Below are 49,040 nucleotides of genomic sequence, written 5' to 3'. Positions count from 1 at the left end.
CTTTATCGGTTTTCCCTCTGGTGAGCCCCAGACTATGCTTGATGTGGACGGCCGACTGCAGCCACAGATCCGCCCCCAGAGCATAGAAGAAACTGACCATTGGTTGGCAGTACACTCCTGTATGTTCCATACAGAAGAGTGTTGTGTTTAGGGAAAAGTCGGGGAGGGTCTGTAGCTTGTCGAGCAGGGTTTTCATACCCTCACTGGTGTTTGGAATGCTCAGCTCCAATTGCCTTTTTTCCTGTCCGTCGATGACGCAGACAGCGACGGTTGACTTGCCAATGTCATTGCCTAGAAAGTACTTGTAAGTGTTCATCGTTTTGGGCTATTTTACGTTGCACAAACCAAGTATGCAGAAGGGCAAACAAAACTGTGATAGTAGGCCTGGTTGCCTCAATTCCTATATGTTTCCTGTTCTGCTCTCAAAGGGGTCAGCGGGGTCTGCATCGCACCAATAGGTCTTTCCTGGTTGGGTGGATAAATCGGCCCGCTGCCCTTTGAAAGTTCCTTTTTTTCAGCGACAAAGGCCAGTGGTCGATCTTGGTTTTGTCTGAGCGGTAAAGCTAACAGTTGGGTAGCTATCCCGCTCGTGGTTTGCGCTTTGGCTGAGTATTTGAGAGATTGTTTTAAGTTACTCAATCCGTTGGAAGAAGTAGTGTTGCTCATAAACAGACCGGCAATCTAGTTGCATCTGACGGTAGTTTTCCTGGGTTAACAGCCCCATACTTTCTTTGAAGCTGTGGCTGGTAACAGGGATGTAATGTTTCATCGGCTTGATGTGCAGGCCTTCCACTGAGGCCGCTGTGGCCACAATGGGAATACCATAAGCCAGCGCTTCAACCAATTTGTACTTCGTCCCCCCCCCAAACCGCACCAGCGTCAGGTTCAGGTGAATAGTTTGGTACAGTGCTTCCAGTGCGAAATCTGATAAGCTGCCATGGACTATAACGCCACTAAAGCTTTTTAGTTGCTCAATCAGCGCGTTGGGCAAACCCCGGCCGACCACATGAAATTCGTAGGCACCCGGAGCAGATAGATCAGGAAGCAGGTTATCAAGCAAATCCTGAATCATGTCCAGATTGGGTTCATACGTGTACGTGCCGATCAGCAGTAACCGCAGCGGCGTGGACAATGACCGTTGGTGGATGATTGGTTTAAGAGCCAACTTATTGGGCAATACCCGAATTTGGGCCACTGATCGATAATGCGCCTTTATGTTGTCAGACTCGTTTTTCCCCGATACAAAGTAGGTGATATGGGGCATCGACAGTAGCAGCTGCTCCCGCTCAAGTATGAGTTGTTTGACCAATGGCCAGTGCGGTATTTTATCGCCGAAGGTACCCAGCGACAAATAGTCGCTCTCATCAAAATCAACCACCAGCTGGTTCGACTGACCAAGTAAGGCCTTTATTTTTTTAGTGGATAAATAATAGATGTTGTAAGCCCGGAACACAAATACAATGTCCTCGGGGTGCAAGGAATGAGCCAGGAAACGGCTCATTAGCCGATTGTGCCGTACGAGCTGCTTCAGGGGTGATCCCGAAAAAAACAGAAACAGTTGAACTGGCTGTGGGAGTGATTCAAAAGGAAGCCAGTTCTGCAGCCACCGGTTTAATCGGCCTCCCGGACACCATTGCTCGGGAAGTTGTACCCACTCAACGGATCCTTTCTCTAGCCGCCAGTAATGCCACCACATATGACATCTTTTCTCGAGGCCAGAGCGGGTTAACGACGGATCTATAGTGGATAAAAAATAAACCATATGAGAACGATGGATAATCTACTACGACATACCTAAGCAGCCAAGGCCACACTACCTGGACTGAGATCAGGTAGATAGAAAAGCCCCGAGGTGCTCTTTGATTTTTTGACGATTCAAGTTCAGGTGAACATACTCGCTTAGCCGGTGGCCTTTTTGAACGCTTTCGCCGTAAGCATGATAAACATGGCGCATATACTCTTCAGCACGTTTTATGTCAGGCTGAGCGTAGTAGTGCTTAGACCGGTCGGAGCTATCCCAAGGGTTTTTCTTATAAGGAATCAGCTTGTAGGGTACTAAGAAAGAGTTATCTTCTTTCAAAAAATCAAGGTAGCCGCCAAATCCGGTAGCAATCACGGGTTTGCCAAACCAGGCGGCCTCGTAAGCCCCCATTCCCCAGCCCTCCCCGTGTGTCAGCGTCACGTAGGCGTGGCATTGATGATAGAGTTGCTGCATCGTTTGGTCGGGCAGAATAGTTGGTAGCAGGCGGATGGAGGGAGCATTTCGCTTGTAACGCATCAACCCTTGCAGGGATTTTGTCGTCTTTTGCCAGTACGCAACACGTTGCCAACTATATCGCCGCCTACTAAGGTCGTTCTCGCTGGTTTTAATGATCAACTGAACGGGATCCTTCTTTGAGAAAACCCGGCAAAACGTATCCACAAGCTGCTCCAGATTTTTCCTCAATTCCCACGTACCTACGGTCAGAAATGTAAATTGATCCTGAGGCAGTTGGAGCAGAGTGTCTGTTGATGCTGGCGGAATGCCCTTAAACTGACACAAGTGAGGCAACAAATAGACCGGCTTTTTGATTGCCTCTTCGAATACCTGTTTGTTCCAGGTGCAGGGGACAGCTACTCTATCGACCCTATTTAGATTAGGCAGCCATTCGGCTGGCAGTTGGGTTGTTTCGAAAACGGTGTTGGCCAGATTGGAACAGTGCTCATCGAACACCTTGGGAATATAGTTTGGCGTAAGGTGAATAAAATTAAGATCGGCAGGCGCTGTAAAAGCCGTTGTCAGATGCTCAGGAGTTTGATTATCAAATTGATACGTCTTCCAGTTGATGGCATTGACTGGATTTTCTCTTATTAACTCGATGTATCCTCTAGCGGCGACACCATATCCTAAATGCGGCAAGAACGAGTGGTAGTTGATATTCACTATAACGTAATGGTCTGGTCAAAGATGGACTGGATATCAGTGTCGTGGGTAGAGACTACAATGGTCACTTTCGCTTTAAGTTTCACCAAAATCGCGCAGATCTGCATCTTATTTTCATAGTCGAGCGAGGCTGTGAACTCGTCCATAATTAACAGATCACTTTTGTACAACAGGGCTCTGGCCAAGCCGATACGCTGCGCCTGACCAACCGACAAGTTGGTCCCTCCTTTCAAAATAACGGTATCGAGTTGGTCAGCCAACTGGTAGAAATAGTGCTTTAGATTAACCTGCTCCAGGGCATACCAGATATCCTCGTCGCTGAATTGACCGTTGAAAAGTGTTAGGTTGTTTCGCAGGGTATCATTGATGAGATAAATCCGCTGCGAGACAAACGATATCATGGGGGAGAGTTGCCGAAAAGACGTGATGGTCTCTCCATTAATTTTGATCCGGGCCTGATTGTATTCTTTGAGACCAGCCAACAACTCGATGAAAGTTGTCTTGCCGCGACCCGATTCGCCCACAATACCAACGATCGTGTTTCGTCGGATACTGAATGATAAGTCGGCGAAAACAGTCCGCTCTCCATAAGCGAATCGAGCCTGATCAACCTCGATTAGCTCGAAGGAGTAAATGGGTACCCCCCTGACCGTTGTTGATGGCACTTTTTGACTGAGTTCCTGCTGTTCATGGATCAGGTAGTTCGACGTGTTGACATTTGTGGCAAACAGATGAATAGCGTTTGCTGCCGGAGCAATCCGCTGTACCAGTAGCAGCACCAATACCAGAATCGGTACTACTTCCAGCACGTTGAGGCCAACATACTCCATAATGATGATACCAATCAGCATGCCACTTATTAAAAAAGAACGCAGGTGATTGCCTCCAACAATGTAGCGCCTATTCAACACAAGGTTAGATTGGGCGACGAGTCTGAGCTGCTCGTCGGCCCGATTGATCATGGTTGCCCCCCGATTGAAGACTTTTATCTCCTTATAGATATTAAATAAATCGTCCAGATAACTGGTGTATTTCTTGGCTATGTTTTCACTCTGAAACCCCAAAGTCGTTAAATCAGCCTGATGGCGACGGTTGAATTTCAACACGAACTGGACAACAAAGACGAGCGCTAAAAAAAGCAGCACCCAACTATTGGCCCGGCCTAATAGCAGTACACTCAGTATAATGGAAAAAAGAGCAACCACTGCCTCTTTGAATGCATGAAGCAGTAGAATGATATTTTGGGAACTATGGTAACAAATGCGGATATAGTGGGTGTAATTGGTGGCGAAGTAATCGTCGATATCCAGACTCAATATATTGCTTAGATAGGTCGTGGCCAATTCCGCGCGCGCCCGTTCCCTGAATGCCAAATAACGAAGTTGCGTAAAATAGTCAACCACTTCCTGAACGATGAGGCTGATAATGCTAACGACGCAAAGCAGAATGAGCGTTTGTCCCCTGTTGATGGTGAAGGGCAGATCCAGTAGCCTTGTCTTTCCTGTCAACAAAAGACTGGTCAACAAAAAGAGGCAGGATGTGCTGACGAAGGAGACCAGGGTAATGAACAGGAATAGGAGCAGGAACAGAAAAAATTTGTTTCTGTTTTGATTACCAATCAGTTGCAGTAGAGCTTTAATAACGTGCATAGGTAGTTACTCATGGCCACTTGCTGTAGGCCTGTTTTTAAACTCGGCTATTGGTAGATGAGTGGCTGAGCAATCGGATTGCCGTTGCTCTACTCCAATGACCTAAGCGGAAAAAGGCAAATCGCACGGCAAGATGTGGGTAAAGCAAAGCCGTGGCCATTTTTGTGGATAAAGGCGTTTGCTGACTTAACTGCCGGAAATGATCATCAGACAGGCTTTCTGTCTGAGTCAGCTTGATACCCCGTTTAGCTTGTTTCAGCTGATATTCGACGTACTCTTGGAAGAAGATCATATAGCAGTCTGGCAGCGGATAATGGCCCCAGCAAAAGTCAATGGACAGCGGATTGGCGCGCACTTTACGCACAAAATTATGGGGATCACCGCAGTTATTACCATGCCTTCGGTACAGAACGAAGATGTAGGGAAGAGTGCTCACCTGCTTCACAGAGGGGGCCATGTCAAAATAGAGCATACTATCCTCACCATAGGTGATTTCTTGCTGAAAACGGTGGCGCTTCAACAAATTGATATCGAAAAGGAGACTATGAATGGCCATGGCAGATTTTACATGGCGGACAAACATCCAGCGTTTGTCAGGAAACAAAATTTTGCTTAAGCTGAGTCGCCACGCATGGATCAACAGCGGGCGCAGTTCATCTTTGAATCGTATATACCGGTACGTTTTCTCCAGCATTTTTTCTGTGCAATACACCCGAATCGAATTGGCACACACAATATGAGCATTGGTTTGCTCGATGCGGTCAACCATTGCTTTGAGGGTGTAGCTGAAAATTGCGTCATCATCGTCGATAAAATAGATGTACTTGACATGGGTGCTAATCAGATCCTGCTCAAAGGGATAGTTTCGGCAATATGAAATGGTTTGCTCCTGATCTAAAAAAACTCTCTTCAGTGGAATAGGCAATGTCAAGTCCTCTACGAATTGACGCGTTTCGGGCTGTGAAGCATTATCGACCAGTATTATCTCAAAGTTTTTGAAAGTCTGTTTAAGCAGGCTGTTAACCAGCTCGTCTAAGTAAGCGCGTCGGTTTCTGGATACTACGATAACGGCTACTTTGGGCTGATAGGAAGTTGACATGTTAAATCAGACGAATTGAAAACGTTAATGTCGAACAGTTGAGAGTTGACAATTGGCTATCCAGACGCATATGTTAGCAAAAGGCGCTGGACTGTCAATCGGAAAGAATACGGTGGTTGGAACGCTTGCCGACGGTAGTCACACCCAGCTGAATAACACCGTAATATCAGCCTAATTTAGGTGACTCTTAAATATAAATGAACAAATAAGCAAATGTTGATAATTGCAGTACTTTGAGGCTGAATCGAGTAATTCTTGAGTGCGAAATCAGCTTTGACTAGTTTTTTAGTTAACCTGTAGGCGGACTTGTTACAGTTGACTATCTGCGGATGTAGCTGTTTAGGGTTTAGTTAGAATACTCCCGATGAGATGTTTTACCAAACTGAGAGTACTCGCTGAACTGTGTCAGGCTTTGGTGTGGACAGGAAGGAAGACGAAAACCTCCTTTATTTTCACACAGGGTAATTCTTTGGAAAGGTATTTAATTCGTCATTTGGCGTAGCACCTGCTCAACCCAATACTTTAACGCGAGGATATCTTAAGATAACCACTGGTTTACTGGCGTAGGCATTGCTATTGGGCTGGCCCTCGTAATTGGTGACGCTACTGGTGGGCGTCAGATCCCTGGTTCGGTTGGTATTTGGGATACCGATGACCAGTAGCCTGGGTATGGCGACGGCTCAGGTAATCGGCATATTGTGCTAACAGCTAAAAATGACTATTCGCGTCCATGGCGTAGAGTACGGCCACTGGTTTGCCAGCACCCGCTGAGTCTGGTCTGGGGCGGTGCACATAGATTCAGCGCGCTTTACCTAAAACCCTGGCGTGAATCGTCACTACCTCACTGGGTGAAGCGTTATACGTCTGGGCAGGCTGAGCCTGGGCCCCCGGAAGGCGGTCACTAAAAACAGAGCCGTGAGCCATTGATGGTCATAGGGGAGCGGATTCATATTGCAGTGGTTAACTAAGATTCAGCCTTTCGGGCGTTCGCTTACAGGTCTGGGCAAATCGCAATAATTGCTGGCCCAGACCTGTAAGCGGCCTGTGCCAGACTCCTACCAGCCTAAACCCCCGCCTTTACGGCTCCCGCCCAGGATACCGCCCAGCAGACTACCCAGTCCACCCGAGTTCATTCCGCCATAGCGGGGCCGTCCCCCCAAGCCTCCCAGCATGGCGATCAGCGAGCCCAGCCCGCCGCTCCGGCCACTCATGGCTCCGCCGCCCAACAGGCTCCCCAGTAGACCGCCGCCCAGCCCCCCTCGGCGGCTACCGGCCAGGCGCGAGATAACGAGCGGAGCCAGCATGCCCAAGACTCCCTTAATCATGCCTGGGGAGATGTTCAGGTTTTTGAATCGATCGGCAAAACCGCTTTGCTGGAGAAACGTTGGTGAGGCAGGGTCTTCCCCCCGCTGCTGGGCCGTCCCGGCGCTATCGACAAATTCGTCCAGGCTCCGGAACTGCTCGGGGTTGATCTCCAGGTAGGCAGCCATGTCCTGAATTCGCTCTCGCTCCTGAGGGGAGTACTGCCCGTCTGATTTAGCGAAGCTGATGATATCGGTGATAAAGGAAAAACGAAGCTGGCTGCCCTTGAGTTGATCCAGACAGGCCTGCAGACTAACCTGGGAGGGATTGCGGGCGATCTGCAGGACTTCCTCCTGGTTTTGCTGCGGTAACTCGGCGGCTTGACCCAGCAGGCTAAGAAACTCAAGCTCTTCATTCGATGCCGTGCCATCAGCGGCCGCTATGGTAGCCAGGGCACTTAAATAAGCACTTCGTTCCGGTAATGAATAGTCTGTCAGTAGGGTGGTTTGTTGGTCCATGATGGATTCGTTGAGGTTGATATGACCCTGCTCTGAAGGTCCTGTAACGATAACTAAAAAACAGCGGGCTTCTCTGAGTGGCGCACCATTTTCTTATTCTCGCCAGACTCGACGAATCTGTTACTGCCCAGGTAGCCCCTGTGTACTGAATACAGTGAGGCCAACTAGCCGCCACTCACCGAAACAATTGAGCGCTGCCTGAGACGTTTGGTTGCTGAAGAGGTTGCTGCTGTCCATCCCGGTCTAACTGATGGACATACTTGGTGCACACATAAAGGGACTCGGGGCGGATGGGGCATTTATCCCCCAATAGAGTCTTCTGTCCCCTGTTTACATGTCTTGGACGACCGTTTAATAAATCTAAAATAGTCAATCCTCTAATATTTAGTGATATCCAATTGCCGGGTTGATTGCTACAGGCAAGCTAGATAAATTTTAAGGATCAGCCTCGTTCCTGACCTAAGCAACTTAGCTGTCGTGATTTAAAAACTTGGTTTTAATTATAAGACATTGTAAGTGGTAACTCCCTTATAAAATTAGTTTACCACGCTGATGACAGGAGGTTGTTTGTGTTTCAGGGCAAACTGACGCAGGTAGGCAAACCAGGCTTCGGCTGATGTGATTTGGCCCGCTTTGTCCCAGGCGCCACCCGTATAGTAAATCAGATCGCCGACTGAGGACGCATCGAGCCTAGCCAGCAGATGATCGTATTTTGTCAACATCCGCACGGGCGTAACCGGAAATACACAGCCGATACCTAATGTACCGTCGTTTCCATGCTTTGGCTCCCAATACCCCAGCACGCCAGACTTTTCATCCAGTACTACCGGACTTGGTTCTTTGCGCTGACTAATGCCAACCACCATCGGCAGTACTTTACCTGAATTTTGCTCGATGTGGACCTGTACTTTATTAAGCTGTGCCCCCGCATCCAGCGACACTGTCCGCGTTTCTTGTACCGTAACCCCGTTAAACGTGTAGGGGTCGAATTTCACGCGGAAGGTGGTTCGGAGGGGGCCGTTGTCCAGAATTTCCCAACTCCGGTAGTTATGAATAAACTGCAGCGAGTCATTCAGGAAAACAGCGATATCTCCAGCGCCCAGGGTCAGACCGACGTGGTAATAATCAAGTCCTTCACCATGATCATTGTGGTAATCATTCTGCTTGTACCACTTATTCAGAATTAGCTGATCGGTGCGTTTGGCCCAGATGTCGGTGCCGTATGCGTTGTCTGACCGGCCGTTCAGGGCTGCACCGTACATCCGAAACGCGACCCGGTCGTTCTCCCAGGCAAAATCATCGAAGCGTTCGGGTACGTACCGACCATAGGTTTTAGGAGCTACCGGGGCTGGTTTTCCCTTGCGCAATATCAGACTGATCGACTGCCTGGGGCCAATAGAGACCTGCACCAGCAAGTTCTGCACGTCTTTTGTGCCCCGGCGTTCGAGCTGATAAGCAACAGGCTGCTGGTTTCCCGTCTGTATTACCTGAAAGTTTGTAGTATCGATGCCAGGATAAGCCTTCAGAACTGTAGCCCAGGGAATGTCAATAACTTCCTGATTCAGGGGTACAGCTGCCGGGTTATTGAGTCGGATCGGCGACTGGGCCCCTACGTAATGACTAAGGAGACAAAGCGAAACGAGGGTCGTAAATAGGTTCATGGTGCTGTAAGATCGTTGGTTTATAATAAAGCCGCGCCAAATACGCCGGCACTATCACCTAGTTTTGGTTTTAGAAAGAGCGTGTTTAGCCGACCATCGTTGAACACATATTTACGAGCCCGCTCTACGCCTTCATTATACAGTAGCTCGACATTGCCAACGCCCCCGCCCAAAACGATCGCATCCGGATCGAGCATGTTGATGATAGTCGAAACGGCCCGTCCAAAATACTCCAGGAGCCGTTCAACGGTAGCGTCGGCCATGGGGTCGATCCGCTGGTGATAGCGATCCAGAATGTCTTTGAGGGTCCGGTTTTCCCCGCTCTGTTCGAGGTAAAACCGTTGCAGGGCCGAACCGGAAATGACCTGCTCATTACAGCCCCGCTTGCCGCAGTAACAGGCATAGCCGTTTTCTTCCAGACTGTTATGACCCCACTCGCCCCCAATCCCCTGGCGGCCAGCTTGTACGACAGCCTGTCCATCCAGCCCCCGAAAGACTACACCGCCCCCGACACCTGTTCCCATAATTACCCCGAAAACGGTCCGATAGTCGGGAATAACATCCTGCACAATGCCCATCGTTGCTTCCGAGAGCGCAAAACAGTTGGCATCATTCGTAGTAGAAACGGGTACACTAAGCGCCTTCGACAGATCTGCCCGGAACGGTTGTCCGTTGATGCAGGTCATGTTCGAGTTTTTCATGGTATTCGTAACCGGATCAAGCGTACCTGGTGTGCAAAAACCAATCCGTTCAGGCTTGAGACCCGTTTCGGTTTTCAACAGATTGACGAGCGTGACGATCTGGCGGATGATATGGTCGTACCCATACCGTGATTCGGTATCCACTCGCCGACGAATCAGCACTGCGTCGGGCGACGGAGCCGTTAACACAACGCCTTCGATCTTGGTGCCACCCAGATCGATTCCCCAGTAGGTGCGTGTGACTGACGTTTGTCGGTTGTCAGGTGAGTCGTTCAAGTGAGAAGGTGTCAGTTGTGCGTTGAGGGGAGAAAACATGTAATGTACGGACTTTGTAAAGATCAATGATCGGGAGGGTCTACCTATCCCGTATGGGTTCAGCGGTTCTATTTTCCAGCGTAGCTCACCGATCGTGAATCCGTTGTGTCAAGATGGTGTCGTCTTTCCCTAAATAGCCTTTCCGAAGCTGGTAATACCCTTTTTCGACGTTCATTGTCCTACTGGTTCGATTCGAAACCAGTCGACATCAGCGTAACTCCCTGTTCGAACACCTCGCTGACTGGTGCAGAATAGCCCCACTTTTGCCCCAGTCCATTTTTCCTGTTGTGCCTTGAAGGGTTTACCGATGAGTGCGTAAACTGTTCCATCCAAACTATAGCTAAACTGACACGTTGCGTCTGGACCGGTTACCTGAACGCGTAGGTACGCTGTACCCGTTGGAATGGGCTGTTCGGCCACCACCTGTTCGGGGCTTTGGTTCATCGCGTCTTTACAAAAGACCTGACGCAACTTGTAACCGGTACTATCCCGGCTAATCGACAGGTAACCGTAGTCATTACCCATAATCAGTAAGCCCGCTTTCTTGCCAGGGGTGTCCCATTCGACAGTTAGTTTGACCGGAGAAGTGGCCGTAAAATCGGGTGCCGGGAATTTCTGCAACAGTAAATTGGGCGTTGGCCAGAGATTAACGGCATTTTCTGGCTGAGGAATGGCAAAAAGCCGTAGCGACCCCTTTCCGCGCATAAGCGCACTCCAGGTAACCCGCGGGTTAGCCTGCCATTGCCATTGTAACGCCAATGTGTCCGAATTGAATTCGTCGCTATTGGCGGGGGCTATTACGGGTACGCGCTGATTTACGGCCGGTTTGCGATACGAAACAACCGGTTCGCCAACGCCATTTTTATCCTGATCCTGACCTATGATGGGCCAGTCGTTCACCCAGCGAAGGGGCTGAAGGTGCAAAACCCGACCGTAGGCACCGGCATCCTGAAAATGCATGAACCAGTCTTCACCTGGTTTGCCATTAGCCGGGGGCACATCGATCCAGGCCCCCTGATGAGGTCCGTTAATGGCCGTTTTGCCCTGCTCCAGTACTATTTTGGCTTCGTAGGGACCGTATATGTTTTTTGACCGAAGAGCCAGTTGCCAACCCGTAGCTACGCCCCCTGCCGGAGCCAGCAGGTAGTAGAAACCATTCCTCTTGTATAGTTTTGGGCCTTCGAGGGTATGATGCTGGTCGTGCCCGTCGACTATATGCTTTCCCTCATCCAGCACCGTCATTCCATCGGGCGTCATGCGCCTAAGCGTGAGCACGCTGTTGATACCAGCCCGACTGGCTGCCCAGGCATGTGCCAGATAAGCTTGCCCGTTATCGTCCCAGAACGGACAGGGGTCGATGATCCCTTTCCCGGCTAGTATGAGCGTCGGCGCAGACCATGGGCCGGTTGGCTTTTTCGCTTTTACAACATACACGCCGTGGTCGGGATCGCCCCAATAAATGAGAAACTCGGCATTATGAAACCGCAGACTGGGAGCCCACACCCCATAGCCATGCTGGGGTATGTCGAAAAAATCGGTAGGTAGCTGTTTGGTTAGTGCGTGACCAACAAGTTGCCAGTTTACCAGGTCTCGGGAATGCAGGATAGGCAAGCCGGGCATGCAGTGAAAACTGGACGCCGTCATATAATAATCGCGCCCTACCCGAATGACGTCTTGGTCCGAATAGTCGGCATGCAGGACCGGGTTTTTGTAGGTGCCATCGCCCCGGTCGGGCAACCATACCGGTGGGCCAGGTGCAGAAGTTGTCGCTGCATTTGCGATTGGTTCTAGCTGTGCCATAGCCAATTGGCTAATCAACAGGCCTATCCCAAAAAAGAAAGTAGTTGCTTTGTACATGCTTTTTTAACGGCTCAAATTACCTGCGTAAGAACCGAAGGTAATTGCCCTTACAGGGCTGCCAGAATTGGTTTACCCGTCTGCAGTTTTTTCAGTCGCAGCAACGCTTCAATGTAGTAATAGTCAGCGTAGTTGATTGAGGCATCTACCTCGCTGTTGTTTGGTTTGTGGCCGGTGCTGTGCAGCAGGAACGCATCGTTGACCTGACGGCTCTGGTAATTCGCCGACGATAACGATGCCAGCATCTGTTCGGCTTTGGTACGATACAGACTGGCTTTCGCTTTGTCTTTTACCAGGGTCGAAAGTTCCAGCAGGGCCGACGCCGTAACGGCAGCCGCCGAGGCATCTTTGGGGGCATTCGGAATATCAGGCGCGCTGAAATCCCAGTACGGAATCAGATCTTTGGGTAAGCGTTGCAGGTACACATCCGACACTTTTTGGGCGAAATCCAGAAACTTGGGGTCTTTGGTTTCCCGGTAGGTCATCGTGTAGCCGTAGATCGCCCAGCTCTGCCCGCGCGCCCACATCGAATTATCGGCGTAGCCCTGGTGCGTGACTCCTTTGATTTTCTTTCCCGTTTCGCGGTCGTATACGACTACGTGGTACGAGGTATAGTCGGGCCGGAAATGGTTTTTCATGGTTGTCGTCGCGTGCGAGACGGCCATGTCGTACAGGCGTTTACCACCCCCGTTTTTCGAGGCCCAGAACAGCAGCTCCAGGTTGATCATGTTGTCCATGATGGTGTTGTGCTGCGGCCATTCCATGTTAGGGACCGATCGCGGCCACGACAGGATAGTGCCAACCTTCGGATTGAAGAGCGTAGCCAGCGTATCGGCCGTGGCCAGCAGGATTTTTTTGTAGTCGGGATTGCCCGTCAGCCGCAGACCGTTCCCGAAGCTGCAGTACATCTGAAAGCCCAAATCGTGGTCGATCGCCTTTTGATACGCCAGCGGAGTCAGTTCCCGCGAAAAGGAATCGGCTTTGGCTTTCCATTTGGGATCTTTCGAGTATTCATAGACGTACCACAACGTACCTGGCCAGAACCCGCTGGTCCAGTCTTTATAGCTGATGTACTTCCAGGACGTCTGGCCATTCAGAATGTTACGGGGTAAATTCGGCTGTGTAGCGGGAAGCGACGCGGCCGTTTTAGCAGCCTGCTGCACGCAATACGCCAGGGCTGGGTCGACACGTATCCGGTCCTGATTGAGGGTAAAGCCGAAAAGGACAACAAGCAGAACGAGTACGAAACTGAATCTGGATAAGGGCATGACACGCGGAGAAAGTAGGTTAATGGTAAATAGAATCTGGCGGTTGAACCGTACCCTTTTTGCCATACATAATTTTTGCTAGCCACTTTTAGTGCCTTGATTATCAATACAATGTAAGCAATTTGGCCATCTGATCAACCTGCCATCTAAACCAAAACACGGCTTATTTCTTTACAAGATGCTTATCGAGGAATTGCAGGAAGTACTGCCAATCCAGAGCGGTAACGTCGTGTTCACCGGCTCGCATGTGGTAGCCGATGGTGCCCTGTACGGACGAGTTGAGGGGTGGTAGCGTCGTGGCAGGTAGACCGTCACGCCCAAACAGTCGGTACACAGCACTAGCCGCTTTGGCCGATTCAAATTCGCCAACCGGGTCGGCTCCCTTATCCTGCTCGGCGCTGGCGATATACACGGGGCGGGGTGCCAGCAAGGCAATCACTTCGTGCTGATCGAACGGCAACTGGGCTTCCTTGTCCATATACTGCCGGAAACTGGTGCTGTACCAATGGGGGAAAACGGTGCAAAGCCGCCGAATGGATTCGCCCTGTCCCCGCCGGAACAACGTAGCTCCACCCGCGCCCGACTCGTTGCTGAGCACGGCCGCAAAGCGTTCGTCGGTAGCGCCCGCCCACAAAGCGGCTTTGCCCAGCCTCGACCAGCCAAACACGGCCACCCGTTTCACGTCGATAGCCCGATCGGTTTGCAGGTAATCCATAATCCGGCTTAATCCCCATGCCCAGGCGGCAATTGTCCCAAAGTTATCGGGCCGGTTTTGCCAGTCGGGATACGCCGTATGCACGCCCGTAGAAAAACGGGTTGCCGGTACGTCGGAGGCAATATCTTCCCGATAGGCTGTGACTAACGCATAACCGTGTCCTAAAATGCTGTCCAGCGGCCACTGGCGGGCATTAATGCCCCGGCAGGCTTCCGTTGCCCGGTTGTCAACGACGCAATCCAGGTTGACGTAGGGGTTGTTTCGGCTCTTTTCCAGGTAGCTAGTGGCAATGCGGATACCGGGGTCGGCATTTATGCTGTGGTTCCCCCAGAAGTTCAGCCCCACGATGGCCGGAACAGGTCCACGCACATGATTCGGGATGTAGAGTAACACGTCGATTCGCGGGCCGTCGGTCTTCCCGTTGATGTAAATGGCAACCTGCCTGCGCGTCGCTTTTCCCCCCAGCGCCTTCTTGTCTGTGTCGAAAACACGGAACGTCATAGCGGCTGGTTTATTCGGCGAGTGACCGTATACCTGACTGGTAAACAACTCAATCAGCTCTGGCCGACGTACCTGTTGCCACTCCGCAACGGTCTTAACCTGCGCGCCGTTTGCGCGCCGTAACGGATCAGGCAAGCCAAGCACTGGCTGCGCCAGCACGTGACCCACCAGTCCGAAGAAGCTGAGCCCACTCATTAATAAAAAGCGACCGATTGCCATATCATTCCAGGGTCTAGTTACTTCACCGGCGTCAACCAAAGTGCCTGACCACCCCGCGGTACCAACTTCATCTCCATCGACTGCCCACCTTTCACGGTTTTAGTCGATACACGTACCTGCGTCTTGGTCGGCACTGTCGGGTCGTCGGTGTACAGGTGAGCCACGTAACGTTTCCCCTTCGGCAGAAAATCGAGCGGGAGCGACAGCGTGCGGCCGTCATTGTTGGTGATCGTGCCCACAAACCAGTCGTCTCCGCTCCGGCGGGCGATGGTGACGTACTCGCCGATAGCGTCATGAATCACTCTGGTGTCGTCCCAGACGGTGGGCACCTTATCGAAAAACTCGATTTCGGGCTCGCCCCCGTACTGCGCCGGTTTGTCGTACCAGAACACGGATTGCAGCGGACTGTAGGAAATGACGTTCATCGCCAGTTGGTGAGCATGGGTGTTTTTGAGCCGTTTGTCGTAGTAGCAGATGGTGTAGTCGCCCGCCCCAGCCAGGTAACGCGTGAAGGGTAGCACGGTGTTGTGGGTTGCATCGGGGAATTCCTCGTTGCCCCTGATACCTTCCTGCGTCATCACGTTGGGGTACGTTCGGCTGGTCCCCGTTGGGCGGTATTCGTCGTGAATATTCACCATCAGCCCATTTTCCAGCGCTTTCCGTTTGGCTTCGGTGAGCCAGGTCATCCAGCGGTGCGACCCCACTTCCACAAAGCCGAATTTGACGCCCTTGACGCCCCACTTTTTGTAGAGCGGAAAAATATCATCCATCTGCTTGTACAGGGCCTGCAGGTTTACGTACAAGACCACGCCCACGTTTTTCGACTTACCGTAGGCAATCACCTGGGGCATATCGATGGGGGCCACGACCTGCCGGGCATCCGAATTGAAGGTAAACGCCGGGCCGTACCATTTCCAGTCGAAGAGGATGTATTGCAGGTTGTGGGTTGCCGCAAAGTCGATGCACGACAGGGCTCCCTGCGTGGTCAGCGTCACTTCCCGCATCATCTTACCCGGCTTGATCCAGTCAGTGTTGGTGACCGTAGCGGGTGGGTTCAGATTGAGCATGATATCGTTGTTTTCAAGCAGCTTACCCGGCCGGTTCGCCACCATCACCACCCGCCAGGGCGTACCCACATCCGACATCAGATCGACGCTCTCGTAGAGCGAAGTAACGACCGTATTGGGCTTGTCGGGGGAGAGTTTGAATTTGGTCATGGCGTAATCGGTTAGCTGCGCTTCGGCCAGCGATGCGTACAGGCTATTGGGTAATGACAGGGTCAGCGGTCGTTCCGCGTTCTCAGGCCAGCCAGACAGAGGCAGCGCCTGATAAGCCCCCTGCGCCCAGGCGGTATACCAGGCTTTGGTATCGGCGGGCAGGGTGAACTCACTGTTTTCGGCCATTACGCGGTAGTACAGGCCGTTGGGCTGTTCGGGGAAGAAGTACCGGAACGCGATGCCCGAATCGTAGGCCCGGAAAATAACGTGCAGAGCATAATCCGGCGCGTCCGGTTTCTGAAGCTGAATCTCCAGCTGGTTGTAGTGATCCCGGATCAGACTGCGTTCGCCGTACACGGGTTTCCAGGTGGTGTCCTTTGCCGTTTTGACCACATTTTTGATCACCAGGTCATCGCACCAGTTGGCCCCCAAGGTACCGGGAGGGGTGGTTACTTTATGCGCCATGGCGTGCTCGAACACGTGGTTGTCGATCTGCACACCCAGCCCGGATGGCAGAATAACCGGTTTCCCTTCGTAGTTGACACGGTAGATCATCTGTTTACGACCGGGGCCGATTTCCTGCTGCGTGAACACCACTTCCAGCTTACCATCGGGTGACAACAGGCGGGTTTCGGGTGTCTGAGCCAGCGTGAACTGTAGCGGCAACAGCCAGCTAATGAGCGCACAAATCAATAAAAATCGGCAGGGCATAGCGAGTCGAATAGTAGACATATTAGTTTGGTTCTTCCACGGTAATTACCAGCATCTTGCCCGCATCATAGGCGGGGGAAATGACTTTACCGTTTACGTTGAGCTTATTTATTTTTTCGAATCCCAGCGTGGCCTCGATCAGCGGTTGTCCCTGGAGTTGTACGTCCAACTGGTTTCTCTTTCTGTCCGCGTGCAGGAATACTTTCGACAGCGAGCTGAGCAGCGGCTTTCCATTTTTACGCAGGTAGCTGCCGTTGCCAACGAAGAAAGACGTCAGTTGCGAAGGGTCCTGCCGGTCGGCCCCCTCGGGGAACGTAAGGGCCGACAGGTACGCGTCGGTTTCCCAGCCCCGGCCCGCTCCGTCACCAATAGTCAGGTTAGCGTTGCGGTGCATCAGTCGACCGTCGGCCAGCAGGTTCATGTATACCTCGGTTACCTGTCCGTTCTGGGTAATGCGCAGGCCCAGGTAGTTGGTGCCTTCAAACTTCTCGATGACCGGCAGATTACTACGACCAGCGGCCCCGTTCGCTCCCGATGAACCCGTTGCCGTCTGAATCGACTGGTTGGTTTCATCGAGCAGCAGGATGGCGTTGACCAGCTTGGTCCGGTCGGTCTTTTCGGGGGGCGACAGTACGTAATACGGAATCTTGACGTTCGTGGTGCGGTCCTGCAGGCCGTATTCGGTCCGGTATTTAAGCTTTTCGGGAAAATCGTGCGGGTAGCCGAGCGGCAGCGTTTCGGGGTATAGCGGCCGGAACAGAATGGCTGCTTTGTCTTTGGTTATCTCCAGGTCAGGCCCGCGCTTGACGGCTTTATCGGCGTAGTGTAGCAGAAAATCGAACTGGCCGCTCTCGTATGTTTTCAGATCGTCGATGACCAGAATCACGTTGCCAATCCAGAGGAAGTTACGGTAATTCCGTAGAAAGTTGCGCGACGTGGGGCCGGTGGCATCGGCCAGCATGTACTTCAGCGAACCGCCATCGAGCAGGTTATAAAGGTGTCCGGGGTTCTTTACGGCGTTGTACTGATCGCGGGCATCCTGAGCCTCACCATTGACCATCACCACATTATGCGCCTGGCTCTTGACGAAATAGCTACTGTACTCCGGATTGCCATAGCCCACGTCGCCCCCGTCGATGAGCAGGTTCTCGCCTTTGTGGTACAGCACAAACGACCCCGCATCGGCGTGGGCGTGGTTCCAGGTGTAGCCACTTTTTACGCCCAGCATGGTGGCATCGGGCTTCCAGGACGAGCGGAGCATACCCCAGCCCATCGAGCCATACATGGCCGAAGGGGACAATGTCGGCGTCGTGGGAACCGGTTTGTTTTCGGGCTGGTACAACAGGCCCATCGGTGTACTGACGTTCAGATCTTCCCGAAATGGGGTCTTCCCGGTTTGCTGAATGTACCAGTAGTAATCGTCTTTGCCCATCCCCAGGGCCATCATCAGTTTGGCTGGTCGTTCGCCATTGGCAAAGTCGTTGCTGTCGCCGAAATTCAGTGAGAGCAGGGGTTCATTGCCACTACGCGGGTAGGCCGTATGCATAAACCAGTCGACGGTCTTTTTCAGCAGGTTATCGTAAGGCATTGTCAACGTACCCAGCGCGTTGGTATAAGCCAGTCGAAACTGAAGGTATTCACTCACACCATAATTGGCGTAGCTGACACTCTCGTAAAAGCCACCCGATGGGTCGAAATTGGCTGGTTTGTTTTCCAGCAAACTACCCGAAAAAGCGAACCACTGGCGGCTGTCGTGCATGATATCATTGGCCCACTGGCGGGCCTGCGGCTGCTCGTTCATGACGGCCAGCGACGCAATCCCGGCTTCGAACACAACAGCGGCCCACCAGTTGTGACCCATGTTGTCGAGCGATTGAATGCGCTTGTCTTTCGATACCCAGTCGCCAATCGACGGCTCAATCCCCAGTTTAACAATCTGATTGGCGATACTACGGCGTTCATCTTTGGTCAGGGCATTGTAGATGGCATCGAACGTCACCGAAGCCGTCCAGTTACTATGGCTGGTGCCCAGGCCCGCATTCCAGCGAGGTGTCCGGTCGTCCATTCCATCCCAGAAGGCGCGGCCCGTCAGGTCGGTAAGCAGCGTTTTAGCCCGATCGGCGTAGCGTTTATCGCCGGTCATGGTGTAGGCCATCGCCAGCTGTTCCATGTTCCCGCCTTTGGGGTCAGCCAACCAGCCATCGCACCGCTGCCTGATGGCGTTCCAGCGGTTGGCCAGTAGCGTATCGGTCTTGATGCGTTCTTTCAGCCGCTCGGTGCGCTGCGGGGTGTAGAACAGATAAGGGTGCGGTTTTGATTTGGTCGACTGGGCCTGTCCGGCATGACTGGTCACCAGCAGGCTGAACAGAACAAGGGTATAAACTAGTCTTCGCATCTTCAACATATGGGTCATTGACCGGGCTATCGGCGCGGCTGGATTAGAAATGTTTGCTCAACGGGCGTCGCTGACTGTACCTTATCGCCCACACTGGTACCGTACTGCCAGGCGACTACCGTAACGGCCACCGGCCTGCGGCTGCGCGGAGGAATAGGGGTGAACACAAGGTGGTTGCCCTCCACAGTGGCTGGCCCGGATTTGACGTAATACTGAACCGGCAAGCCAGCGCTGGACACCGCCCGGAGCGTCAGTGATTTGGTGTTTTCCCCCTGATCAGGTACGTTGGGAAACGTGATGGTCTGCGGCTTGCCTTCCTTGTTCGCTATCGGAAACCGTAAATCAGCCTGTTGTACGATACTCTTATAGGTGGCATCGCCGTCGTTGGACGCCAGCAGCCAGATGTCGTTCGAGCGTTTGGGGTTGTTGAATCCCATTCGGTAAAAGTTAAGCTGGAAGGTTGTATCGTTGAGTTTACGGACAGGCCCGCAGATACGATCGATACGGATGGGCGTTCGGGCATGAGCGGAGGTTGCCCGCACGCGGGAGGCATCGGTGAACGCACTGCTCAGGTAAAACGTGATCCCATCGGCGTCTGGAAAAAAGGGCAGCTGGTAATTGGCGTGGCCTTTTGTTGGTTTGAGGAACTGCCCATTTTGCCGGAAACCCAGATACTGCGTTTTTTTTGCCCTTGCCTGACGGTAGATAGCTTCGGTTGCCTGGGCCATCTCCTTGTCGAAGCACCAGCTTGCGACCTTTCTGTCGCCTTTGTAATTCAGGTAAGGGGCCGGTGCTGCGGTGGGCAGACTATCCTTCCGCCAACGGTCCATCAGCCAGCCCTTTTGTGGGTCAATGGGCGTCAACACCACCGTATCGGCCTGATTTGATGGGTTGGGTAGCCGATACTGAGCGGCTTTCCGGATGTATAGAGCCAGGTAGCGAACCATCGCGTCGGAGAAATCGAAGTGGCCACGCCCGGCATCGGCCAGCAGGCTGAACGGTGTCTTGGGGTGCTTGTCGACGTACGCAAAGGCCGGAGTCAGCCGGTCTTCCCACCATTCGTATTCCCCCATCACCATCAGGCCCGGTACACCGTCGATGGTGCGGCCCCCGTGCGACGGTCCGACCCAATCTGGATTGGGTCGACCGCTGCCGGTGAGCTTCGTTTGCGGGGCGTCGCCGTGGACCGAGATGATGGCCAGCGTACGGCCGGGGTTCCAGGCTGCAAAATTCCACGGGTAGCTCGCCAATGCTGAATGCCCCAGTGGCACAACGGGCGCAATGGACAGCTCCGAATAGCCCGACACATCGGCCAGCCGGTTCATCATGTCCGTAAACTCGATACCCGCGCCTTTGGTGGTAGCGGTCGAATTCCAGTCGAACGTCTGGTTAATCATGGGCGTGACCCAGACAATGGCAAAGCCCAGTTCACGCATGGTTTTGCGAAAATCGGGATGTTCGAAGATACCCTCTTCCAGCATGTTATGCTGACCAACGACTACCCCCCGAACGTAGCGGCAGTTGTCGGGAATCCATAAAAAGGCCTGCGGATGGTCCTTTGTTTCGGACGAAACAACGGTTGGCACGGGGGCTGACCACTGCCAAACCTGCGCGTAGGTCGGCCATGCCACGCAAAGCCCAATTAGTAACCAACCTATTCTAAGCGCACGGCTATACATACGAAGCTTCCCCAAGAATTTAGCATCTATCAATTAGCAGGAAATAGACCACGGCTACCTGGCTATACCCTGCATTTGCACAGAAATGTAACATGCGCTGCACTCAGTCCGGCTTAACCTGAATGGCCTGCGTAAATGCACCGACGTGGATGTCGCCCGATTGGTTGTTCCGAAGTAGCTTACCGTTGATACGTACGTTTTCGAACGTTACCCCGCGCACTATACCCTGTTCGCTAAGGCCCTCAATAACTGACGGATTAGCCATTGATCCCGAGTAGGTTATGTTTCGAAACGTGATATTCTCGATGTTCCGTCCGGGGCCGGTATTGTACTTTTTATTGTACAACACGCGGAGGCTCAGCAGCTTTCCTTCCTCAAAATCCTCAATCCGAATGTTCTCGTAGGTCACGTTACGAATCAGATTCAGATCCCCGCAGCTGATGGCCAGACACCCCTGGTAATCCGGGTCATCTTCGTCGTGCTCCAGAATATCCAGATTACTGAACGTGATATTTTCCAGTGTATCGCCAACGGATCGGGTGTCCCCGTGCAGGCCCAGGTTGGTCGGGTGCGCTACGTCGGCCCAGAGCGTTGAATTTTTGACCACGACGTTGCGAGACCCGCCATAATAATCCCAGCGATGGCCATAAATGGCGATGCAATCATCGGAGTTACGCATGAACACATCGTCGACCAGTACATCCGAGCAACTCATCAGATCGATGCCATCACTCCAGCCCTTGCAGCTAAACGACTTCAAATTCCGAATCGTGATACCCTTCGACTGGCCACCATACACCGTGTAATGCTGTGGATTTTTGACGATGATACCGTCGACCAGCACATTCTCGCAATGTGTTATCTCGATGCCCCGTTGCGGCTGGTCGATGATGCCCCGCCCGATAATTCGTACGTTTTTGACTTTGTCGCAGACGAGTTTCCCGCGAATAACAGCCCCGCCATCGATGTACACCGTTTTGTTGCTTGGAATCCTGAACACGTCACCCGGCTTGTCGTCCGGTGTATGAATACCGGGACCGAAGTAGATGACATTAGGATCGTTCGGATCGGGTTTGCTGGTTTCTAGCGGGTTGGCAAACAGGTGCAGGTTCTGAAGTTTGTCGCCGTTGAACTCGATGGATAGTTTGCGAGGCTGCGTGAGCGTGAAGTACAGCGTGTTCCCTTCCTGCTTTGACTGAATCTGATTCGACAGTGGACGAATACGGGCCGACTGAACAAGGCCGTTGTTTTTACGGACCGCTACTTCGACAGTACCCGAAAAGTCGAAGAACACCATGGAGGCATCCCGTACTTTATCCAGGTCGACCTGCACGGTATACTCGAAAAGGTCCTGCCACGGTTCACCCGGCTTACGTACCCGGACCGTGTAATCGTCGTTATGCTGACTGTAAAGCACCCCTGCTGGCACAGGGTAAATGACAAGCTGTTGGGCGTAGAGCTGGAGCGAAAGGAGCCAAAGCAGCAGACCAATCCCCAAGTGTTTACGGATCATTCGTCGTGGTTTTATGGCTTCTCGTTCAGAATTAAGGCCTGCCCGCCTTTGGCTTTCAGGCTGACCGGCAATGAATCGTCTGCCCCGACCTCGGCAACTCGCTTCTGAATACTGCCCGCCCCATCGTCCTCGTAACTGGTTGCCAGGTACCGCTTTCCGGGTGCGAGAAAGGAAAGCGAGAGTTTACCTGTCCAGTCCGTCGGGCCCGCTGCTGAACCAACGTACCAGGTGGTACCCTGCCGGCGCGCTACACTGATGAATTTGCCGGGTTCACCCGCCAGATAGTGGCTTTCATTCCAGACGGTCGGTACGCGTTCGAAGAATTCGATCTCCCCTTCGTCATTATAATCCGTGGGATTGCCATACCAGAAAATCGCCTGCAATGGGCTGAAATACACCACCGATAGCGCTAGTTGCTGGCCTTTGCTCACCTGTAACTTGCTCTTGTACAGATTGTCGGTGAAATACCGGTTCGTGTTGGGGTAGCAAAACGTGTAGTCGGCGGCACCAGCCAGAAAGCGGGTGAAGGGCAGCACCGTGTTATGAAACGCATCGGGGTTGTTTTCGTTGCCGCGAATACCCTCCTGCGTCAGTAGATTGGGGTACGTTCGGCTTAGCCCCGTGGGCTTGTAGTTGTCGTGGATATCCAGGATAAAGCCATGGTTGTATGCCTTTTTGATGGCACCGGGCAACCAGCTGATGCCCTCCTGCGTCAGTCCGTCTACGAAGCCAAACTTCAGCCCCGCCACGCCCCATTTCCTGTACAGCGGCAGAATATCATCCAGCCGGGTGCGCAAGGCTACCCGGTTGACATACAGGATCACGCCGATGTTTTTCTCTTTCCCGTATTGAATCACCTTCGGCAGGTCGATGGCCGGAATGACCTGCGTGGGGTCAGAGGTGGTTCGAAATTCAGCCCCGTACCAGCCTGCATCGAAGAGAACGTACTGCAGATTGTGAGTGGCCGCAAAGTCAATGCAGTTCAAGCCGCCCTGTGTCGTCAGCGACGAGCGGATGAGTTTACCCGGTTTGATCCAATCAGGAACTGGTTGCGACGATGGGGGGCAAAGCCGTAGGGGCAGGTCGCTGAAGGCGTGCAGCCCGATCGCCGATGTAGCCACGCTAACGGTTCGCCAGGGGGGTTGAAACGTGTCGTTCGTCTGCACTGAGTCTTTCCCAAACCCAACCGCCAGGGTATTCGGTGTTGCGCCTTTGGTCAATACGGCTTTGGTGTAGCTGGTGTTATCCGCTTCGCCGATCGACAGAAACAAACGGCCATTGGTCAGCGTAGCCGGGAAATCGCAGGTTTTTTGCAGGTCGGCCACGGCGATTGGCGTAAACACGGTTTCTTCATTGTACTGGTAGATCGTAAAGTCGCCGGGAAGCACAAACGTCGTATGCTCCTGCCGGATTTTACCGGGCGTACTCCCGGCTTTTTTTGGTACTACGTACCTGAACGCCACGCTTCCGTTGAAGACCCGCGCAATGAGCCGGTACGACACCGACCCGGATACGCAATCCAGCGTAAGCTCCGTGTAGTTATTGTAGATGACATCGTTTTCGCCCAACCGCCACGCGAATGACTCGGTATGCGTGTCTGTCCGCTGCTTTTTAACGACAGCATTCGAACCGACGGCTACGTCGTTCAGCCCAAACCCCAGCGCCGACCAGTTCAATACCGGTTCATTAGCGAACAACATACGATACACCAGCGCTTTCTGATCATCAACGGTGATCTCGATGCGGGTGGTTTTATCGGGCGAAAAAGCTTGATACGTTTTGGGTTTGGGAGCGGCAACGGTCGACGAAATGAACCACAAGCCAATCAACCAACCATACAATGCAGACCTGCCGGACATACGTTCTTGAGTAAGAAGAGTGAAAGCGATTATTTCAGGTCCCAGTAAACGACATAGCGCTGCCGATGAGTCCGGTAATACGGCACCAGTTCAACGGGTTTGACCCCCGGAATGGTTACCGTTTGGAACGTCAGCGGCCTTCCGGGAACGGGTTTCAACCAAGCTGAAACGGATTTGCCACCGGTGGTCAGCGTATGGTCAATTGAATCGGGAATGGTGTAATCATAGCCGTAATACTGGTAGGGGTCGGCAGGATCATGAAACGGGGCGGTTCCTTTCAGATTCGCCGTTCCCAGTTGCCCCGCCAGCACAATCGGTCCGTAGGCAATTGCTGCCACGGCAGGATCATCGTTGGTGGGCACCAGCCGGAGCGCCATGGGGTATGTAAGTTCGATCTGATCGCCCGCTTTCCAGGTACGTTCGACGGTGATATAACTACCCGGCGACTGCTTGACGGCGACTGCTTTTCCATTTACCTTCAGCGTGACACCTGCCGTTGCCCAGGCCGGATAACGCAGGTATAACGGCATTTGTACCGGTGTTTTTGTCTGCACCGTCAGGCGAGTCGTTGCCTCCTCGGGGTAATTGGTTTCCTGTACGAGGGTGACGCCTTTTTGCTTCCAGCTTACTTCCGACGGAATAAACAGGTTGACGTACACGCCTTTATCGTCATGGTAATAGATCGCTTCGCCGTATTTCGACTGGCTTTCAAAACCCGATCCTACGCAGCACCAGAACGATTGATCGGGGGTGCTGTAGAGCCGGAAGGCCCCCGCTTTCATGGGCGTGAAATAGCAGACCATGCCTGATTCGGGGTCCTGCTGACCCAGAATGTGGTTGTAGAGCGCTCGTTCGTAATAGTCCGCAACCGTCGCGTCGGCCGACCAGGTGAACAGGTGCCGGGTCAGTTTGAGCATGTTATACGTGTTGCAGGTTTCGCTCGTATTCCCCGTGAGGTGTTTGGAGAGCTGGTCTGGCTCGAAGAAATGTTCCTTGTCGCTGTTACCCCCATGCGCGTAGGTGTGGTGCTGCACGACCGTTTTCCAGAAGAATAGGGCGGCTGTTTTGGCTTTCTCGTTGCCCGTCAGCTCATAATCACGCGCTTCGCCGACCAGCTTGGGGATGAACGTATTAGCATGAGCCTTGTTCAGATTGTCCTGCCCATTTTCGAGCGGTTCCAGGGCTGCTTTATGGTAGAAAAACTGCGCCAGTTTCAGGTGCTCCGGATTGCCCGTTACGGCATACAGATTAAAGAAAGCATCATTCATGCCACCGAACTCATTCCGAAGCATTTTCTGGCGCTGCTCGGGTGTGAGTGGCGACAGTTTCGCGCTAGCCCACGACGCCATTTTTGTGACGATATCGAGCGCCTGCTGGTTACCCGCGTGGGTGTATTGATCCGTTAAGCCGGCAAAGAGTTTATGCAGTGTATACCAGGGTGCCCAGACCGCCGTGCCGGCAATGTTGCGGTCGATGTACTGTTGTGGATAGGCACTCAGGTAGCCGTTCTGGTTCAGAACCCGCTGTACGTCAGCCAATGCCGTTACCAGGCTATCGCCTTTTTTACGAAAGGCGTCACGACCCGTAGAGGCATATTGTAGCGCCAGACCCGACAGCATGTGGCCGATGCTATGGCCACGCAATTCCATATCCAGCCCTTCCCAACCCCCCAGAGGTTTAGGCATTTTGGTTGGGCTACCCGGCTTGGGCGTATTCATGCCCGCATTGACCCGAAAGCTATGCACTAACCGGTCGACAGGTAATGACAATAGCCATTTGCCTTCACGCTCGATGTTATCGTGGAACAAGCCCTGCGTAATCCGGACATCCTGCAAATCGAAGCTTTGGGCTTTGATGGGTACGTTCACCGGCACCTTCATTTTGTCAGCCGACTGACCGGGGTACTGCGCCAAGCTCAGGACAGACTGGCTAACTAAACCAAACGTGAGAAGGCCACGCAGAAGGCTATATTTTTGGAAAATGCGAAGGGTTTTCGTCATAGAACGATTGAGGCATACACTAAACTGCCTCTATCCTGAAATAGACCGTGCCTGGTTTCGCATACCCTTTTCAGGCGGCTTAAAAGCAAGGAAGATTTCTGTATGCATATCCCCTTTAATGGCAAGAGGAAACCGTATGGCTTCCTCTTGCTTGTCAATCAAAACATAGTCGCTGGCGCTAAGGCTTGATTAGTTTAATCGTTACCCGCTCAGTATTGGTAGATGCCTGAAGCAAATAGATACCCGCCTGACGGCTCATCGGAATGGCCTGCTGCTGACCAGGCGTAACAGACTCAATCTGATGCTCGAACAGCGCATGACCAGTTATATCCGTCAGCGTCAGTTTAAGAGGCTGGCCGGTAGCTCCCCGAATTTCTACGAGTGCCTGATCGTTCGTCACCGGGTTGCCCAGTGGGGTCAGGGTAAGCGGGTTGTCTGTGTGTTCAGCAGCCATACGCGCACCCGAAGCTGGCTCCTGGCCCCAAACCCGTTCACCAGCTATAAACACCACCACGCGTGTATTTTGGCTACGGTCTTGAGGCTGTTCCTGATAGGAGTGGTCATTCACCTGGTTGAAACGCCCCCCGTTCGGTTTACTGATGCGGTAGCGGATAGTGCCCGTGCTGGCTCCTGGCGCCAGTTGTCCGCTTTGGTTAAAGCTCAATTCCAGATAGGTATCTGCGTTCGCCAGAGCCGGACTGATTTTTACCAGCTGAGTGGTCACATTACCTGCATCAACCTCCGTTAACAGCCGCTCATTCCCATCAGACGTAAAGTAGTAACGCGCCTTCAGCTCACTGTAATTGATCGGTACGTTGCCTTCGTTACGGATTTCCAGGTACGTGTTGATCTGGGTGGCCGATGGGCCGTTTTTGCTTTCGGTGAGTGCCCGTAAGGCACGTACCTGGGCCGTCGAGCCGGGCTCCAGTCCAGCTACCAGTACGCCATCGTAGTAGGCGGTGATGCGCAGGTTACTCACCAGCTGATTCCGAACCGGGGCGTAGGAGTAGTCGTCGGGCTCATACAGGGAGCCATAATCGCTTTTGGCCAGGTACGTCTGAATGGGTCCTGAGTTTGCTCCGGCCGCAAGGTTGCCTGCTGCTTCCGTGAAGCTGTATTCCACGTAGCCCTGAGCCCCCTGCCGGGCAGGGTTCAACGGAACATAACGTAATCGAACCTTCTGATTGCCCAGCTGAGCGTAGTTGATAAACAGATTCCCCAACGTAACCGCGTTTTCTACCGTCACGTAGTAGCGCAGGGTCAGCCGCGAAAGGGACAGTGCGTTGCCTCCCTGGTTTTGGATCTGAATCAGCGGTTGAATGGCATTGTTGTCAGCGTAGTTGTCTACATCCCGGTGCAGTACTGTCAGGCTGATTCGTGTCGTAACGGTCAGCGTCTGACTTACCGGAGTGGCAGCTTCCACGTTGGCATCGCCTGCCTGGAAAGCAGTGATAACTGCCGTTCCTTCACCCACGATGTGCACCTTCCCGTTTACGATTGTGGCCACGGCTGTGTTCGAGCTGGTATAGCTTACAGATAAGCCCGAGGTAGCCGTTGCACCCGCATCAAAGTCGGCATCACCCACTTGCTTAGCCGGAAGGCTGTTGAAACTAATGGTCTGGGTACGTTTCGCGACAATAAGCGCAACGTCGTTGCCAGTTCCTCCCCGGTAGGTCAGTTGAAAACGGGTGGCACCAATGGTAATTATGCCGCCTTCTGCCAGATCAGTAAATGTTCCCGTAACGGGCTCGCTCGACGTATTATCGATGATCACGTAGCTGGTGCCGACCGGCAGGCTGTTTGCGTTTCCAAGGTCACTGATCATGAGGCTGGCTCCGCCGAGGGACACCCCATTGGCCACGATTTTATCCACCGTGTTCGTGCTGCTGTTCATCTCCATCTGGTAAGATGCACCAGCGGTCAGCAGTAACGCCGCCGACGTAGTGAACGTACCTACAGAATTGCCGGGCGCTATGACAGCCCCACTGCCAATGGTGACTGAACCACTGGTCAGGCCAGTGCCAGCTAGCGTACCGCCGGTTACAGATACAGGGCTGGCCAATGATCCGTTGACAACCAACGTGCCGCTGTTGACGGTAGTGGCTCCCTGGTATTCGTTCGCGCCAGTTAGCACCAATTTGCCACTGTTTACGGTCACTGACGAGTAGACGGGCGTACCACCAATGGTTGTCGTACCGTTTTTGATCGATCCTGTGATGGTCTGCGTACCGGTGCCCACTTTTTCCAGATTGACGCGTCCCTTATCGACCGCATCGGCCGTTGGTCCGGAGCCAATCGTGCCATCAAACGTACCGTCCTGGTTGTCAACGCCAACTGCCAGGATTGATGCTCCATTTGTGAGGTTACTGCGCGACATGATGTAGGCATCGGAGGTGCCATCGAGCGCGCCGATGGTTTGCTTGTTGGCATACAGGTTGGCTCCGTTGTAGACCAGTACGGCCGTCGCATCGGTTCCCATCGTCAGCCGGGTGGGTGGCAGCAGCACGTTGTTGGCATCGGTTAGGCTGTTGGTCGTGTTGTGCAGTTCAATGGTACCCTGCACCAGATTGATGCCGCCCTGCAAACCGCTCCAGTCCATGGCTGCCTGTATCCGCAGACCTGCATACGAACCGCTACCTCCGTAAACAGGAGTCGTAATTTTCAGTCCCTGCGTACCGGCAATTTTCAACGGTACCCGCGAGTTATTATTGGCATTTCCTAAAAAGAGCTTTCGGGCACCCGTGTTGATCATGTTGATGGCAGGCGTGCCCGATAACGTTTGAAAGGTTAACGTACCCCCGTTCAGGCCACTGGCCAGCGTCAGCTCTGATGTACCGTTGGCGGCATACGTCAACGTACCTACCGTGATGTTGCCGTCCAGTTGTACACCGCCGATATTTCCAAAGCTGGTAGCCCCGAAGGTCGCGTTGGCCTGTACTCCGCCGGGCACGATTGAATTGCTCCAGTTAGTCGCCGTTGGCCATTTCAGAAACCGGTTACCCGTTCCGTTCGCGATAGTCGTGGTCGCCGTAATGGCCGTACCACCTGGGCGTTGTGAGAGTTGTATCGACGATCCATTCGCGGCCACGACGGCGTAGTTTGTATTAGCCGTAAAACCACCCGGCACCGTTCCGCTTAGCCGCACAAAATCCCCGACGGTAAATGTCTGACCAGGCCAGTTGAGATCGGGGCTGCCAGCAACCGATGAGATCGTGGTTGCCAGAATCCCCGCCGTGTTGGTCCAGGTACCATCCGTAACCCCGGGAATCTGGTTCACGGTAAAAACCCGGTATACAACTGGTGCCGCATTGTGCTGACTGTCACCCATTTGCTGGGCCGTGATCGTTGCCGTTCCAGGCTTTGACACGTGGATTGTGCCATCAGCATTGATGGAGGCAACGGTCGGGTTCAAACTGGCATAAACAACGGTCAACCCTGAACTGGCAGTTGCCCCCGGTGAAAAATCAGCAGCCCCAAAATCCTTGTTTGGAATAGGAGGGAAGGTAATGGTCTGGTCAGTCGGTTTCGCCACCTCGTCGAGCGAGAACGTCAACGTACCGAACCCCAATTGGTCATAGCCACCACTGTTGGGCCCGTAATTGCCGCCGCCCCCTTCGGGCCGTACAAGCTGGGCAAAACGGGCGGAATAGGGAGCACTTAGTCCTTTCCGATTGACGTAGTGGTTGTACACCATCTCCCATACCGGGCGAAGATTACCGCGTTGATCTTCCGATACAATGGTCTGCACCACGCCGATACAGTTTCTGTAGGTCGTAAATGGGACCTCATAACCCAGGTTATACTTGGCGATGTACTCAAAGCCTTTCAGCATCCGATTGTCGTCGTACCCGTACAAGTCGTCGCCCTGACTCCAGGCCATCTCGCAGAATGAACCGGCCAGCGCCACGCCTAATACCGTATGCCCCTGATCGCGACCGCTTTCCTGCCATTGACCCAGGTCGCCGTACAGAAAGGGTATCAGGTTTCTGATCGATCCCGTTCCTGCTCCATTTTTGAAGTACTCAATGGCTTCGTTGTAAATGTCCCGCCGGTCGCAAAGAACACCGATACTGAGTATGGACGCCATATTGCACAGGTCCCAGTTAGCGTAGTAATTGCTGATGCAGGCCCCGTTGTGATTCACCAGGAAATCGTGGTTCATCGGGTACCAGACGGTCAGCATCCAGTTCTGAAACCGGGTAAAATCGGCCGGTGCCCAGCCGCTGTACGAACGCATGATCTCGGCGGCATTGGCCAGTTGGTACCCCTGAATACCGGCTAGCAAAAATCGGTCGGCTGTTCCGCTGATCGTTGTCATGCCAGCTGCCCAGGCATTCAGAATGGCGATGGATTTATTGGCGTACGCATCATCGCCCGTCACTTTCCACCGGAGCGCTGTTTGGTAGGCCGCCGCTGCATCCCTGAAAAGGGATGCATAGTTCTCCGGGTTTGTTCCGTTGAAGCCCCGGTAAATGGTTGCCGGAACCGGGTTCGTGAAGTTGCGTGTCAGTGAGGAATTTGAGTTAGCGACCAGCACGTCCCAGCCGGCTTTCCAGGGTTGAGCACCGGCATCTACTTTCGTTTTCATTCGGTCGAAGTCGACCTGCTTATGCAATAACCCCGGGTGAACAAATGGTTGTGCTTTTACGGAGAGCGCCACTGCTACCAGCAGCAAAATGAGGCAAGTGGCTCGTTGAAGGGCAATAAAACCCCTACCCAAGCTCGTGGAGAAGGAAATCTGATACATGATGATTCAGGAAAAGAATTGTTGAAGTAAGGGCAAAGAAATGGCCACCCAGCCTGTGTTAACCTTATATGAGTGGCCTTACTGTAGCTACTTAAGCGACAGTGTAGTTGCTTACCAGCCCGGATTCTGAGTGAGTTGTGGATTCAGCTGAATTTGCTGCGTGGGAATGGGTAGTAGGTAGTTTTTATCACTGAACGAACGGTTGCCATCAATGATAATATTTCCTTCGGCATCCTTAGGAGCAGAGGCCATCGCAGGCCACAATGTCTGGTATTCTGTCCCCGTCCATTTCAGACCAATCAATGGCTTCTTTAACTCACTGGCAGCGGCCCACCGTTTAAGATCGTCTACTCGGAAACCTTCGTAAAACAGCTCAACGCTGCGTTCCCGGCGGATTTCGGTGCGCATATCCAGCCCGTTAGCCTGCGCAAACGCATTACTCAGTTTCGGCATCGTCTTGTTGACGCGTAACCGAACCAGATTTAGTGATTTGTCCAGGTCAACATCACTGATAGTACCGTTCCGTTCAAACACAGCTTCCGCATAGTTGAGCAAGACTTCAGCATACCGGATCACGGGATAGTCATAGGCTTCTTCATTGTCGGCCACGGCGCGCTCTGTAATCCACTTCTGATGACCATAACCACCAAGCCCACCCGTGTACATTCTGAAGGGTGACCCATAAGCTGTGGCCCTGTCTGCCGCCCCACTCGTCCAATCTACCCGAGGATTGTTAATTCCAAACCAGTAGTAGCCACCTGGTACTTTCAGCGTGTATTTCATGCGATTTTCCCGGTTCTGAAATTCCGAAAGTACCGTTGCATACCCTTTGAAAAGTGGTGATTTCTCAATGGGTAACCCATCCTGACACAAAATCAAATTGACAAAGTTTTTGGTGGGTGACATCACCTGCGCCTGACGTGATACGTTCTGGCGAATTTGCCGGAGCGTCCAGTCATAGCGATTGGCTAGAATGTACTCGTTGTTCGCACTTTTGGTGATGTTGGCTGGATTCGATTTCTGGTTCTCCAGGATGAACAGGTATTTCTGAGCTGAGTCACCCAGCGCTGCCGGGGCAAACAACTGGTATTGCCCACCCGTAATAACCGCTCCGCTAGCGGCTGCCGACGCATCCAGTAACGTGTTGGCGCGGGAGGAGTTGTTGCGGAACTTCTGCCAGGTACCCTCGTACAAGGCTACCCGCCCCAGAAAGGCCTGTGCCGCCTCCTTGTTAATCCGACCCTGCTCTGTCGATGCGTTCTGGCCCGTTTTAGCGGGCAGGGCCGTAATGGCTTCGTTCAGATCCTTCAGGATAAAGTCAACCACTTCATCCCGCGTATTTCGCGGAGCCTGTAGTTCAGGCGCATCGGTTGCCAGCGGTGTGCTGATAATGGGTACGCCCCCAAAGATCTGTAGTAGATCGAAGTAGACGTAAGCCCGGAAGAACTTGGCTTCGGCAACGTATTTGGCAATTTCAGCCTGATTGCCATACCCGCTGGCCTTACCCAGCATGTAGTTGATTGTGCGAATTCTACTGTAGTTGTTGTTGTAGTTTGCATCAGTTACCGGTACCGTATTCAAGCCACGGCTGTAGGCATTCTGACCCGAAGCAAAGTCGCTTTTAAAATCGGAATGATAGTTTTGCGTAGAGCCGGTTGCGTCATAAAGCACATCGATAAATGACCGTTGGTAGGCATAAAACGCATTGGCAGCTAGCATAAAATCATTCGGTGTCTGCCAGTAGGCGGCATCCGAAAGCTGATCGAGCGGATCTAAATTCAGGACTTTGTTACAACTACTGTGAGTTAGCGTTAGCGAACCGGCCAGTAAAAGGATCGCTAGTTTTCGAAAGGATGTCATAGTCTAAATAGGTTTCAGGTGTAGCGTAGCGTCCAAAAAAACAGAGTTGATGAACGCTACGCGGTGAGTCGCCAATCAGTTAAAAGGTCAGATTTACACCCATTGTATGGAGCCGAAAAAAAGGATATCGGCTGAATGTGGACTCACTATTAGCGCGCCCAACGTTACGGGTTGCCTCAGGGTCCCAGCCATCCCGAATGTGGCTGGTTTCCCAGAGGTCATTTCCCGAATAGTACACCCGAAGCCGGTCAACCCTAAGCCGTTTGGTAACGACGGCAGGCAACGTATAGCCAACCACCAGATTCTTCAACCGTACGTAGGCACCGTTTTCTACCGACCAGTCCGATATCTGATAGTTGTATGTGTTATATGATGTCGCATTCTGACCCGTCGACAGAATAGGGTAGTAGGCCTCGGTATTGGTCGGTGTCCAGGTTTTACCAACCCAGAAGTCAGTCTGGCCCTGGAAAATTGAGCCAAACGGTACCCGCCAGTTCCCTTCCCGGAAAATCGTTCGCTGGCCTACGCCCTGAAAAACAGCCTGGAAGTCGAAGCCTTTCCAATCGGCACCTAAATTCAGCGCAAAGCCGTAGCGGGGGTCGTCACGGCCCAGGTACTTCAAGTCGCCCGGTACGGTTAATTTACCGTCGCCATTAAGGTCCCGGAAGCTGTTGTCGCCAATACGTACACCCGGGAGGGTAGCCGTGGTCAGGGGCATACTGATATTGTTGCCAGTGGCCAGCGCACGGGCAGCGGTTAGTTGCTCGGCTGTCTGAATGCGTCCTGCATATTCAAGTCCGAAATAAGAGCCAAGCGGATACCCTTCTACCGTTCCATTAAAGCCCTGGTTGATTACGTTGGCACCACCGTAACTGACCAATACATTCTGGTTATCGGTCAGGCTACCACCAATGCGATACCCAAATTGACCGATCCTGTCGTTCCAGTTCACGGCTGCCTCCCAACCCCAGGTTTTCAAGTGACCGATATTGGCTGCTGGCGCTGAGGCCCCCAGCACGGCCGGAAATGTCTGCCCCAGCAACATATTTCGGTTATGTTTCACGAAATAATCGAAGCTCCCCGATAGTCGGCGGTTCAACACCGAAAAGTCAAGGCCGAAGTTAGTCGTTTCAACCCGCTCCCAGGTACGATTCAGGCTTATCAAGCTGGTAGTCGGTGCAACGGTCACGACAGGGCTTGCGCCGATGATAGGAAAGCCCGCACTGGTTGCGCCACCCGTAGCTGCCACATTCAGGAGCTGAACGTAGTCGTACAGGCCAATGCCGCTTTGGTTACCCACAGCCCCGTATGATCCCCGTATCTTCAGGTCGTTGAGGAACGTCAGATCCTTCATGAAATTTTCCTGCGCGATACGCCAGCCACCTGATACCCCGTAGAACAACTGCCAACGGTTTGAGGCATCGAATTTTGAAGACCCATCATAGCGTGCGTTGACCTCAAGCAGGTATTTCTGCTGATAAGCATAGTTAAAGCGGCTAAAGTAGGACCCGATGGCATAGTGGTTCTGCCGTTCATCAACACTCTTGGTCGTGGCATCGCCAATGCCTAAATTCAGGGAGGGAACGTTGTCGTTGGCTACATAACTGGTGCGGGCCTGGTACCAGTTGTATTCGTCACGTTCGTAGTTGGCTCCAACCGTCAGGCTGACATCATGATTCTGAGCAAACGTCTTCGCGTAATTCAGGTACGTATTCAGCGTGGTGTAGGCATCCTTATCTAGCCGGCGGCGATAGAATGAGTTTTGCCGGGTAGGATTATCTGCCGCCTGGATGTTGCCCAGATAATTGTACCAGGAAATAACCTTTTGCTGTTCCTTGAGATCGGTAGCTGTCCAGTTATAGCCAGCCTGTCCTACCAGGGTCAGGTTATTGCTCAACTGGTAGCTGAGCCTGAAATTGGTAAACACCCGGTTGTTATATTCCTTGTTTTCGCCTCCCAGTTCAGCCTGCCAGTTTGGGCTATACTGTGTACCCCAGGCGTAGGGCTTACCATTAATCGTTGACACCGGAAAGCCAGGTTGCTGATACTGTCCCATCACAGCGCCAATGAGCGTAGGCTGAATGATATCGTTCTTTTCGAGCGAAATGTTCGATTCAAGTTTCAACTTACTGGTAAACTGGTAATCGTGCGTCAGGCGAATGTTATACCGGCTGTTGGAGTTTTGGCCCCATTTCAGCATACTGCCGTCATTCAGATACCCCACCGATACCCGGTAACCGGCCCGCTCACTGCGGCCCGATATACTCAGGCTATGTTGGGTTGAGCTAGCTTTTCCCCACAATACGTCTACCCAGTTGGTATTAAAATAAGTTTGATCTTTCACGTCGCCAAACCCAGGGTTCAACGGGTTATTAGCGGGTGATACAGTCCCATTATTAGTATAGTCTACATAGCCTGCTGCGGGCGGATTGAGCATCTGTTGCCCAAATTTGTACCAAAGGAAAGAAGCAGGTGGAACGCCATAGTAATCGTTGGTTGTTCCCTCAACCAGCCCCTGCCCAAACTGCTGAACGTTAATCAGGTGAGGCTGTAGACCAAGCACTTTCTGTGAAACGGAGCCATCGTACTGAATGGTCGTTTTACCCGCTTTTGCTCGTTTGGTCGTTACCAGCACAACGCCCCCCGCAGCCCGGGCTCCGTAAATAGCGGCTGACGCATCTTTGAGAAACGACATGCTTTCAATGTCGTTCGGGTTGATTGAATTAAGGGCTGCCTGGCTATTGAGAGCGACCCCATCAACAAGGATTAATGGGTCAGTGTTATTAGTCGAGGTAGCGCCCCGAATCTGGAAATTCCAGTTGGCCCGGCCCGGAGCGGCTGATGAGCGTGTAACAATTACACCTGGCACTTGGCCCTGTAAAGCCGAGAGTGGGTTATCGACAACGCCTCTATCCTGAAATACTTTATTGTCAACAGTGGCAATGGAGCCGCTTAAGGTGGCCCGCTTTTGCGTTCCGTAACCGACAACTACCACCTCGTCTAATCCACGAACTTCCCCTTTAAGCTGTACGGTCAGCGATGTTTGCTTACCCACCGTCACCTCCTGCCGTTCGTAGCCCACGAATGAAAACACCAACACGGCGTTCTCGTCCGGTACGGCAATCGTATATTTCCCGGTAGCATCGGTCGTTGTACCGCGCGATGTATTTCTGATGGCTACGGTAACGCCGGGCAATGGTTCATTCTTTTCATCGGTCACCGTTCCGGAAATCGTTTGGTCGACAGGCACAGACGCTACCGATACAGCCTTATCCGGCACAACGGTTGTTGCCTGGCTTGTGCTAGTACTGCGCAGAATGATTTGGGAACCAACAACTTCGTACGAAACCTGAAGCGGCGTCAACAAGGAATTCAGCACGTACGACAGCGGCTGACTTTGTACCGATAGGTTTACTTTTCGTTCCGATTTGATTACCTGTGGACTGTAGATAAATCGAACTGATGCCAGTTTACCAATCTGTTTGATGGCCTGCTCTACCCGCTGGTTCGCAATGGTAACGGATATGGAGCGATTCAGCACCTCCTGGCCTTTCCCATCCAGGGCCAGAACCAGACTGGAACACCAGATCATTACAAAGATCTGATAGCCTGCTTGTCTCATGATTCTAGAGAAAATCTCTCGTCGTTTTGTAGTGATTAACATAGACAAATTGAAAAATACTCGTTTAGGATTGGCACAAAAAATCCCCTTACCCAATTCATGACTGGATCATTTCACTAAAGCAGGTGGGGGGTAAATGTCAGCGGGCGGTCAGGCAAGTAGCCTGTCGCTGGCAGGTGGGCTATCTATTGAAGGATGAACGGATTTGGCCGTTAGTAAACATCTTGTTAGTTAATGCTGGAATGTACGATGATCCATTATCGACATCCTTTGCTGTATATAATTATCTGGGCATCAACGACTTCATAACGTGAGTTGGTTGCCCGACAAATCAGATCGAGCTTCTCAAACAAGGATTCTGAGCCAAATTCAGCTGTCAATTCACAACTGGCCAACAGGTCGGCATCATAGTTTATCATAATTCCATAGGCGGCCTCCATTTTCTTAAAAACAGTCACGACCGGGGTGTGATCGAACGCGACCGCCTGGGGTTGTCCCGTTGGGATTGCCAGCGGCTCCGGAAGTGCTACGAGTGATCGCTCCAGCTGTTGGCCGCTGGCTTGATAGGTTGCCTGCTGGTTAGGCGTAAGGATCAGCGCTGGTTCGCTGCCGGCCATTTCACCCAGTTTCCCATCGGGCTGCGTCTTAAAAACCGATACTTTCCCCGTCCGGACAATTACTTTGGCTTCTTTGTCATTCGGATAGGCACGGACGGTGAAGCTGGTACCAAGCACCTGCGTGGTCAGTTGGTTAGTATACACCATGAACGGTTGCTTTGGCCGGCGGACTACGTCAAAGAACGCTTCACCAACCAGGAACACTTCCCGCTGCTGAGCTGTAAATTTTCGGGGAAAGCTGATCTTACTTCCCTGAAAGAGGGTCACTTTACTACCATCGGGCAAACGAACTAACTGACTGGCACTGCCAGTGTTGTGTACTTCCTGTAATGTTCCGGCTTGTTGCTCAACCGTGTGTTGGTAAACGGCGAGGGGCGTAGTGGGAGTACGCCAGTAAAAGATAGCTGTCGTTCCCAGTCCGATTATCAGCGCGATGGCAGCGGCGATACGTACCCAGCCTGTAAAACGTCGTGGTAGCGGCTCCGACTGTAATTCGTCCAGATCCTGCGCTTTTTGCCTATTGATGCGAATCCGGGCCACCTCACTGGTTAACTCGTCATCGGACAGATCTTCCTGTGCCTGCTGCATCTGACTCACAAACTGCCGGGCGGCCAATACCAGATCAACCTTATCCGGATGCTTCTGTAGCCACTCGGTCCAGAATGCCTGATCGGCAGGTGTATTCTTCAGCACCCATCGCCGAAACAGATCGTCCAGCACAAGCTCTTCAAAGGTATACGTTGTGTAATCGGGCATATAAGCGTCTGATATTTTCCCTGGTCACAAAGAAGTAGACAAACACTTTTGGAGCATACCCTTTTTTTATAAACTTTTTTTAAGATTTTTTCAGCACAGCCTGATCCTTGGCTCTAGCCGTAAACTCAACATCCCGGCCACCTCTGATCTGGTATACGTAGGTCAGAGGTGGCCGGGATGTTGAGTTAGTTATCCAGTTGATCAGGAAAACAAGCGAACAGGTAGGATGGTCCGCAGTTGTGCCATGGCTCTGTAGAGGAAATTGGCAACCGTTTGTTTTTCAATATCCATTACCTGGGCAATGTCGTCATTGGTCAGGCCTTCGTAAAACTTCAAAAACACAACTTCCTGTTGCCGTTTTGGTAACTGATCAACGGCTCGCCGAAGGCTCTGTTCCGTAGACACCAGCATCTCATCGGCAATCCATTTATGATCGGCAGTTAACTCATCCGTCGCTATAGTCTCCCATTCCATTGGCTCATCGCTATTCAATGGGCGAGTCGACTCACGACGTAACCGACGAAACAAATTGTTACGGAACGCTTTGATCAGGTAAATCGTCACGTAGGGTGTTTCGACAATCACGGCCCGCCGATTCCATAGCTCAAGAAACAAGTCTTGGAGACAGTCTTTCACTAACTCACGATCTTTTGTGAAACGAGAAGCGTAGTTGAATAAAACCCGGTAGCGCGCCTGCACCAACTGATCGAAGGCTCGCTCATCACCTGATTTGAATCGAATCCAGAGTTGCGCCATTAGCTGTTCATCCGTAGGAATTGACTGTGAGCTCGCCATAATTGGTTGTTATAAATGTGATAAGCAGTGTGAGTGTTCTTAGAGCAAAATTCAGTTGAACAGTCTGATAAGGTACATGCCCTATTCGTCTGGCAGTTATCTCTCTTTCTTGGTAAAAGACAATTTCGTTCATTGCGTCTTTAAACGTCACTTACATATAGGTTATGCTTTAAAATGGGCTTTGCCTGAATATATTTTACTAAAATACCGTATAAGTACAAGATGTCAACTGCTTTTGAACACCAAAGTACTGTATACGCCATAATCCTATCATGCAAACGTTTGCGCAAACGTTTGCATGATAGGATTATGGCTAAGAAATATTAAACTTTTCTTTTTAAGGCTACTCAGTTTGATTGATAGATACTTACGTTTCCTTATATATCAATATTGCTGATTATTAGAATTGTTCTATTATAGCGACAACTTAAGCAACATGAAAAATACACCTGTAACAATCAAGGACATTGCTCGCAAGCTGAATATATCGATTTCAACTGTTTCGCGGGCACTCCGTGATTTGCCTGAGATCCATCCAGATACGCGCAAGGCGGTAGTACGACTGGCGAAGGAGTTAGACTATCAGCCAAATCAGTTGGCCAAGAATTTAGTCAAAAGCCGAACAAAGACAATCGGCATTATTTTCCCAAACTTATCCTATCATTTTTTCTCGGCTATGCTCAATAGCCTGGAAGAAGCTTTCATGCAGGCTGGGTACAGCGTTTTGGTGGCTCAGACAAATGAGTCGTATGTGCGTGAAACCGTCAGTATTCAAAATCTTCTACGTAGTCAAGTCGAAGGATTTGTGCTTTCGCTCTCCCGGGACACCGCCGATCTTGAACATATTGAACGATTAGTCAAAAAAGGACTGCCGGTCCTTTTACTTGACCGCGTAGCTGATATGTCATCTGTTTCCAAAGTAATGGTCGACAATCAGGCGGCTGCTTTTAAAGCTACTGAACATTTGATCGAGCAAGGGTGTCGTCGGATTGGATTTTTGGCTGGTCCGTCCCAGTTATCCTTAAGCAGCGAACGAATTAATGGGTATTTGGCTGCTGCATATCAGTATAACGTAACGGCTGGTGACCAATATATTCGCCACTGCGATTACACGAACGAAAATACCATCTTGCAAACCTTATCGCTGATGAGCTTGCCCCAGCCACCTGATGGCGTTGTGGCTATCAGTGATCGGATTGCCTACCCCGCACTTTACGCGATGCAACAGAAAGGGCTGGTTATACCGAGAGACGTGGCAGTTGTTAGTTTCAATAATGAACCAGTATCTGCCTATGTTTCGCCAACGTTGAGCAGTATCAATCAACCCATTGCTGAGATGGCGAATGAAACGGTCAGACTGTTGTTGCGCCAAATTGAAAGTCCTGAAGCGCTGTGTAGTGAAACAAAGGTATTCGAGACCCAACTTATTATTCGTGAATCATCACTTCGGAACAAGCTGAATTGCCAGTAATGTAATTCCAGTCTGTTCCGAATCGTGTGCTACTGATTGAGTTGGACAGACATTAAAATCATCGAAATGCGGCCTTATATTGTACATTTCCGTACCTCACTTTCTTGTACGGGTACCAGCGAAGCTTAGGCTTTCGCTTACGTTGATGCATCTGTTGGAGACGGTCCGCCGTTGCGGTAAAGTAGCTCAGTGATGCATGCGGACGAACCGTGTTATAAGCATTGATCGCTCGTTCAACCGCTTCTTCTGCTGATGAAAAGGAAGAGAAACCACGGGCCAGTTTGCAATCATCTTTTAGAGAACGAAGTACCCGTTCAGCCATCGCAATTTCATCGCTCCGGCGGCCCGGCCACAGTTCGGTAATCCGGGTTGGCTTTAGGTCTTTAGCCCAGGTAGGATACTTGTAATGTGGATGATTAGACGCTGTGGTAGCCACTTTACCGGCTTTGTTTTTGGCCAGCATGCCATACTCCTTTAACAGCAGATGCAACCGATGCCGACCCAGCCTTATTCGGGTCAAACAGTCTACAACTTAACTCCATCCCCAGATACTGGCTGGCATCAGGCACTAACTATATGGCCAGGTAACCCAAAAAGGCCATCGTCAGCCTCTGGCAAGATGGGCCACTTTTGAGGAGGTGCGGTGAAGAAAACCGAACAAGATCTATGTCACAGGTCCTTTTCACTGGTAATGGGTTGTTTCTTTCTTTTCGGAAAGGCTCTACGCTTTTTGGGTGCCGTTTTTTTGGTGGTCACTTTTTTTAGATAAAACCTACTAAATCTAGAGAATAAACTAGATTGGCACGATTTTACGTACTTTTTCAGCCAAAACTTAGTTGAATGCGTCTTCTCTGCCTGCTCTTCAGTCTATTGCCACTTACAAGTTTCGCCCAGTTTAAAGGCTGGCAAGAAATAACAATATCTGAAGGCTTATCGCAGGGCATGATCTATGATCTGAAACAGGATCATAAGGGATTCATATGGGCGGCTACCAAAGATGGCCTGAATCGGTATGATGGCTACAACTTCACGGTTTTTACGCATGATGCCTACAACAAGTTTAGCTTGTCGTCGAATGCCTGTTCAACCTTATTGGTAGATCACGCTGGTCGATTATGGGTGGGTACGTTGACCCGCGGGCTTAATTTGTATGATGACCGGACACAGCGGTTCTACCATATCGATATGAGTGATCCGGCATCGCCCGACCCCGGTAATTACGAGATCAGTTCACTAAACGAAGACCCTGAAGGCAATATCTGGGTAGGAACCAGCCAGAATAGACTCATTAAACTCACACTTTCTGACCAGTTAAAGACGGGTTTCCCCACGCAGGCTACTGCTACCGGTCTGGTCCGGTTCAGCCGATTTTCATTTCCCCTGTTCGGCGCTGATACTCGAAACGCCCCCTCACATATTCTTTTTCATGCTGATGGGCAAGCCATGGTTAGTGCGGCCAAAGGGCTTTTTGCGCTTAACTGGAAACAGCCCAACGGGATAACCCAGATTACCCAATTTGGCGGCACAGCTTCTCTGGTTCAACTCTCCCCAAAAACTACCCGGTCTGATCATTGGTTTGGCTTCAGTGCCGATACGCTCATTGGGTGGCAGGGGGCTAAACGTAAGGTTATCCGGTTGCCGCCGATCAAAAACTACAATGTTTGTCTGGCTGCTATAGATGACCAGACAATTGCCGTGGCCACGCCCGACTTTCTGTGGCTCATGACCCCCGCCCAGCTTTATGCACAGGATAGCCTATCGGCTCGTAATGCATTTGCCGTTATGCCGCCCAATGTGTTTGCCGTTTCTAAACTGCTGATCGATAAAACAGGTAACATCTGGGTAGGTACGGGAGGCTATGGGCTCCGCCGGTTCAGTCCACGTATCAAGCAATTCAGGACGTACCTGCCGAGTAGTTCACTCTCTTACTTGTTTGAGGATAGACGAGGCCAGACGTATGTTCGGGATCAGTTCGACTATGGGCAACTGGACCGCTCCCGTAACCGTAGGATCAAGACACCATTCTGGGGCAATAACCAGGCTGCTCGCCATGACCGGGCACTTTATTTCATGCAGGATCGGCAGGGGTTTTTCTGGGCATCTATGAACAACGCCCAGACCAATACTGCTGCTCATCAACTGGTTAAGTTTTCGGAGAACTGGCAACGACTAAAAATCTACCCGCTTCCGGTCGGTACTGCTTTCGGCCTGTATGGAAATCAAACCCGGGAAGATAAAGCCGGGCACCTCTGGATCGGAGCCATGAACGGGAAACTCCTTCGGTTTGATCCCGCTACCGAGACATTCGCTCTGTTTTCGTACCAGCATCTGTTACCCAGACAGGCCGCCGAGGTGGAAACCTATTCCCTGTATTTCGATGGGACCGGTACTGGCTGGATTGGTACGCAGAGCGGCCTTATCCGGGTCGATCATCCACAGACAAAGCCCGCTTTTTCGCTGTATAGAAATGATGTTGCCAAACGGGAAAGCCTGAACAACGATTTTGTCTCCAGTACCATCGACGATCCTGATCAGCCTACACGGTATCTATGGGTAAGCACCAAAGGAGGAGGGCTGGAGCGGCTCGATAAGCAAACGGGCCGGTTTCGGCATTTTACCGAAGCCCAGGGCCTGCCCAACAAAGTCGTGTACGGAATTTTGACGGATGAGTTTAAAAACCTCTGGATGAGTACCAATCGGGGCCTGGCGCAGTTTAACCCCCGAACCTTCAAATTTCGTAAGTATACGAAGGCCGACGGGCTACAGGACGATGAGTTCAATACAGGTTCGTTTCTTAAAACCGCTTCGGGCGAACTACTCTTCGGTGGCGTAAACGGGTTGACTTCCTTTCGACCTAAAGATGTAGCATCAGCCCCGTCTGACTCGGCGCCGACGGTGCATATCATCGGGCTAAAAATCAATAACGATGCCGTCGCTGTGGGTGCTTCTGATGGAGTGTTGCCCCAAAGTATCGAACAGGCGCGACGACTCGATTTGTCGCATACCCAAAACCTGGTGACGCTTGAATTTGCCCTCATGGATTATGCCAATTCAACCAAAAACCAGTTCCGCTACCGGCTGGATGGGATCGATCGAGATTGGGTAGAGGCGGGTACCAATCGCTTCGCCAACTACGCGCAGCTACCCAGTGGTACGTATACGTTTGAGGTTGAAGGGTCGGCTGATGGTGATGTCTGGAGCAGATCAATGCCATTGGTCATACGGATACACCCGCCTTTTTACCGCACTTGGTGGGCGTATGTACTCTATGGCTTAATCCTGGGGCTGATTGGCTGGCAAGCCTATCAATTCCAGAAACAACGGTGGCTACTCGAGCAGCAGGTACGTTTTGAGCAGAAAGAGGCCAGCCGACTGGCGGAGCTTGATACGCTGAAAACGCAGTTTTTCACCAACATCTCCCATGAATTCCGCACTCCGCTGACCTTGATTTTAGGGCCCTTGACGGATTTGAAACGACGATTTCTGACCGAAAAAGTGGTTATGCTGACCGAGCCGGTCGTTACCCTGATGGAGCAGAATAGTAATCGGCTCTTAAGCCTGATCAATCAACTCCTGGATCTGAGCAAACTGGAGGCCAACCAGCTCAAAGCCGAACCGCAACCGGGCGATATGGCCCTTTTCTTCCAAACGATGGCCAGTTCGTTTAGCTCGCTGGCTGAAAGTCGTCAGATAGGGTTCTCGTTTACGCAGTCGCATACCCGTTTTCAGGCTAGTTTTGATCGGGACAAACTAGAGAAAATCGGTACGAATCTGCTTTCGAACGCCTTCAAGTTTACGCCCGCCGGCCAGCAGGTGCATCTGCGTGTCGATTACCCGTCGCCGGCCGAAACCCAGGAGATCGTTATGACAGTAGACGATACCGGCATTGGCATTGCCCCGGCTAACCTGGCAAACGTATTCAAGCGTTTCTACCAGGTCGACAGTAAAACTAGCCGGATGTATGAAGGCACGGGTATTGGGCTGTCGTTGGTCAACGAACTGGTTAACGTGCTAGGGGGGAGGATCACGGTTACCAGCACAGAAGGTGTCGGTACTACGTTTACTGTTCATTTGCCGCTGGTTATCCTAAATGAGCAGGTACCTAACGAGACACATGTCGAGAGCAACGAGCCCGTTGTGTCTGTACAACGTACCCAGACAGCGCTGAGTGATACGTCCTCACCAGCTCCGGCAACCGACAATGTGCTGCTGATCATCGATGACAACGCCGATATCCGGGCGTACGTACGTAGTGTTTTCGAATCGGACTATCACATTATCGAAGCCAGCGACGGACAGGATGGGCTAGAGCAGGCAACGGCCAGCCTACCCACCGTTATCATCTGCGATTTGATGATGCCCCGGCTCGATGGACTGGGCTTCTGTCGGCTGCTGAAGAATCAGGAAACCACGAGTCACATTCCCGTCATCATGCTGACGGCCAAAGCAACCGTAGAGGACCGGATCGAAGGGCTCGAAGTAGGTGCTGACGATTACCTGACCAAGCCTTTCAACCAGGCCGAGCTGAAAGTTCGCGTGCGTAATCTGATGCAAAAACAGGCGCGGCTGCAGCAATACTACAGTGGCAGGCTGGACGTAGCGAGTAACGTAGCCAACGTACCTGTCCACTCGGCGAAAGAGGAAGCCTTTCTGAACAAAGCACGGGCGTTGGTGATGAGCCAACTAGCCGATAGCAGCTTCGGTGTGGAGCAGTTTAGTCAGCTGATGAATATGAGCCAGAGTCAGCTTGTGCGCAAACTGAAAGCGCTGACGGGACAGACGGCCGTGGAGTACATTCGCACCATCCGACTCGACGTGGCCGCCGAGCGGTTGCGTGAGGGGGAAAGCGTTTCGGAGGTAGCCTATAAGGTGGGTTTCGAAAGTCTGTCTTATTTCAGCCGGGTTTTCCAGGATAAATTCGGCGTTACAGCCTCAGCGTATGATTCCCACGTCCATCAGGACAGACGCTAATCAATAAGTCACTTATCTGTGTAATCGATAGCCTATATGGGTTCTTTTCGGGCCTGTATAGGCTATTGACGTACCTGGACGCAGGTAAATGGCGAAAACGAGCAACATATTGCCGAAAATGAGCTAACGCGTGCCGACTGAAATCGGGCAATTTTACCCCATCAACCAGAGCGGATGATCACTCTAGTTCATCCGCTTCCGGGTTACTGCTCAGTTATGAAACACCACGTTTATCTGCCCTCTCTGTTGACGCCAATCGGCCTCACGCCATACATAGGTGTGTTTGGGAACACGCCTGACAGGTTACCCGCCACGATAATACATCGACTCGTTTGGCAACTCTTCTGGCCGACGGGCTTGCGATTATCCTATTTGCCCCACCTCACAGCCTACGGATCTAACCAGGCCGCAACGCTTGATAGGTTGATCAACCGCTGACCGCTTTCCGCTTCACACACACCTCCTTTCTTTCTGTTTCCCCGGATTGGATCTGGCGACAGCCTGTCGCTCTGTATCCATACGAGTCCTCTTTATCTAGCTTATTCTCTACCATCTTTATGAACTCACGTGTACGTTTCTTTCAACAACTTACTGATTTGCGGCAATGGATACTGCTAGCGCTAGCCCTGGTCAGTATAAGCCTGGCGACCCAGGCACAAACGATACGCTACGTTAGGCCCATCGCCATCGGCAACGGTAGCGGCACTAGCTGGACTAATGCCAGTAGCAACTTGCAGGCCATGATCGATGCCAGCGCATCAAGCGATCAGGTGTGGGTAGCAGCCGGTATCTACAAACCGGGAGGTAACGCCAACACCAACCGAAGCATCAGCTTTGTGATGAAGAACGGGGTGGCTATCTATGGCGGCTTTGTGGGCAACGAGACGCTCCTGACTCAGCGTCCAGTTATCAACCCGACCACTGGGCAGCCCTCTAGCACGACCCTCTCCGGGGAGATTGGTAGCGCCGGTACTACGGACAACAGTTACCATGTAGTCAACAACGATCAGACGGGTATTGATAATACGGCGGTGCTGGATGGATTTGTTATTACGGGGGGGGATGCTGCTGGGGAGAATGGTAATGCCAGAGCGGGTGGAGGTATGCTTAACGTACTGACCAGTCCAACAGTACGCAACTGTAGCTTCCAGGCCAATACCGCTACCACCAGTGGCGGGGGGATGTACAATGGTGATGCCAATCCCCGCATGACCAACTGTAGCTTCCAGGCTAATATCGCTGTTGTTGGCGGGGGGATGTGTACTGTTGGCGGTAATCCCATTCTGACCAACTGTAGCTTTCAGGCTAATGCTGGTTCTGACAGTGGCGGGGGGATGTACAATAGTGGTGCAAACGTCCGCTTGGCCAACTGTAGCTTCCAGGCTAATACTGCCGGGATTGGCGGGGGAATAGACAATGAGGGCAGCAGTAGTTCTATCCTACTTAACTGTTCCTTCCAAAGCAACACGGCTAACAACGGGGGTGGCCTCTTTATCAATCCCAACAGTACTGCCAACCTGATCAACTGCTCTTTCCAGGGCAACTCGGCTAGCGATGGTGGTGCCGTTTATGCGGAGAATACATGCTCGCTCACCAACTGTGTGCTGTTTGGCAATGGCGGCGCCAACACCCTGACTACAGCGGGCCGTGGAACAGTGACGCTGCGCTACAGCCTGATCGAGGCGTCGGAAACCGGTTATACCAATGGGGGAAATAACCTGACCGCTACCGTCTCGCCCTTTGTGTCTACGACCTCCACCCAGCTTAACGGTTGTGCGCCCGCTATCGACGCCGGAAACCTCAGCGCGTACACGACGGCTGGTGGGCCCACTACCGATCTGGCGGGTAATCCGCGTCCCTATAACAGTGGACCGATAGACATGGGAGCTTATGAGTTTCAGGCGGCTTCTGCAAATATTGCGCTCACCAATCCCACTATCAGAAGTGGCGAAGTGAACGTGTTCTTTAGTCAGACCTTCAGCGCCTCTGGCGGGACATCGCCCCGCAGTTTCAGTGTGGCCAGCGGCAGCTTGCCTACCGGGCTGACCTTGTCAGCTGCAGGCGTTTTGTCGGGAACACCCACCCAGAGCGGCAGCTTCACCATCACCGTGCGGGCTACCGATGCCAACGGCTGTTCGGCGACAGGCAGTGCTTACGTGCTCACCATTGTGGACAACAGGCCCGTCATTGAGAACTTTGCCGCCGTCAACCCCACGGTTTGTGCGGGCAATCCCCTCACGTTTACCGCCACGGTTAGCAACATATCGGGCAGCTACAACTTCACCCTCACCAACGGGATCTCCACTTCTTTCACCGGTACCAGGGTAGGGGGTAGCTTTAGCCAAAACTTGACACCTTCAGGTGATGGTACGCAGAGCTTTACGTTGACTATCAGTGATAATAGCCAGTCGACACAGGTAGTTACCCAGGTAACGGTGAACCCACTGCCCATCGCCAGCCTGACAAGCAGTGGTCCCCTCAGTTGCACCAATACCAGTGTGACGCTGACTGCTGCTGGCGGAACCTCTTACACCTTTACCCGGGGTGGGGTAGTGGTTGGTACACCGGGCTCGTTGAGCACTGTGGAGGTAACCGAGTCAGGTACCTACTCGGTGCGGATAGCCAGCGCCAGCGGCTGCATTAGCACGACCAGTACTACCGTCACCAGTACTACGGCCACCGTTTCGCTCACCAACCCCACCACCAGAAGCGGAACGGTGAACGTGTTCTTCAGTCAGACTTTCAGCGCCTCTGGCGGAGCAACGCCCCGCAGTTTCAGTATAGCCAGCGGTAGTTTGCCCGACGGGCTGTCCTTGTCAACTGTGGGCGTCTTGTCGGGGACACCCACCCAGAGCGGCAGCTTCACCATCACCGTGCGGGCTACTGATGCCAACGGCTGTTCGGCGACGGGCAGTGCTTATGTGCTGACTATTGTGGACAACAGACCTACCATCGAGAATCTTGCCGCCGTCAATCCCACGGTTTGCGTGGGTAGTCTTATCACCTTTACCGCCACGGTGGGCAACGTATCGGGCAGCTACAACTTCACCCTCACTAATGGCATCAACACACCGACCACTGGTGTCAAGGTAGCGAGCAACTTTAGTCAGAATGTGCTGGCTTCAGGGGCTGGCACCCAAAGTTTTACCTTACTCGTTACGGGTAATGGCCTGTCGGCTCGGGCCACAACTGAAGTAACGGTGAGCCCGCTTCCCATTGCCGGCCTGAGCAACAGTGGTCCCCTCAGTTGCACCAATACCAGTGTAACCTTGACTGCTACGGGGGGAAGTTCTTACACCTTTACCAACAATGATGGTGAGGTACTGGCCGGAACGGGTAACAGCCGAACTGTCTCGGTAGCGGGCACTTACCAGGTGCGGATAGCCAACGCCAGCGGCTGCGTGAGCACGACAAGTACCACCGTTATTAGTAATACGGCCACCGTTACCGTTACCAATCCCACTACCAGAAGCGGATCGGTAAATGTGTTCTTCAATCAGACCTTCAGTGCCTCCGGTGGAACGTCGCCCCGCAGTTTCAGTGTGGCCAGCGGCAGCTTACCCAACGGGCTGAGCTTGTCGGCTGCGGGCGTTTTGTCGGGGACACCCACCCAGAGCGGCAGCTTTACCATCACCGTGCAGGTCACCGACGCCAACGGCTGTTCGGCGACGGGCAGTGCTTATATGCTCACCCTTGTGGACAACAGGCCCACTATCAATGGCTTCACGACACTGGATAACACCGTCTGTGTGGGTAGTCCTGTCACCTTCTTAGCCACGGTGGGCAACGTGACGGGGAATTATAATTTCACGGTAACCAACGGCACCAGCACCACCACAGGTACGTCCTCCAATACAAACTTCAGTCAGAACCTGACCGCTTCGGGCTCTGGAAATCAAACCTTCACCCTGACTATCAATGACAACAGCCAGTCGGCCAGCGCCACCACCAGCCTAACGGTCAATGCGCTGCCAATTGCCACGTTGATGTCTAACTTCGGGGGAACCTTGACCTGCGGGCAGACCAGCCTGACCTTGACGAGTTCGGGCGGTACCCATTATGAGTTTGCCCGCCAGGGAGGGGGTGGGATCCTCGGTAT

26 protein-coding genes (1 of these 26 only partly in view) are annotated in these 49,040 nt (G+C 52.3%); 3 read left to right on the top strand and 23 right to left on the bottom strand.

Annotated elements, in window-relative coordinates; translation table 11 throughout:
* The 22 genes from ACAW87_RS07885 to ACAW87_RS07780 form a co-directional block, all read right to left on the bottom strand.
* Nucleotides 1–316, bottom strand: a 316-nt coding sequence (locus ACAW87_RS07885; protein ID WP_370722811.1) for an IS110 family transposase, incomplete at its 3' end; no start/stop codon positions are given.
* Between the two features lie 315 nt (nucleotides 317–631).
* The gene (locus ACAW87_RS07880) at nucleotides 632–1,501 is read right to left on the bottom strand and encodes a glycosyltransferase (RefSeq protein WP_370722810.1); all 870 of its coding nucleotides are present in this window, start codon (nucleotides 1,499–1,501) and stop codon (nucleotides 632–634) included.
* 327 nt (nucleotides 1,502–1,828) lie between these two features.
* Nucleotides 1,829–2,923 carry a glycosyltransferase family 4 protein gene (locus ACAW87_RS07875; RefSeq protein WP_370722809.1) on the bottom strand — a complete coding sequence of 365 codons (1,095 nt, stop codon included), beginning with the start codon at nucleotides 2,921–2,923 and terminating at the stop codon, nucleotides 1,829–1,831.
* A complete protein-coding gene (locus ACAW87_RS07870) occupies nucleotides 2,923–4,572 on the bottom strand; it encodes an ATP-binding cassette domain-containing protein (RefSeq protein ID WP_370722808.1) in 1,650 nt (549 codons plus the stop codon). The genes ACAW87_RS07875 and ACAW87_RS07870 overlap by 1 nt, the downstream gene beginning before the upstream one ends.
* Before the next feature lie 37 nt (nucleotides 4,573–4,609).
* Nucleotides 4,610–5,671, bottom strand: coding sequence for a glycosyltransferase family 2 protein (locus ACAW87_RS07865; protein ID WP_370722807.1), 1,062 nt, complete (start codon nucleotides 5,669–5,671; stop codon nucleotides 4,610–4,612).
* Nucleotides 5,672–6,726: 1,055 nt separating this feature from the next.
* A complete protein-coding gene (locus ACAW87_RS07860; protein WP_370722806.1) occupies nucleotides 6,727–7,491 on the bottom strand; it encodes a tellurite resistance TerB family protein in 765 nt (254 codons plus the stop codon).
* A 536-nt stretch (nucleotides 7,492–8,027) separates the two neighbouring features.
* A complete protein-coding gene (locus tag ACAW87_RS07855) occupies nucleotides 8,028–9,152 on the bottom strand; it encodes a BT3233 family polysaccharide utilization protein (RefSeq protein WP_370722805.1) in 1,125 nt (374 codons plus the stop codon).
* A gap of 20 nt (nucleotides 9,153–9,172) precedes the next feature.
* A complete protein-coding gene (locus ACAW87_RS07850; RefSeq protein WP_370722804.1) occupies nucleotides 9,173–10,129 on the bottom strand; it encodes an ROK family protein in 957 nt (318 codons plus the stop codon).
* A gap of 210 nt (nucleotides 10,130–10,339) precedes the next feature.
* Nucleotides 10,340–11,968 (bottom strand): glycoside hydrolase family 43 protein, encoded by a 1,629-nt coding sequence (locus ACAW87_RS07845; RefSeq protein WP_370722803.1) that lies wholly within the window; start codon nucleotides 11,966–11,968, stop codon nucleotides 10,340–10,342.
* A 107-nt stretch (nucleotides 11,969–12,075) separates the two neighbouring features.
* Nucleotides 12,076–13,359, bottom strand: a complete 1,284-nt coding sequence (locus tag ACAW87_RS07840; protein ID WP_370722802.1) for a glycoside hydrolase family 88 protein — start codon at nucleotides 13,357–13,359, stop codon at nucleotides 12,076–12,078.
* A gap of 97 nt (nucleotides 13,360–13,456) precedes the next feature.
* Complete coding sequence (locus ACAW87_RS07835; RefSeq protein ID WP_370722801.1) at nucleotides 13,457–14,728, bottom strand: glucuronyl esterase domain-containing protein; 1,272 nt, start codon at nucleotides 14,726–14,728, stop codon at nucleotides 13,457–13,459.
* A gap of 17 nt (nucleotides 14,729–14,745) precedes the next feature.
* Nucleotides 14,746–16,677, bottom strand: a complete 1,932-nt coding sequence (locus ACAW87_RS07830; protein WP_370722800.1) for a glycoside hydrolase family 97 protein — start codon at nucleotides 16,675–16,677, stop codon at nucleotides 14,746–14,748.
* Nucleotide 16,678: 1 nt separating this feature from the next.
* Entirely contained in the window at nucleotides 16,679–19,051 is a 2,373-nt protein-coding gene (locus tag ACAW87_RS07825; RefSeq protein WP_370722799.1) for a heparinase II/III domain-containing protein, read from the bottom strand.
* 26 nt (nucleotides 19,052–19,077) lie between these two features.
* Complete coding sequence (locus ACAW87_RS07820) at nucleotides 19,078–20,682, bottom strand: hypothetical protein (protein ID WP_370722798.1); 1,605 nt, start codon at nucleotides 20,680–20,682, stop codon at nucleotides 19,078–19,080.
* A gap of 151 nt (nucleotides 20,683–20,833) precedes the next feature.
* On the bottom strand, nucleotides 20,834–22,243 hold the full coding sequence (locus tag ACAW87_RS07815) for a glycosyl hydrolase family 28 protein (protein WP_370722797.1): 1,410 nt from the start codon (nucleotides 22,241–22,243) through the stop codon (nucleotides 20,834–20,836).
* 11 nt (nucleotides 22,244–22,254) lie between these two features.
* The gene (locus ACAW87_RS07810) at nucleotides 22,255–24,102 is read right to left on the bottom strand and encodes a glycoside hydrolase family 97 protein (protein WP_370722796.1); all 1,848 of its coding nucleotides are present in this window, start codon (nucleotides 24,100–24,102) and stop codon (nucleotides 22,255–22,257) included.
* Between the two features lie 29 nt (nucleotides 24,103–24,131).
* Nucleotides 24,132–26,102, bottom strand: a complete 1,971-nt coding sequence (locus tag ACAW87_RS07805) for a glycoside hydrolase family 127 protein (RefSeq protein ID WP_370722795.1) — start codon at nucleotides 26,100–26,102, stop codon at nucleotides 24,132–24,134.
* 178 nt (nucleotides 26,103–26,280) lie between these two features.
* Nucleotides 26,281–30,849: a cellulose binding domain-containing protein gene (locus ACAW87_RS07800; RefSeq protein WP_370722794.1), complete on the bottom strand. Its 4,569-nt coding sequence runs from the start codon at nucleotides 30,847–30,849 to the stop codon at nucleotides 26,281–26,283.
* A gap of 111 nt (nucleotides 30,850–30,960) precedes the next feature.
* Nucleotides 30,961–32,709, bottom strand: coding sequence for a RagB/SusD family nutrient uptake outer membrane protein (locus tag ACAW87_RS07795; RefSeq protein ID WP_370722793.1), 1,749 nt, complete (start codon nucleotides 32,707–32,709; stop codon nucleotides 30,961–30,963).
* A 79-nt stretch (nucleotides 32,710–32,788) separates the two neighbouring features.
* Nucleotides 32,789–36,331 (bottom strand): TonB-dependent receptor, encoded by a 3,543-nt coding sequence (locus ACAW87_RS07790; RefSeq protein WP_370722792.1) that lies wholly within the window; start codon nucleotides 36,329–36,331, stop codon nucleotides 32,789–32,791.
* A gap of 257 nt (nucleotides 36,332–36,588) precedes the next feature.
* The gene (locus ACAW87_RS07785) at nucleotides 36,589–37,704 is read right to left on the bottom strand and encodes a FecR family protein (RefSeq protein ID WP_370722791.1); all 1,116 of its coding nucleotides are present in this window, start codon (nucleotides 37,702–37,704) and stop codon (nucleotides 36,589–36,591) included.
* Between the two features lie 201 nt (nucleotides 37,705–37,905).
* A complete protein-coding gene (locus tag ACAW87_RS07780) occupies nucleotides 37,906–38,499 on the bottom strand; it encodes an RNA polymerase sigma factor (protein ID WP_370722790.1) in 594 nt (197 codons plus the stop codon).
* Between the two features lie 436 nt (nucleotides 38,500–38,935).
* Between ACAW87_RS07780 and ACAW87_RS07775 the strand changes: the two genes are divergently transcribed.
* The gene (locus tag ACAW87_RS07775; protein ID WP_370722789.1) at nucleotides 38,936–39,970 is read left to right on the top strand and encodes a LacI family DNA-binding transcriptional regulator; all 1,035 of its coding nucleotides are present in this window, start codon (nucleotides 38,936–38,938) and stop codon (nucleotides 39,968–39,970) included.
* Nucleotides 39,971–40,028: 58 nt separating this feature from the next.
* Here the strand turns inward: ACAW87_RS07775 and ACAW87_RS07770 are convergent, their stop codons facing one another.
* Entirely contained in the window at nucleotides 40,029–40,490 is a 462-nt protein-coding gene (locus ACAW87_RS07770) for an integrase core domain-containing protein (protein WP_370722788.1), read from the bottom strand.
* 320 nt (nucleotides 40,491–40,810) lie between these two features.
* Between ACAW87_RS07770 and ACAW87_RS07765 the strand changes: the two genes are divergently transcribed.
* Nucleotides 40,811–44,941 carry a hybrid sensor histidine kinase/response regulator transcription factor gene (locus tag ACAW87_RS07765; protein WP_370722787.1) on the top strand — a complete coding sequence of 1,377 codons (4,131 nt, stop codon included), beginning with the start codon at nucleotides 40,811–40,813 and terminating at the stop codon, nucleotides 44,939–44,941.
* Nucleotides 44,942–45,498: 557 nt separating this feature from the next.
* Nucleotides 45,499–49,040 carry the beginning of a cellulose binding domain-containing protein gene (locus ACAW87_RS07760; RefSeq protein WP_370722786.1) on the top strand. It continues 4,639 nt past the right edge of the window, so only the first 3,542 of its 8,181 coding nucleotides appear in the window; its start codon is at nucleotides 45,499–45,501; its stop codon lies beyond the right edge, outside the window.

The organism is Fibrella aquatica (assembly GCF_041321135.1).
In the GTDB taxonomy this organism is placed as follows: domain Bacteria; phylum Bacteroidota; class Bacteroidia; order Cytophagales; family Spirosomataceae; genus Fibrella; species Fibrella aquatica.
Note: the sequence above shows the minus strand (reverse complement) of the source record. Positions and strands in the feature narration are given on the sequence as shown.

What these genes read in the sequence shown, in the direction of transcription:
- ACAW87_RS07880 (WP_370722810.1), bottom strand. Translation starts at nt 1,501, where the DNA reads ATGAGCCGTTTCCTGGCTCATTCCTTGCACCCCGAGGACATTGTATTT.
- ACAW87_RS07825 (WP_370722799.1), bottom strand. Translation starts at nt 19,051, where the DNA reads ATGCGAAGACTAGTTTATACCCTTGTTCTGTTCAGCCTGCTGGTGACC.
- ACAW87_RS07845 (WP_370722803.1), bottom strand. Translation starts at nt 11,968, where the DNA reads ATGGCACAGCTAGAACCAATCGCAAATGCAGCGACAACTTCTGCACCT.
- ACAW87_RS07840 (WP_370722802.1), bottom strand. Translation starts at nt 13,359, where the DNA reads ATGGCAAAAAGGGTACGGTTCAACCGCCAGATTCTATTTACCATTAAC.
- ACAW87_RS07860 (WP_370722806.1), bottom strand. Translation starts at nt 7,491, where the DNA reads ATGGACCAACAAACCACCCTACTGACAGACTATTCATTACCGGAACGA.
- ACAW87_RS07800 (WP_370722794.1), bottom strand. Translation starts at nt 30,849, where the DNA reads ATGTATCAGATTTCCTTCTCCACGAGCTTGGGTAGGGGTTTTATTGCC.
- ACAW87_RS07805 (WP_370722795.1), bottom strand. Translation starts at nt 26,102, where the DNA reads ATGACGAAAACCCTTCGCATTTTCCAAAAATATAGCCTTCTGCGTGGC.
- ACAW87_RS07775 (WP_370722789.1), top strand. Translation starts at nt 38,936, where the DNA reads ATGAAAAATACACCTGTAACAATCAAGGACATTGCTCGCAAGCTGAAT.
- ACAW87_RS07835 (WP_370722801.1), bottom strand. Translation starts at nt 14,728, where the DNA reads ATGGCAATCGGTCGCTTTTTATTAATGAGTGGGCTCAGCTTCTTCGGA.
- ACAW87_RS07780 (WP_370722790.1), bottom strand. Translation starts at nt 38,499, where the DNA reads ATGGCGAGCTCACAGTCAATTCCTACGGATGAACAGCTAATGGCGCAA.
- ACAW87_RS07855 (WP_370722805.1), bottom strand. Translation starts at nt 9,152, where the DNA reads ATGAACCTATTTACGACCCTCGTTTCGCTTTGTCTCCTTAGTCATTAC.
- ACAW87_RS07830 (WP_370722800.1), bottom strand. Translation starts at nt 16,677, where the DNA reads ATGTCTACTATTCGACTCGCTATGCCCTGCCGATTTTTATTGATTTGT.
- ACAW87_RS07810 (WP_370722796.1), bottom strand. Translation starts at nt 24,102, where the DNA reads ATGTCCGGCAGGTCTGCATTGTATGGTTGGTTGATTGGCTTGTGGTTC.
- ACAW87_RS07815 (WP_370722797.1), bottom strand. Translation starts at nt 22,243, where the DNA reads ATGATCCGTAAACACTTGGGGATTGGTCTGCTGCTTTGGCTCCTTTCG.
- ACAW87_RS07790 (WP_370722792.1), bottom strand. Translation starts at nt 36,331, where the DNA reads ATGAGACAAGCAGGCTATCAGATCTTTGTAATGATCTGGTGTTCCAGT.
- ACAW87_RS07795 (WP_370722793.1), bottom strand. Translation starts at nt 32,709, where the DNA reads ATGACATCCTTTCGAAAACTAGCGATCCTTTTACTGGCCGGTTCGCTA.
- ACAW87_RS07870 (WP_370722808.1), bottom strand. Translation starts at nt 4,572, where the DNA reads ATGCACGTTATTAAAGCTCTACTGCAACTGATTGGTAATCAAAACAGA.
- ACAW87_RS07785 (WP_370722791.1), bottom strand. Translation starts at nt 37,704, where the DNA reads ATGCCCGATTACACAACGTATACCTTTGAAGAGCTTGTGCTGGACGAT.
- ACAW87_RS07865 (WP_370722807.1), bottom strand. Translation starts at nt 5,671, where the DNA reads ATGTCAACTTCCTATCAGCCCAAAGTAGCCGTTATCGTAGTATCCAGA.
- ACAW87_RS07765 (WP_370722787.1), top strand. Translation starts at nt 40,811, where the DNA reads ATGCGTCTTCTCTGCCTGCTCTTCAGTCTATTGCCACTTACAAGTTTC.